This is a genomic window from Paenibacillus sp. WLX1005, assembly GCF_046603685.1.
Lineage (GTDB): Bacteria > Bacillota > Bacilli > Paenibacillales > Paenibacillaceae > Saccharibacillus.
On sequence record NZ_CP176756.1, the window covers coordinates 1 to 57,671 of the forward strand.

Genomic DNA, 57,671 nt, shown 5'->3' on the forward strand with positions numbered 1-57,671 from the left:
GTGGACAGCCATACCTCCGAATTATGGCAGCAAATACTATCGATTATTCAGACAAAGCTCAGTAAGCCGAGTTTTGACACCTGGTTCAAGGCAACCAAAGCGCTGACATTTACGGAAAACTCAATCGTTATCTCAGCACCGACCACCTTCGCCGTTGAATGGCTAGAAAGCCGGTATACCAAACTGGTCAGCTCTACGGTTTTTGAATTTTTGGGAAGACAGGTTGATGTGAAATTTGTCATTGAGGAAGCTGTTCCGGAAGAAGCTCTCATCCCGCAGCAGGCACCGGTTCAACCGGCAGTCGTGCAGGCAGAGGAACCACTCGCCAACATGCTGAATCCCAAATATACATTCGATACATTCGTCATCGGGGCGGGCAACCGTTTTGCCCATGCAGCCTCGCTTGCGGTCGCCGAAGCGCCTGCCAAAGCATACAATCCGCTGTTTTTGTACGGTGGTGTCGGTCTTGGCAAAACGCATTTGATGCATGCGATCGGTCACTACATTTTGCAGCACAATCCGAACAGCAAAGTAGTGTACATTTCCTCGGAGAAATTCACGAACGAATTTATCAACTCAATTCGTGACAACCGTGGGGAAAGCTTCCGCAACAAGTACCGCAACATCGACATTTTGCTGATCGATGATATTCAATTTTTGGCGGGTAAAGAATCGACGCAAGAGGAATTTTTCCACACGTTTAATGCACTGCATGAGGAAAGTAAGCAGATCATTATTTCCAGTGATCGACCGCCGAAGGAAATTCCAACACTGGAAGAACGACTACGTTCGCGGTTTGAATGGGGTTTGATTACGGATATTCAGCCGCCAGATCTGGAGACGCGGATTGCGATTTTACGAAAAAAAGCCCGCGCCGAAAATCTCGATATTCCGAATGAAGCGATGATGTATATCGCTAATCAGATCGATACGAACATCCGGGAGCTAGAAGGCGCTCTCATCCGAGTAGTCGCGTATTCGTCGCTGACGAATCAAGATGTGACCTCGCATCTGGCAGCGGAAGCACTGAAGGATATCATTCCTTCCAGTCGTCCCAAAATTATTACCATTCAGGACATTCAGCAGCGGGTTGGCGAATATTACAATCTCAAGCTGGAGGATTTCAAAGCGCGTAAACGGACCAAAGCAGTTGCCTTTCCACGGCAAATCGCCATGTATCTGTCTCGCGAGCTGACCGATTATTCTCTGCCGAAGATTGGAGAAGCTTTTGGTGGACGTGACCATACAACCGTAATTCACGCCCATGAGAAAATCACCCAATCGCTCAAATCCGATCAGGAATTGTTTAAGGTAGTCAACAATCTGATGGACAAGATCAAAAATCCATCCTGAACAACAACAAGCCTATACACACTTTATACACATGTGGATAGGCTTAATTTTATGCCGTCATGACTGGGCTCAAGTGGGTTATCCACATATTCACCGCCCCTACTACGATTACTACTATATTTTAAATATATACTTCTTGCTAAAACGCACCTCACGGTGCATCGGTATAAAAGATATCGCAAAGCATGAATGATGCTGATTAGGAGTGAAACTATGAAGATCCAAATCTCGAAAACCTATCTGAATGAATCGATACAACATGTATCCAAAGCTATTTCCAGTCGCACAACGATCCCCATCCTGAGTGGTATCAAGTTTGATGTGAGTTATTCAGGTGTAACCCTCACTGCTAGTGATACAGACATTTCGATCCAATCGTTTATCCCGGCAGAAGATGCAGATAAGACGATCGTGCAGATCGACCGCCCAGGCAGTGTTGTTTTACCAGCTAAATTCTTTGTTGAAATTATCAAAAAACTCCCATCCCAAGAAATCGAGATGGAAGTCAAAGATGGATTTCAAACATTTATCCGTGCAGGTGCTACCGACATCCAATTGGTTGGTCTGGACCCCGAAGAATTCCCAGTACTACCAAACATCGAAGAAAATCAGCAAATTTCCGTTCCTGGTGATCTATTGAAAAATATGATCAAACAAACGGCATTTTCCATCTCCACACAGGAAACAACACCGATCTTGACTGGTGTCCTGTGGAATCTCGTAGAAGGCGAATTGAAATTTGTCGCAACCGATCGTCACCGTCTCGCCAGCCGCACCGTTCATCTGAATGACGAAACGACTGTTCGTTTTAGCAACGTAGTTATCGCTGGTAAAACGCTAAATGAATTGAGCAAAATCATCCCGGACCAAAATCAGCTGCTAGACATCGTCGTTGCTGACAACCAAGTACTGTTCAAAATCGACCGTGTATTGTTCTATTCCCGCATTCTGGACGGCACATATCCGGATACATCCAAAATCATCCCGACCAGTTTCAAAACAGAGCTGGTGATGGATACGAAAAAACTGGCAGATTCTATTGATCGTGCCTATCTGTTGTCCCGCGAAGAGAAAACAAACATCGTACGCATGCAAACGCTGGAAAATGGCGCTGTTGAAATTTCCTCCAGTTCTTCCGAACTCGGTCGTGTTACCGAGCAACTGGATATTGCGCGTTTTGAAGGTGAGCCGCTGCGCATCTCGTTCAACTCCAAATATATGCTTGATGTACTGAAAGTGATCGAAAGCGAGCAATTGTCGATCCAATTTACCGGCATTATGAGTCCGATCATCATCAAGCCACTGGATGAAAGCCGTAGCCTATATATCATCCTGCCATACCGTACAACGAACTAATATGCATAAATAAACAGGTTTATACATTTGCGAAACGTCGTCTCAAAAACTTATGCACATGTGTATAACCATTTGCTTTGCATGTCCACTCCACAAAGACACGTCATTTCAGGCTGCCCTCGCGGCAGCCTTTGGCATGCTCTGTATCTACTGCCTTATGGCAAAATAACGAAAAATAGCCGGGTACTTTGCCCATAACCGTAGTAGTGCATGCTTGGACTATGGTATGATGCAAAGACCTGGCTATTCATTTCTGAGCGGCCCCATTAATTAGTCATCCCGAAAGGACGGTTTATCCCTATTATGAAAATGATTTCGATTTCGACGGAATATATTAAGCTGGATCAATTTTTGAAGTTAGCGGATTGCGTATCCACAGGCGGAAGCGCCAAAGCCTTATTGCAAGAACAGATGGTCAAAGTGAACGGAGAGCCGGAAGAGCGTCGCGGTCGCAAGCTGTATGCCGGAGATGAAGTGGATGTGCAAGGCGAGGGCAAATTCAAGGTTCAACGTGAGCAATAAGCCGGAGGATCGTACTGATGTTCATTAACCAAGTTAGCCTACAACATTATCGCAATTATGAGCATCTACAGCTGGATTCCTTTGCACCAGTCAATCTGTTTATCGGACAGAACGCACAGGGCAAAACGAATCTGATCGAAGCGCTGTTTGTGCTGGCGCTATCCAAGTCACACCGGACGAACAAAGACAAGGAATTGATCTCCTTTGATTCCGATAGCGCTCGGATCACCTGCGAAGCGGACAAAAAGTATGGCAAGGTCAAACTGGAGCTCAACTTTTCCGCACGAGGGAAAAAGGCAAAGATTAACGGGCTAGAGCAGCGCAAGCTGAGCGATTTTATCGGTACGATCAATGCGGTTATGTTCGCGCCAGAAGATCTGGAGATCGTCAAAGGCTCGCCGGGCATTCGCCGCCGTTTTCTGGATATGGAGATCGGACAGGTACAGCCGAGCTATTTGCATCACTTACAGCAGTATCAGAAAGTGCTTGTACAGCGCAACAATTTTCTGAAGCAAGCGTGGAGCTCTGGCAGTAAGGACAGCACGATGCTGGATATCTGGAATGAGCAACTGGTCGAACATGGTGTACGAATTGTCAAAAAGCGCAAGCAATTTATCCACAAGCTTCAAGGCTGGGCGGAAAATATCCACATGGGGATAACTGGTGGCAAAGAGAAACTACTGCTATCATACGTCCCGTCATTTGGCGAATCGGAAGAAGAAGATGAAGCTGTCTTATTTGAGCAATTTATGATAAAATTATCACAAGTGAAAGAACAGGAATATCGCCGTGGCGCGACTCTGGCAGGTCCACATCGGGACGATTTGACCTTTCACATCAACGGCAATGAAGCCGCTGTTTTTGGATCGCAAGGTCAGCAGCGCACAACCGCTTTATCGCTGAAACTGGCTGAAATTGAATTGATTCACGAAGAGATCGGAGAATATCCGATTCTTTTGCTGGACGACGTTCTATCCGAACTGGACCCTTATCGTCAAACCCAGCTGATTGAGACATTTCAGGACAAAGTGCAGACTTTCATCACAGCGACCGGAATCGAGAGTATCAATGCCGGACGTTTGAAGGAAGCCCAGATTTTCCATGTCCAGCAGGGGCATATTGAGAAATAAGGGAGGCCCGTTCTTATGTATATTCACCTGGGCGGCGAGAAAATTATCCGTTTTTCCGAACTTGTAGCTATTTTTGATATATCGATTGAGAAGTCTTCCAAAATCTCCAAGCAGTTCGTCAGCTTTGCTCACGAAGACAAAAAGGTCGAAGCAATCGGCGAAGAAGAACCAAAGTCGATTGTAGTCACCAAAAACAAAGTGTATTACTCTCCCATTTCCTCTGCCACGCTGAAGAAGCGTACCAATAGCTTTTTGATGAATGCATAACTGCAACCGCTGCGTATGGTTGCCTTAAAATACAGAAGTAGGTGAAATGTCATGTCGACGAATCAACCGGCTTATGATGCCAGTCAGATTCAGGTGCTTGAAGGTTTGGAAGCCGTTCGTAAGCGTCCGGGTATGTATATCGGATCGACCAGCTCCAAAGGCCTGCATCACCTGGTCTGGGAAATTGTAGATAACAGTATTGACGAGGCGTTAGCCGGATACTGTGACCATATTGAAGTAACTATCCACGAAGATAACAGCATCACCGTTGTCGATAATGGACGCGGAATCCCGGTAGGCGTGGAAGCGAAAACACAGCGCTCCGCGCTTGAAGTCGTTATGACCGTACTACATGCCGGCGGTAAATTTGGCGGCGGCGGATATAAAGTATCCGGCGGTTTGCACGGTGTCGGTGTATCCGTTGTAAATGCACTGTCCGAACATGTGCGCGTTGTAGTCAAAACAGATGGCAAAGTCCATCAGCAAGAATACAGACGTGGTGCGCCTGTCGAAGATATCAAAGTACTTCGCGAGATGAATGACGACGAAGGCACAGGTACAACCGTAACATTTCGTCCAGATGCGGAGATTTTTACTGAAACGACCGTATACGATTACGATACGTTATTAGGACGGATTCGTGAGCTGGCTTTTCTGAATAAAGGTATTGCTCTGAGTCTGACTGATGAACGTACTGGCGTGTCCAACAGTTTCCGTTATGATGGCGGTATTATCGAATATGTGCAGTATTTGAACCAGAATCGGGAAGTCATCAACGAGCAACCGATCTATGTAGAAGGTATGCGCGATCAGATTCAGATTGAGATTGCATTGCAATATAACGAAGGCTACACGGAGAACATTTACTCCTTTGCCAACAACATCAACACGCATGAAGGCGGTACGCACGAATCCGGCTTCAAGAGTGCTCTGACGCGGATCATTAATGATTATGCCCGCCGTAACGGATTGCTCAAGGACAACAACGGCAATCTGACCGGTGAAGATGTGCGTGAAGGTCTGACGGCGATCATTTCTGTGAAGATTCCTGAACCGCAGTTTGAAGGTCAAACCAAAACCAAGCTTGGCAACAGTGAAGTCCGCGGTATTGTAGAATCCCTCTTCTCTGAGAAGTTGCAGGAATTCCTGAACGAGAATCCTTCCGTGGCACGCCGCGTACTGGACAAATCGCTTCAGGCATCCAGAGCGCGTGAAGCGGCTCGTAAGGCACGTGAATTGACACGCCGTAAGAGTATACTGGAAGTCAGCGCATTGCCAGGTAAACTGGCAGACTGCTCGTCCAAGGATGCATCCATCAGCGAACTGTATATCGTTGAGGGTGACTCTGCCGGCGGTTCAGCCAAACAAGGTCGCGATCGTCATTTCCAGGCAATCTTGCCGCTGCGTGGTAAAATTCTGAACGTGGAAAAAGCACGTTTGGATCGGATCCTCGGCAACGCTGAGATTCGTGCGATTATTACGGCGCTCGGTACTGGTATTGGCGACGAGTTTGATCTGTCCAAGGCGCGTTACCACAAAGTTATCATCATGACCGATGCTGATGTCGACGGCGCGCATATTCGTACGCTGCTGCTGACTTTCTTGTATCGGTATATGCGCCAGATTATCGAGGCAGGCTATGTGTATATCGCTCAGCCTCCATTGTTCAAAGTAGAGCGTAACAAAACGGCAGTATACGCCAACTCGGAAAGAGAACGCGACGAGATTATCGCTGGGTTTGGCGAAAATGCCAAATTTAACGTTCAGCGCTATAAAGGTCTGGGTGAGATGAACGCTTCCCAGCTGTGGGAAACGACCATGGATCCCGAAAGTCGCGCCATGCTGCAAGTGAGCATTCAAGACGCCATTCTTGCTGACGCCATCTTTGATACACTGATGGGCGACAATGTAGAACCGCGCCGCGACTTTATCCAAGAAAACGCCAAATACGTCAAAAATCTCGATTTCTAACGAGAAAATAGCGTAATTATACAAATGACAGAGGAGCATCTGCCACACGGTAGATGCTCCTTTTGCTTTTTATAACGCTTTGTCAGGTATCGATAAATATTTTGTGATTTTTGATTGGAAAAGTGCTGCAAATAGCGCGAAAACACAGGACATTACACGAAAAAAATGGTATAATAAAGTGATGTAGCACCGGGCATAACATCATCATTTGATCGCCCCTGAGGCGAGTGCTTTTAACCCCCATACTGGTGACAGGAAACTTATTTTTATACAAAGACCGGCTGGAGTGTAGAAGTCTCCATGACCAGGTCAACAAGCATCCATTTGTGCAAACGAAGGCTGCAATAAGGAGGCTAGGCTTAGCATGGCGGAAGAGAAGTTTTCGCAGATCAAAGACCGGGATATCGGTACAGAGATGCGCGAGTCCTTTATGGACTATGCGATGAGTATTATCGTCAGCCGGGCTTTGCCTGATGTACGCGACGGTTTGAAGCCTGTACATCGGCGTATTTTATTTGCGATGTCGGAACTCGGCATGGCACCGGACAAACCTTACAAAAAATCGGCGAGAATCGTCGGCGAAGTAATCGGTAAGTATCACCCACACGGTGACTCTGCCGTATATGAAACGATGGTAAGGATGGCGCAGGATTTCTCCATGCGTTATATGCTAGTCGATGGTCACGGTAACTTCGGTTCTGTCGACGGCGATATGGCGGCAGCGATGCGTTATACTGAGGCACGTATGTCGAAGATGGCGTTGGAAATGCTACGCGATCTGAACAAAGATACCGTCGATTTTATCCCCAACTATGATGGGGAAGAGCGCGAACCAGTTGTACTGCCAGCTCGTTATCCCAATCTGCTCGTAAACGGCGTTTCGGGGATTGCGGTCGGTATGGCAACGAATATTCCGCCTCATAACCTCGGCGAAGTGATTGATGGCGTACAGGCGATGATCGAGAATCCAGATATTACGTCTATGGAGCTGATGGATTATATCCATGGACCAGACTTCCCGACTTCGGGTTATATTCTGGGTCGTTCCGGTATTCGTCAGGCTTATCAGACAGGTCGTGGTTCTATTACGATGAGAGCCAAGGCAACCATCGAGGAAAATAACAATAAAGCACGGATCGTCGTCAACGAGATTCCGTATCAAGTCAACAAAGCGCGTCTGGTTGAGAAGATCGCTGAACTTGTTCGCGAAAAACGGATCGAAGGCATTACCGATCTGCGTGACGAGTCTGATCGTAACGGGATGCGGATTGTTGTTGAGTTGCGTCGCGATGTGAATCCAAGCGTCGTGCTCAATAACCTGTATAAGCATACTGCGATGCAATCCACATTTGGTGTGAATATGCTGGCGATCGTGAACAACGAACCGAAGCTGCTTGGTCTGCGCGAAGTGATTTATCATTACATTCAGCATCAAATCGAAGTGATTCGTCGCCGTACTGAATTTGAACTGAGAAAAGCAGAAGCTCGCGCGCATATTCTTGAAGGTCTGCGTGTTGCACTGGATAACCTGGACGAAGTTATCGCCCTGATCCGTGCGTCCCAGACAAGTGAAGCGGCACGAGAAGGTTTGATTGAACGTTTCTCACTCAGTCAAGAACAGTCGCAAGCGATTCTGGATATGCGTCTGCAACGTCTGACTGGACTGGAACGCGATAAAATTGAGAATGAATATAACGAACTGCTGCGTATGATTGCTGAATATCGCGATATTCTAGCGAATGAATACCGCGTACTGGAGATCATCAGTGAAGAGCTGAATGAGCTCAAGGAACGGTTTGGCGATGAGCGTCGTACTGAGATTACGGTCGGTGAAGAAAGTATTCTTGACGAGGATCTGATTCCGCAGGAAGAAGTTGTCGTCACCGTCACTCATACCGGTTATATCAAACGTTCTCCGGTAACGACGTATCGTAGCCAGCGCCGTGGTGGACGCGGAGTGATGGGTGTGGATATGAAAGATCAGGACTTTGTCCAGCATCTGTTCGTAACCAATTCTCACCATCATCTGCTATTCTTTACGGACAAAGGTAAAGTATACCGGATCAAAGCATACGAGATTCCGGAACTCGGTCGTACTGCACGCGGAACACCGGTGATCAACCTGATTCAGATCGAACAGGGCGAATCGGTCAATGCCGTCATCCCGGTTCAGGACTTTGAAGGCGATCAGTATCTGTTCTTTGCCACCCGTCAAGGTGTCGTGAAGAAAACGCGTCTGGATGACTATACGAACATCCGTAAGGGTGGTCTGATTGCCATCAATATGCGTGAAGATGATGAACTGATCCAGGTCAAACTGACCGATGGCAAGCAGGACATTATTATGGGTACAGCGTACGGCATGTCCATTCGCTTTAACGAGAATAATGTTCGTTCGATGGGACGTAGCGCTACCGGGGTCAAAGGTATTACTCTGGATGAAGGCGACCGCCTGGTCGGTATGGATCTGATTCAGGACGACCTCAAAGTATTGATCGTTACTGCCAAAGGCTATGGTAAACGCACACCAGGCGAAGAATATCGTCTGCAAACGCGTGGCGGTAAAGGGATCAAAACGATGAACGTGACTGACAAAAATGGTGAGCTGTCCGGTCTGAAAGTCGTTGGCGAGGATGACGATCTGATGATCATCACTACCAGCGGTACACTGATTCGTATGGGCATCGAGACGATCTCCACGATGGGTCGGAATACGCAGGGTGTACGTCTGATTCACATCCGTGATGAAGATTCAGTAGCAACTGTATGTATTACCGAGAAGAGTGAAGAGCCAAAAGAAGATGAATTGGAAGAAACCAATGCAGATGGAACAAAAACAACGGAAGCATCCGCAATGGTAGACAACAGTGAAGTTTCCGATGATGCTCTAGCAGCAGACGAAGGCGACGCAACAGAAGAGTAATACATTCTGCAAATAAACAATCTATAAGCCTCAATTATCATAATTAGTAATGGATACGTGAACCTGTAAAAGCTAGTTTACTATCCACTTTCATAATCAAAAGAGCATGAACCTTAGCCTGAATACAGGCGAAGGGTTCATGCTCTTTTATTTTACATGTATATGATAATGCTATAACCAATCCAATACACAATCACATACCAACGAACCCACCTATACAGCGCCAATCAATCGATCTATCAAGCATGGGATGGTAATTAACCTACTTTATAACTAATAAATTGAATAAATAGATTGTATTATAGGTCTTTAGATGCTAATATATGTACATAATTATAAGTCATAGTACCTATATGTAATTAATTGTAATTTTTATTGCAATCATCTTCTTTATTCTTTCCTACTCTATTCCCCTCTATATACTGCTTTTCTATTGTATTAGTATCTCATTTTGATCCCAGATAGTGATATTCCAATCAATAATACAAGCGGTTTTCGATTACATACATCATGTGCTGATACACCGATGTCCGTTTTGTAGCTACTCCAATCTTTATATAACTAAGAGCTCTGTCCTAATCAACAATTGTTTATTTGATCAAGATGAAGCGGTATCAGATTCTTTCTGATCATGCCTGCATTCTTTCTGAACGTATGTAACCGTCTCCACTATGTACGTATAGTGTCTATTTATGTGAAAACTCCTGTTTTTGTCGTCTCCCATTGTATAGAACATGATCACCTATCCCTTATGAAAAGAGGTTATCCGTATGGTCCTGACTCCAGTATCGGAATTAAAGCCTGGTACTCGTCTGAATAACGATGTATTCACCGAGAAAGGTAATTTGCTACTACCAAAAGGTAAAATGCTATTACCACGCGATTTGACTGTTTTGCAGGCGTTTCTGATTGAAGCGATTGATAATGAGAGACCCGCTCCACCGGCAGCAACAGATACGCCCCTTATTTTGGAATCAACGACGATCAAGCGTCCAGAACGTGTGTCATTTGAACAATCGTATACCTCTATGGTACATATGATCAAACAATGCTTTCAATCTGCATTGGCACAGGATATTCCCGTATACAAACTGCGTACCGGGCTAGAGCAGCTGATCTCACATTCCCGTCACTACAATATCCTGACTTTTTATCCAGCACAGATGAAGCAGGATGAGTATATATATCACAATGCATTGTTGACTAGCTTAACCTCTTATCGAATCGCCAAATGGATGGGTGTCCCTGAGAATGAAGGTATGCAGGTCGCGCTTGCAGGTCTATTCCATGATATCGGTAACATCCGTGTCGATCCCGATATTTTGTACAAACCATCACGTCTTGAGCCATCCGAACTCGACGAGATGCGTCGTCATACATTATACGGATATGAAATCTTGAAAAAAGTAACCGGTATTAATGAAGGTGTCAGACTGGCAGCACTTCAACATCATGAGAAAGTCGATGGATCGGGCTATCCTCTTCGTTTGGATCATACACGTATTCATGTTTATGCTCGTATCGTAGCCGTAGCGGATATTTTTCATGCCATGACTCTATCCAAAAATTATCGTAAAGCCCAATCTCCTTATCTTGTACTGGAACAATTGGAAAGCGAATCCTTTGGCAAACTGGACCCTGCGGTCGTTACCACCTTTATCCGCAAAGTCACCCAGTTCCATAATGGTACAAATGTACGTCTTAGTAACGGAGCAATCGGCAAAATCGTATTTTCCGACCGAGATCATCCCACTCGTCCCATGGTTGCAGTCAATGAAACAATCTACAATCTAATCGAAAACCGCAAACTGCACATTCAATCTGTATTGCAGCACTAGGTGGAATATCGATGATTTACAATCAATCCTATACAATAATGAAGATCATCGTAAAAGAGTATACAGACTATATAAAACACGCCAATTCTTCTATTTGTATCTGTATCCATTTCTATAAAATCTTCTATACAAGGCGCACGAGAGGCTTTGCATTTGAAAATTGTAAATGAAAGAGCTGGAATCTAACAGCAATATGATCCAAGGTAGATATTAAAACTCCTAAAGCATTCCCGTTTGTTGGGAATGCTTTTTATATTCAAAAGTCTTACAGCACCTGTTCTCGAATCTCTTTTATCTTCTAAATATGTATTACATCTATTATAAAGAAAGACAAATGATAACTCTCATAGCTATTCTATTATTGATGATCTAGAAGAGCAGAATGCCATCTGAACAGAATGGACAACTATACGGCAAATATATAAGATGCAAGCTAGTTAAAAAGAAATGGGTAAAAAGGTGTTGACTTGCCCAATCCATCCATGGTATAGTCTATTGTACAAGCATTTTGCAAGCATCTGTCGTTTCTATGATGAGTTACATCATTGAGAAAAACAACTTCAAAAAAAGTTGTTGACAGCAAGCTAGCGAGGTGATAAGATATAAGAGTTGCTGCGAGAGACATCGCGGCACACGAAAGAGCTTGATCTTTGAAAACTGAGCAACGAGTGAGTGAAGAACGTATGTTCTTCAAACTATAGAGAACAGCAATGTTCTCGCCAGCAAGAATTGAGCAAGTCAAACACTTTTATGGAGAGTTTGATCCTGGCTCAGGACGAACGCTGGCGGCGTGCCTAATACATGCAAGTCGAGCGGAGTCAATGAGAAGCTTGCTTCTTTGAGATTTAGCGGCGGACGGGTGAGTAACACGTAGGCAACCTGCCCTTTAGCCTGGGATAACTACCGGAAACGGTAGCTAATACCGGATACTTTCGATGTCCGCATGGACGACGAACGAAAGACGGAGCAATCTGTCACTGAAGGATGGGCCTGCGGCGCATTAGCTAGTTGGTGGGGTAACGGCTTACCAAGGCGACGATGCGTAGCCGACCTGAGAGGGTGATCGGCCACACTGGGACTGAGACACGGCCCAGACTCCTACGGGAGGCAGCAGTAGGGAATCTTCCGCAATGGGCGAAAGCCTGACGGAGCAACGCCGCGTGAGTGATGAAGGTTTTCGGATCGTAAAGCTCTGTTGCCAGGGAAGAACGTTTTCTAGAGTAACTGCTAGAGAAGTGACGGTACCTGAGAAGAAAGCCCCGGCTAACTACGTGCCAGCAGCCGCGGTAATACGTAGGGGGCAAGCGTTGTCCGGAATTATTGGGCGTAAAGCGCGCGCAGGCGGTCATGTAAGTCTGGTGTTTAATCCCGAAGCTCAACTTCGGGTCGCATCGGAAACTGGGTGACTTGAGTGCAGAAGAGGAGAGTGGAATTCCACGTGTAGCGGTGAAATGCGTAGAGATGTGGAGGAACACCAGTGGCGAAGGCGACTCTCTGGGCTGTAACTGACGCTGAGGCGCGAAAGCGTGGGGAGCAAACAGGATTAGATACCCTGGTAGTCCACGCCGTAAACGATGAATGCTAGGTGTTAGGGGTTTCGATACCCTTGGTGCCGAAGTTAACACATTAAGCATTCCGCCTGGGGAGTACGGTCGCAAGACTGAAACTCAAAGGAATTGACGGGGACCCGCACAAGCAGTGGAGTATGTGGTTTAATTCGAAGCAACGCGAAGAACCTTACCAGGTCTTGACATCGGAATGACCGGTACAGAGATGTACCTTTTCTTCGGAACATTCCAGACAGGTGGTGCATGGTTGTCGTCAGCTCGTGTCGTGAGATGTTGGGTTAAGTCCCGCAACGAGCGCAACCCTTATGCTTAGTTGCCAGCATGTAATGATGGGCACTCTAAGCAGACTGCCGGTGACAAACCGGAGGAAGGTGGGGATGACGTCAAATCATCATGCCCCTTATGACCTGGGCTACACACGTACTACAATGGCCGGTACAACGGGAGGCGAAGCCGCGAGGTGGAGCGAATCCTAAAAAGCCGGTCTCAGTTCGGATTGCAGGCTGCAACTCGCCTGCATGAAGTCGGAATTGCTAGTAATCGCGGATCAGCATGCCGCGGTGAATACGTTCCCGGGTCTTGTACACACCGCCCGTCACACCACGAGAGTTTGCAACACCCGAAGTCGGTGGGGTAACCGCAAGGAGCCAGCCGCCGAAGGTGGGGTAGATGATTGGGGTGAAGTCGTAACAAGGTAGCCGTATCGGAAGGTGCGGCTGGATCACCTCCTTTCTATGGAGAATCGCTTCCTGCAACGGAAGCATTCAAATATAAGTCGTTGAGTAATCGACGCGGATCCCATGTGGATCGACACTCACTCGTTGTCAGTTTTGAAAGAGCAACCACTCTTTCAAGTTGATCCTTGAAAACTGGATACCGAAACGAAACATCGCGTTTTAGAAAACTGTTCTTACTGAACACTGTGTAAACAGGATTCGGTAACGAAGAGTAAGATAGGTTCTTCTTTTCTAAGAAGACCACCAACTAGGTTAAGCTAGTAAGAGCACACGGTGGATGCCTAGGCGCTAGGAGCCGACGAAGGACGTGGCGAACAACGATAAGGCCTCGGGGAGCTGTAAGCAAGCTTTGATCCGGGGATGTCCGAATGGGGAAACCTCACTGGATTCATCTCCAGTGACTCACATCTGAATACATAGGATGTGCAGAGGCAGACGAGGGGAACTGAAACATCTAAGTACCCTCAGGAAGAGAAAACAAGAGTGATTCCGTCAGTAGCGGCGAGCGAACGCGGAACAGCCTAAACCAAGAAGCTTGCTTCTTGGGGTTGTGGGACGTCTCTTTGGAGTGACAAAGGAATATGGTAGATGAAGAGGTCTGGAACGGCCCGCCGTAGAAGGTGAAAGCCCTGTAGTTGAAAGCATATTCCCTCCGAGACGGATCCCGAGTAGTGCGGGGCACGTGAAACCCCGTATGAATCTGCCAGGACCATCTGGTAAGGCTAAATACTCCCTAGCGACCGATAGTGAAGCAGTACCGTGAGGGAAAGGTGAAAAGGACCCCGGAAGGGGAGTGAAATAGAACCTGAAACCGTGTGCTTACAAGAAGTCAGAGCCCGATCTATGGGTGATGGCGTGCCTTTTGTAGAATGAACCGGCGAGTTACGTTCCCGTGCAAGGTTAAGGTGAGAAGCCGGAGCCGCAGCGAAAGCGAGTCTGAATAGGGCGACTGTAGTACGTGGACGTAGACCCGAAACCGGGTGATCTACCCCTGTCCAGGATGAAGGTACGGTAACACGTACTGGAGGTCCGAACCCACGCACGTTGAAAAGTGCGGGGATGAGGTGGGGGTAGCGGAGAAATTCCAATCGAACCCGGAGATAGCTGGTTCTCCCCGAAATAGCTTTAGGGCTAGCCTCGGAAGATGAGTCGCGGAGGTAGAGCACTGATTGGATGCGGGGCCCGCAAGGGTTACCAAGTTCAGTCAAACTCCGAATGCCGCAGACTTTATTCCGGGAGTCAGACAGTGGGTGCTAAGGTCCATTGTCGAAAGGGAAACAGCCCAGACCATCAGCTAAGGTCCCGAAGTGTGTGTTAAGTGGAAAAGGATGTGGAGTTGCCCAGACAACCAGGATGTTGGCTTAGAAGCAGCCACCATTGAAAGAGTGCGTAATAGCTCACTGGTCGAGTGACTCTGCGCCGAAAATGTAACGGGGCTAAACACACCACCGAAGCTATGGCTTGATGCATTCGCATCAGGGGTAGGGGAGCGTTGAATGAGGATTGAAGGTGTACCGCAAGGAGCGCTGGACATCATTCAAGTGAGAATGCCGGTATGAGTAACGAAAAGATCAGTGAGAATCTGATCCGCCGAAAACCTAAGGGTTCCTGAGGAAGGCTCGTCCTCTCAGGGTAAGTCGGGACCTAAGGCGAGGCCGAAAGGCGTAGTCGACGGACAACAGGTTGAAATTCCTGTACCACCGAAAGCCGCTATGAGCAACGGGGTGACGCAGGAGGGTAGTGACGCAGGCTGATGGATGCCTGTCTAAGCAGTGAGGCTTGTGTGTAGGCAAATCCGCACACTTCAAGGTCAAGCTGTGATGGGGAGCGAAATATATAGTAGCGAAGGTCATGATCTCACACTGCCAAGAAAAGCCTCTAGCGGAAGCAGGTGCCCGTACCGCAAACCGACACAGGTAGGTGAGAAGAGAATTCTAAGGCGCGCGGAAGAACTCTCGTTAAGGAACTCGGCAAAATGACCCCGTAACTTCGGGAGAAGGGGTGCCCCGGTAGTGTGAATAGCACGAGGGGGCCGCAGTGAAAAGGCCCAAGCGACTGTTTAGCAAAAACACAGGTCTGTGCGAAGCCGCAAGGCGAAGTATACGGGCTGACGCCTGCCCGGTGCTGGAAGGTTAAGGGGAGTGGTTAGTCTTCGGGCGAAGCTATGAACCGAAGCCCCAGTAAACGGCGGCCGTAACTATAACGGTCCTAAGGTAGCGAAATTCCTTGTCAGGTAAATTCTGACCCGCACGAATGGCGTAACGATTTGGGCGCTGTCTCAACGAGAGATCCGGTGAAATTTTAATACCTGTGAAGATGCAGGTTACCCGCGACAAGACGGAAAGACCCCATGGAGCTTTACTGCAGCTTGATATTGAACGGGGTGCGATTTGTACAGGATAGGTGGGAGCCTTGGAAGAGGGAGCGCAAGCTTCCTTGGAGGCGCCGTTGGGATACCACCCTGATCGCATCTGAGTTCTAACCTAGTACCGTGATCCGGTACGGGGACCGTGTCAGGTGGGCAGTTTGACTGGGGCGGTCGCCTCCTAAAATGTAACGGAGGCGCCCTAAGGTTCCCTCAGAATGGTTGGAAATCATTCGAAGAGTGCAAAGGCAAAAGGGAGCTTGACTGCGAGACCTACAAGTCGAGCAGGGACGAAAGTCGGGCTTAGTGATCCGGTGGTACCGCATGGAAGGGCCATCGCTCAACGGATAAAAGCTACCCTGGGGATAACAGGCTTATCTCCCCCAAGAGTCCACATCGACGGGGAGGTTTGGCACCTCGATGTCGGCTCATCGCATCCTGGGGCTGAAGTAGGTCCCAAGGGTTGGGCTGTTCGCCCATTAAAGCGGTACGCGAGCTGGGTTCAGAACGTCGTGAGACAGTTCGGTCCCTATCTGTCGTGGGCGTAGGAAATTTGAGAGGAGCTGTCCTTAGTACGAGAGGACCGGGATGGACGCACCGCTGGTGTACCAGTTGTTCCGCCAGGAGCATCGCTGGGTAGCTACGTGCGGACGGGATAAGCGCTGAAAGCATCTAAGCGTGAAGCCCCCCTCAAGATGAGATTTCCCAAGTTAGTAAGACCCCTTGAAGACGACGAGGTTGATAGGTTGGGGGTGGAAGTGCAGCAATGCATGGAGCTGACCAATACTAATCGGTCGAGGGCTTATCCAAGATTCTAAACACGCGATGAATCGTTTCGGATTCAGTTTTCAGGTGATTAACCTGCACGTTTGGTGATGATGGCGGAGGGGTTCCACACGTACCCATCCCGAACACGACCGTTAAGCCCTCCAGCGCCGATGGTACTTGGACCGCAGGGTCCTGGGAGAGTAGGACGTTGCCAAGCGAGAGCAAGACAGAGAAGAAAGACGTTGTCCTAACCGATAACGTCTTTTTTTGTATCATAACATGAGTATTTATTGTACTTTGTTTTGCTGGAGTTTAGTTGATTATGGTGATAGTTTGTTTTATTTTGATTCTAGGTGCCGCTTCCTTACAAGTAGAGTTATTTGATCCTGAATGAAGTTAGGTGCAGGATTGTAAGTAGAGTTTTCTGATTTACATTTTGTTTGTTATTTGGGTCATTGTTGTTAGTTCTACTACATGAACTTTATTTGATCTACATTTGCTTATTAGTTTATGAATGGATAAAAGACGCTATCTATTGAGATAGCGTCTTTTTTATTATTATTTACAATTATTCGATTTCTATCTATGACAATTGATATGATGTCTTGATGTCTTGATGTCTTGATGTCTTGATGTCTTGATGTCTTGATGTCTTGATGTCTTGATGTCTTGATGTCTTGTATATTAGCTGATGTAATAGGAAACATCTTCACGGCTCAGTTTTAACATGCCGTCTTTACGTTGGCGCATTAGACGCATCAAGATCAGCATACGGGGCAGACACAACCATAAATGCCATACGATTAGCGATATGGAGAATGATACTGGCAACCACATAAATAGGACGGCTGTAAAGCAAAAACCAATCCAGGTGGTATGTAGGAGTACACGGCGGAATGTAGAGTAGCTCATATACTGGTCTGGCAAATAACCAATCCATGGATAGTGCAGCTGAAAACGCCACTTTTTGCGTAGATGGTTTACGGTCATAATGAGTACGGAACGTGAAATGACAAATTGAATCCATAAAACAAGCGGGAATGCCAGTAACCAGAAGCCGATACTTTCCCAGGAGAAGTAGAATACTTCAGCAATCAAAGCCACGACGGGCAAAAGTAGATATGTCCAGAACCAGGCTTTGGTAATCGGCCATTTTTTGATGAGTTTGTATTGATAAAATGTTGCATTTTCTTGTTGCTCTACTACCATATGGTTGCAATCCACCTTTCGATTCATATACATATAACTATGGATATGGTTTGTAGCGCAAATAAAGACATGTATGGGGAAGAAACTGATTGTTTGATTATAAATGAGATGTACTATACGGTATGTGCAATTTCTGGAATGGATCAATAAGAAAACAGTATGCCTTATGTATATCGGTCAAAAGATGACATGGATAGAGAGCACTTTGGAACCAATTTACAAGCAGATTAGCAGGCAAAAAGGTGCAGTATGGCTTGCATCATTCTGCAAGATCCGAGTAAGAAGGATGAACTTGTAATATAGCAGATTCCATGCTTCTGCTATAATTATAATAAGGATAACTGGAAGTCTACAATAAATTTATGTCCATGCTGGAAGAAATAATTATAGAGTTGGAAATTAAGATCAATAATAACACATCTATTCGGCGGATAGCTGTAAATCATAGATATAGCTACTAAATTATTATAGTGATTGGGAAAGTATAGATTGATCTTTGATCACTTGATGGATTTATAATTTGCGAGATGGAGATGGAGATGGAGATGGAGATGGAGATGGAGATGGAGATGGAGATGGAGATGGAGATGGAGATGGAGATGGAGAGCTTGGATTCTCTATATCAATCATATTGTATTTAGAAGATATAAGTATATAGAGCAGGACGTAGACAAGATGGTAGGAGTGTTGGCAAAATGAAGGAGCATCAGCATCAGCATCGAGAAGCAGAAGGGAAAGTGGACATGCGGGCGCCATTGTATGAACGGTTAGTACAATATGCGCAATCCGGGCAGCATAGTTATCATGTGCCTGGGCATAAAAACGGTGCAGCTTATGTTGAGTCATCATCTGAATTCGTAGAAGCTATACCGTTGCTTTCTGAATCAGACACTAGCCTGGTGAATCAGTTGCATTTGGATGGAGAACTACATGCGGGTAGAGAACTAGATGATGTTACAGAGCGTGGCTACGATCTAGAATACGATATGGAGTATTTGCATCATATATTAAAAATTGATGTGACTGAGATTGAAGGTACGGACGATCTGCACCATCCAGAAGGAGTTATTCAGGAAGGGCAGAAGCTGGCAGCGCGTTGTTTTGGAGCGGAAGAAACGCATTGGCTGATTGGAGGGAGTACAGTTGGGAATCTCGCGGTATTGTTGACCGTGTGTACACATCCGAATGATCTGATACTGGTGCAGCGTAATGTGCATAAGTCGGTTATTCATGGTTTGATGATGGCGGGAGCGCAAGCGATATTTTTGACACCGGAACTGGATATACAAAGTGGGTTAGCTGTCATTCCTTCATTCAAAAGTATCAAACTGGCATTGCAGAAGTACCCTCAGGCGCGTGGTGTTCTACTAACATCGCCTAATTATTATGGAATGGGCAGAGATTTGACGGATATTGCCAAGCTCTGCCACGAGTATGGTGTACCTTTGTTAATTGATGAGGCGCATGGGGCGCATTATGGTCATCATCCACGTTTTCCACAGAGTGCGTTAGCGGCAGGAGCGGACGCGGTAGTGCAATCTACTCACAAAATGTTAACGGCGATGACGATGGGAGCGATGCTGCATGTGCAGGGGGAACTGTTGAATCGAAGTCTGCTTAAACAGCGTTTGACGATGATTCAAAGTTCTAGCCCGTCGTATCCACTTATGGCTTCGCTGGATCTGAGTCGTTATTTGCTGGAGAAGAATGGATCAGCTTGGTTTGAAATGGGATTAAAAGTACGGGATACGCTGGTAGACGGTGTAAAGCATATTAACTTTGTGGTGCGTAAGGAAGATGAAGTTATTTTTGAAAAGCAGGTTTCGGAAGGAATTGCTGGGCAAGACGATTATACAGCTGATGTTATTCGGGTTCTACAAGGGATTGAAGCGTCTGAGCAAAGTGAACATACAGAAACTCGATTGGCTCGGTTTGGTGTGCTGCATGAACCGTTAAGTATGTTACCTGAACAGAATCAGGAAATTGTATGTGAAGTAGGCGATATAGCGAATACAGCCGAAAACGATATAAAGTATAGATTGAATGAATATAGTGACGATACAGTTGATAAATACGCTAATCAAGTTAATCCGTTCAAAATCGATAAATACGGTCACGAGGTTGATGAACTCAAAGTTGATAAATATGGTCACCGGACTAATGTTTTCAAAGTGGATGAATACAGTAATCAGCTTGATCCGTTCAAAGTAGTACTGTATGATCGCGCAGGAATCTGGTCGGGGAGTGAATTGCAGGAGCAGTTGGAGCGATATGGCTGCGTACCGGAGATGAGCGATGAGCGGTATGTTGTGCTTGTGTTTAGTGTAGGTTCGCGGATGGCAGATGCTGACGTATTGTTAGATGCACTAAGTCATATAGCAGCAGCTCATCCGATTGATCTGGCAGCGGCTTGTCATGCTTATTATGAAAGTGATGTTTGCGGCAATAGGGATCGGGAGATGGCAGATCTGATTTCTGAACCGGTCTCTTTTCATATGATTCCGATTCTGCCGGAGGATGTAGAATCAATTAAGCTAGAGCAGGCTGTAGGTCGAATATGCGCGGAGATGATCATTCCGTATCCACCGGGGATTCCGATTTTGTATGCAGGCGAGCGGATTGGGGAGCAGATACATGGGCGACTGCTTGGATTACGTGATCATGATATCAAAATTCAGGGTGCTGACGATGCTTCGCTTCATTATATAAAAGTATATCGTTGATTGAGCGATCGGATAAAAACAACTTATGTTATAAAGAAACATACGTGCAGCAGGCAACGGTGTTAAAATAGAAGATGAACATGTTATGGAGAGCAGGAGTATGAATATGACAGCAAAAGGTTTATTTATCGCGATTGAAGGTATGGATGGAAGCGGCAAAACAAGTCAATTGGAACGGATCAAGGCGTATCTGGTAAATCGGAATGTACCGTTTTTGTCGACCCGTGAGCCTGGTGGAATACCAGTATCGGAGCAAATCCGCAGCGTGATTTTGAATGTGGAGAATACAATGAGCGGGCTGACAGAATGTCTGCTGTATGCGAGTGCTCGTCGTGAGCATCTAATGCAAAAGGTGATCCCGGCGCTGGAGGCAGATCAGCTCGTTATTTGTGATCGGTATGTGATGTCGTCCCTGGCGTATCAGGGGCATGGACGTCAACTCGGTAAAGCGGTACTCGATATTAATCGGATGGCTATCGAGGTGGAAGGTAAGGAGTACTGGGCGGATGTGAATGTGTATATTAATGTTCGTCCAGAAGTAGGGTTGCAACGTATCATGGCAAAAACGTCTGATCGTGAAATCAACCGACTTGATCTGGAAGCGATCGATTTTCATCATCGTGTGTATGAAGGCTACAAGCAGCTGACAGATACTTATGCGGAACGCTTTATCATCGTTGATGGCGAGCAGGATGAAGAAGCTGTATTTCAGGATATTCGTGTCATATTAGATCGTTTGATTGCAGAGCGCTTACCGGCTATAGATTGATATTGCTATATGCCAGTACTTTTACAGTGAGTTAGCTGGCTAAAATGGGGTAATATAGTGTAATTGTTCATGACCAATACAACGCAATTGAATTGGAAACAGGCAAAATAAAGGATATTGCCTACCTTATGTCAAATAAAGTATAGACGGTTCTAGCGTTTGCGAATTTCAAACGCGGGGTACAGTGAGAAGTGATTTTTGCACTAGCAAAATATCTTACTTATTTCAGCGTTTGTGATGTTCAAACGTAATGTTCAATCGAGAGTGATGTTTGGCAGTAGTGCAGCATCTTGTTTATCGAATTTTGCTTAAAGGAGGCTATAACGATGAAACTGATTATAGCGATCGTGCAGGATAAGGATAGTAACCGTTTGTCCGGAGAACTGGTAAAAGCGAACTTCCGTGCAACCAAACTTGCCAGTACAGGTGGGTTTCTGCGTGCGGGTAACACGACTTTTATGATCGGGGTGGACGACAGTCAGATCGAAGCTGTCATGGATGTCATCCGCAACAGTTGTAAAATTCGCGAACAACTGGTTACACCAGTGACGCCAATGAGTGGTACAACCGACTCGTATCTGCCGTTGCCGGTAGAAGTTCAAGTAGGCGGAGCGACTGTATTCGTCATGCCGGTTGAACGATTTGAGCATTTCTAAAACAATTCCTCAAAAAATTGCACATTATTGCAATTTGATGCATCACAGCGCACGTTTAATAGTATAATAGGTAAGAAGATAAGGATCGGTGACCATTATTGGAGCCGGTCCGTCTTTATTATAGATGCAGGATTTTTTCATTTTCCTATTCGTAAAATCATCATGTTGAACGATACAGTTTATATAGGCTTTTTGGAAATGAATAGACAGTGGACACGTCAATCTGGTCTGATTCACTATAGATTCCATGTATTCGGTACACAGAAAGGAAGATGATGATGAAAATTAATCCGGGGTATCCTCCGTTAAAAAGTAATCCGGTCATTACGGAAACGCCAGCTAAGGTTGTGCAGCAAAAGAACTTCTCGGATGTGCTGCAAAATCACGGTACGCAGGCAACCAATGACGAGATTCAGCGTCAGTTCAAGGCGATTCAGCTGCAAGGTGACCGCCTTGCCAAATCGATGACACTACGTGAACTGAAATCGTATCAGATGTTAGTTAAACGCTTTTTGGAAGATACGGTGCGACGCGGAATCAAGCTGAAAGAAACGCAAAGCTTTGATCGTCGTGGACGCAGTCGCAAGTATAAAATTCTTGATGAGGTGGATTCGACATTGCTCAGTATGGCGGAAGAGCTGCTGAACAGTGAAGAAGGGCGCATCGAATTGTTGCAACGCATGGGCGAGATTCGCGGCATGCTGGTCAATCTGCTGTACTGATCAACGAAAGAATGGTACAGAGGGAAGTAAGGAGGCACTATGTCTTTTCAAGAAATTATCGGGCAGGACACGGCAAAACGGGTATTGCAAAATGGACTGCGGCAGCAGAAGATTTCGCATGCGTATCTGTTTAACGGTCCGGCAGGCAGCGGTCAACTCAAAATGGCGCATAGCTTTGCCAGAGCGCTCGTATGTATACATCGAGGCGAGGAAGCCTGCGGAGAGTGCATTGAATGCCGTAAAATGCAGCACGGCAATCATCCAGACTTTCTGCTGGTGGAACCGGACGGCAATTCCATCAAGATCGATCAAATCCGCGAATTGCAGCGGATTTTTTCATACCGCTCGGAAGCGGGCAACCGCAAAATCTATATTATTCGCGATGCCGACAAAATGACGGTGCAGGCAGCAAATAGTCTGCTCAAATTTCTGGAAGAACCGCCTGCTCCGGCAGTAGCGATTCTGTTAACGGAGAATATTCAGTCCATTTTGCCGACGATTCGTTCGCGTACGCAGCCGGTGTTATTCACCGCCGTTGATTATCATCAGATGACCCAGATTCTGGCGGATGAAAATTATCCGCTGCCGCTCGTTCGTTGTGCGGTGCATCTGGCTTCAGACCCTGATCAATGCCGGGAAATGCTGAATGAGAATTGGTTTGCAGAAATTAGAAACGTAGTGTTACAATTAGGGAAGGAATCCGCCGGTAGAGGCAGTATAAGCCTGATTACCGCACAGCAAAAGCTGTTCAAGGGCGGATTTGGCGATCATCTGGAACAGGTATTTGATCTTTTCCATCTGTGGTTCAAGGATATGATCCATATACAGATTGGCAGAAATGAAAGTATCGTTTTTATAGATCAGTTAGAGTCTCTCTCCAAGGTGGCTCACACCCGCAGCATGCAGCATTGGATTTCCTGTATGGCGCTTGCTGCCGAATGCAAGAAAATGCTCCGCTCGAACGTTAACGGGCAGCTTTGCATGGAGCAGTTTCTCATAGGGGTAAGCAGCTAAGGTACAGAGGAACACTTCTTACAGGTAACGGACCGTGTATACATCATGCGGAAGCAACATCGGATGAAAGAGCAATGACTTTTTCGAAATACGCCATGTCCGTGATAGCTAGAGGGGATTCTTCTTATCGTTTTTGCATCAGTAGGAACGGTATTGGCAAATGAGGAGGCTTATCTTTTGTATAACGTAGTAGGAGTCCGCTTCAAAAAGGCGGGTAAAATATATTATTTTGATCCGCTCGAATTTGCGATTAGCAATGAAGAGCATGTAATTGTTGAGACGGCAAGAGGGATTGAATACGGCAAGGTTGTGATTGGACGCAAGCAAGTACAGGAAGACGATGTCGTGCTTCCACTGAAAAAGGTGATTCGAATCGCCGGGCAGGACGATGCTCAGGTAGTAGAGGAAAACCGAATTGCCGCCAAAAACGCATTTGCCACCTGTTTGAAAAAGATCAAGGAACATCAGCTGAAAATGAAACTGGTTGATGTTGAATATACATTTGATCGCAACAAGATTATTTTCTATTTTACAGCGGAAGGTCGAGTAGACTTCCGTGAGCTGGTCAAGGATCTGGCAAGCATCTTCCGTACTCGGATTGAGCTACGCCAGATCGGTGTACGTGATGAAGCCAAAATGCTGGGCGGTATCGGTCCATGTGGACGCATTCTGTGCTGCTCGTCCTGGCTGGGCGATTTTGAACCGGTATCGATCAAAATGGCCAAAGATCAGAGCCTGTCGCTAAATCCGACCAAAATCTCGGGTCTATGCGGCCGGTTGATGTGTTGTCTCAAGTTTGAGCATGATAATTATGAAAGTATGAAAGAAGAACTTCCGGCTGTCGGTAAATTTGTCGTAACCTCGCTCGGAGACGGTAAGGTGGTAGGAATTAATGCCAATTCCCGAACTGTGCACGTTCAGATCTTTGAAATTAGCAAGGTCAAGGAACTACCGTTTGATGAGGTCGTTGTGAAGTAAACCGTCAAAGGCTGCTTTTGAGGTGGAAACTTGGAAAAGAAAAATCTTTTTGAGTATATTCATGAACTGGAGACACAAATGAACCATATGCACGGGGATATGGGCAGGCTCAAACTGGCAGTGAAAGAACTGCTGGAGGAAAATCAGCGCCTAACGCTGGAGAACGAACAGCTGCGCCGTGTATTGAAAAAAGAGGTCCCGGTCGAGCTTGAAGCAGCCGAACCTCAGATTATCGAAGTGCTGGCGGACAGTAATCCCCATAATCACCCACATCCTGAAGTCGTAGGTGAGGGATATGACAATCTCGCCCGTCTATATCATGAAGGATTCCATATTTGCAATGTGTATTATGGTCATCTGCGTACAGAGGGAGACTGTCTGTTCTGTCTATCCTTTTTGAACAAATCCGAATAATCCGAAACAAAGCCGCAGATGATCTGGTCTGCGGCTTTATCGATGTGGAGAGGAAACCGGGAACTTGGAAGAAAACAATCAAACCGAGCAGCATCTGGAGCTGTTACAGCCGGGAGAGCGAGTGGACGATCTGCTGACTCGCAGGCTGCATATTATTCAAAGTAGCGACGTATTCAGTTTCTCCATGGATGCGGTGTTATTGGCACGATTCATAGCGGTGCCACCACGTGGGAAAGTGATGGATTTATGTACGGGCAATGGGGTCATTCCGATTCTGCTAAGTACACGTACTTCAGCTCATATTGAAGGGGTGGAAATTCAAGAGCGGCTGGCGGATATGGCAGAGCGCAGTGTACGGATGAACGGTCTGGAATCACAGATTGCGATTCGCAATCAGGATCTGAAGGAGCTGCCGCTACAGGGCGAGCATGGCACGTACGATGCGATCACAGTGAATCCGCCGTATATGCCGATGAATGGCAACGAAGTGAAGCTGAACGTACATCATGCAATGGCACGCCATGAGATTGGCTGTACGCTGGAAGATGTGGTGCGTACAGCAGCTGGTTTACTCAAGAATGGTGGCAAGCTGGCAATGGTACATCGTCCTCATCGGTTAGTCGATATCGTACTGATGATGCGTCAGTATGGTGTAGAGCCAAAACGTATCCGGTTTGTGCATCCACGTCGACATATGGAAGCCAATATGGTACTGGTAGAAGGTATTCGCGGTGGTAAGCCGGAATCTCGCGTATTGCCGCCATTGATCGTATATAACGATGAGAATGAATATGTTCCGGAAATTATGGATATTTATTACGGGCAAAAGGAGTCCTTATGAGCATACAGGTACAAAAAAGCTTTGCTGCTGTATCGGAGCCATCCAGTGGACAAACACCGGGTACGCTGTATTTGGTTGCCACTCCAATCGGCAATCTGGAAGATATGACCTACCGGGCGGTACGCACATTGCAGGAATGCGATATTATCGCTGCTGAGGATACACGGCAAAGTCGCAAGCTACTGAACCATTTTGAGATTACGCCGCGGAAATTGGTTAGCTATCATGAGCACAATAAGCACAATAGTGGCCCGGAACTGATTCGACTGATTGCAGAAGGGCAAAGTCTGGCACTGATCAGCGACGCGGGCTTGCCTGCTATATCCGATCCGGGTCAGGAGCTAGTTCAACTGGCTGTAGAGCAGGGAATCGCCATCGTACCGATTCCAGGCGCCAATGCGGCGCTGTCGGCGTTGATTGCTTCGGGATTGTCGACCAACCGGTTTACGTTTATCGGCTTTTTGCCGCGTGATCATCGTGGACAGGCGGAATTGCTGCAAGGGGCGCGTGCGGCGGAAGGTACACTGTTATTGTACGAATCCCCGCATCGGATCATCAAAACGCTACAGGCGATTTTGGAGCATGTTGGCAACCGCCGGATCGTATTAGCGCGCGAATTGACCAAACGACATGAAGAATGGCTGCGCGGTTCGGTAGAGGAAGCGCTAGAGTGGCTGGACGAGCATCCGCCGCTGGGCGAATACTGTATCGTGCTGGAAGGGCAGCCACAGGAAGAAGCGATGGCCGAAGCGAACGAATGGTGGCAGCAAATGAATATTTTGCAGCATGTGGAGCATTACGAGCAGCAGGACTTGTCACGCAAAGATGCGATGAAAAAAGTCGCCAAAGATCGCGACGTATCCAAGCGCGATATTTATCAGGCACTACTGGATGAAGACAACTGATCTCTAATTTTCGGTACGAATGGATGGACGCGTCGCTCTGCTGTACATGGGTAACTATATAATAGAAGAAACAGAATTTAAAAGGCATGAATTAACGATAGAAAAGGGACCGAAGATCGTAACAGGTCCCTTTTTCCTGTGCCATTGGCAGTAGTTTGTGAAAATCGGTATAATGTAGGCTATGTAAACAAAAAAATACCTTTACCCGACAAAACATGTCGCCGGATAAAGGTCCAAGGAGATATATAAAGGTTAGAATTAATAAAATGGAATGATGCTGACTTTATTATAACCTATTCTATTTATTTTGTCACAGGAACTGGAATTTCGGAGATGCATTCGTTACAAACGATTTTGCCTTTGAAGTATGTTACGTTCTCAGCATTACCACAGAAGATACAAGCTGGCTCGTATTTTTTGAGCATAATGCGTTCGCCGTCAACATAGATTTCCAGAGCGTCTTTCTCGCCAATACCCAGTGTGCGACGCAGTTCGATTGGAATAACAACGCGACCCAGTTCGTCTACTTTTCTTACAATACCTGTTGATTTCATCATGATAATTCAATCCTCTCAAATGTGTTTTGTTTTTTATAATTGCGTTTAAATTCGCTTGTCGAATAGGCTTCGTATGGCTGTTCCCGTGAAACGAATGGAAGTAATACAGTGAATCGGTAATGCCTTTCATTGTTGTTGCTGGTTCGCGCCGGGTAGTAATTATTAAACAAGCAGTAATGATTTGAAGTGTCATGTTTCGACAAATTTCTTTCTTTTATGATATTTATAATACCAACGTTTCCCAAATCAGTCAACATAGAAATTATAAAAAAAAGCCTTTTTTAGGGTAAAATCGCAAATTTTTTTTAAAATAGTGCTGTTTTTTGCGATAATATAGACATATACAGCTTTTGTCGATTTGGAAATACATTTTAATCATATAACGACACTGTTCGACATTAGTGACATAATTCTATTTTATACGATTCAAAATACTGGAATCAAGTTTGGCTCAAGGAGGAATTTGGCATGAAAACAATGGAGCCTTTAGAAGAAGAAAAGGTATTCAAAGACCCGGTACACAATTATATCCACGTTCAGGATCGACTCATCTGGACATTAATCAATACACCGGAATTTCAGCGGCTACGTCGGATTCGACAATTGGGTACGTCGTATCTGACTTTTCACGGAGCTGAACATAGCCGGTTCTCGCATTCACTCGGTGTATATGAGATTACGCGTCGAATCATTTCGCAATTTGAACGAAGCGGGTATGAAGATTGGCCGCGTGAAGAGCGGATGGTCGCATTATGTGCGGCGCTACTGCATGATCTGGGACATGGACCGTTTTCCCATTCTATAGAAGAAGCTTTTGATATGAACCACGAAGAATGGACGTGTCGCATTCTATTAGAAGATACAGAGATTCATCGGGTGCTGGAAGATGCTGAACCGGGCTTCTCGGACAAAGTGGCTGCGGTCATTCGCAAAGATTACGACAAAGCAGTTGTCGTTAATCTCGTCTCCAGTCCGCTGGATGCTGACCGGATGGATTATTTGTTGCGGGATGCTTATTTTACCGGCGTGAATTATGGCACGATCGATATGGATCGCATCATTCGCGTACTGCGTCCGCATCAGGGACGTGTTGTAGTCAAAGAGTCCGGTATGCATGCGATTGAAGATTATTTGATGTCACGTTATCAGATGTACTGGCAGGTTTACTTCCATCCAGTCACACGTAGTTCCGATATTGTGCTGCGTCATATTTTCCACCGTGCCAAAGAGTTATTTGATAACGGATATACCTTTGGATTTTTACCACATCCATTGCCTTCACTGTTCAAAAACACGCTGAATGTGAAGGAATATCTGTTACTGGACGAAGCGCTTGTACAGACGACCTTCATGCAGTGGACGCTTGAAAAGGACGAAATTCTGGCGGATGTATGTACTCGATTCATGGATCGCCGTTTATATAAATATGTAGAAAGCGAATTGATCGATATGGATCTGATTGATCAGATTCGTAATGAATTTGCCGAAGCAGGTCTGCATCCGCAATATGATCTGGAGATCGATTTTCCGACCGACTTGCCGTATGACGTATTTCGTCCAGGCGACCCGAAAAAGGAAAAGCAAATTTTGCTGCTGAATCGTCAAAATAAAGTACAGGAAATTTCCGAAGTATCAGACATTGTACGCTCTATTAGCGGGATTCATCGTGGACGGTATCATCTGTATTTCCCACAGGAGAAGTTGGAAAGGGTAAAACACAAATTGTCCAAACCGGTGGCGGATATTTTTGAAGACAAATTGGGTCCGGCACAGATGGAATTCGAAATCTAGCAAATTTGAAGAGTATACAGATTATGCAGATAAACGCCTGCTGGCATGGCGTGCTCTCGACATATGTATAGAAGAAAAATAACGGAATTACGGTAGTAAAGGAGAGAATATCTATGTTATTTGATACACATACACATTTGGATTCCAAAGATTTTGATAAGGATCGCCAAGAAATTATTCAAAATGCTTATGATTCTGGTGTCACTCGCATGGTCAATGTGGGGTTTGATCGGGAGACGATTCCGACAACGATGAAACTGGTCGAGGAATACGATTTTATTTATGCAGCGGTTGGTTGGCATCCGGTGGAAGCGATCACGATGCAGCCTGGCGATCTGGAATGGATTGCATCTTTATGCAGTCATGAAAAGGTGGTTGCGATCGGCGAAATCGGTCTCGATTATCACTGGGACAAATCGCCCAAAGATGTGCAACACCGCGTCCTGCGTGAACAAATTGGACTTGCACGCGACATTCATATGCCGATCGTCATCCATAATCGGGATGCACATGAAGACATCGTTCGTATTCTGCGCGAGGAAAAAGCATCCGAAGTCGGTGGCATTATGCACTCCTTCTCCGGCAGCTGGGAAACTGCCAAAATGTGTCTGGATATGGGCTTCCATTTGTCATTCGGTGGACCGATTACATTCAAAAATGCGAAGCAGCCCAAAGAGGTGCTCAAACAGGTGCCGATGGATCGATTATTACTGGAAACGGACTCCCCTTATTTGACTCCACATCCATATCGTGGTAAAAGAAATAACTCAGGATATGTGCGTCTGGTAGCAGAGGCAGCTGCCGAGCTAAAAGGCGTATCTCTGGAAGAAATTAGTGAAATCACAACGAAAAATGCACTGGCATTATTTGGTATACGATGAAATAGGGAGAAAAACCACTGAAAAAACGAGCTAGACGGATATATGAATGAATTTTAACTAAAAAATGCTCAAATATTACAAGATTTTAACCACTTTTTCTGAAAAACGGAGTTGAGGCTTGCTTTACAGTGGGGTTAGGTTCGAGATATTATTTCATCAGTGATTTAATCTTGTTATTTATGTACGAGATTCCATGATTCGGTCTCGCTGAGTTTCCTACATAGGAAAACGGGGGAACCAACAGCTGTCTTCATCCACTTTCAACCAGCAATATCGGAAGGCAGATTGTATGATTCCTGTTACAGGGTCTTTGGGGTGAATTGAAATTTACTTGCGCCATGAGCGGAGAACGTTTCACAGGGCAACATATACAGGCAGTATCATGTCCGAACCCGACAGCTAACCTCGTAAGCGATGCAGAGGCAACCTCTCATTTTCTAAAAGTTTCCAAGATGGTACAGTCGTCGGAAGCCCAGGAAGAGTTGCTCTTGCACTTTTCCCAAGGCTTTTTTGTTTTGTGCAAAAGGAAAAGGCAAGATGAGAAGACCCGGATGTTCACTGTCGGGGGAACGGAAGCCGCTTGGACTGACCATGGCGCAGGCACATTATACACCAAGAGACGATTACCGATTATGCGCCGGTATTCGTAAACATGATAACCGCCTGTGGAAATTCTGATATAGTCGCGTCTTAACTCATTTTAAGATACAGCAAGACGGCGAGACTATGTAAGGAGGACGGAAGAAGTGGGAATTGCTCCTTTCAAAGAAACCCATGGTTCACGCTCATCCAGCATGTCTTACGCGCTGCGTTGGAAGCAAAAAAATCTACGCTTTGCCCTATTCACTTCGCTGGCAGTCGTTATGGTTATTGCCATGGCACTCTGGCTTCTGTATATGCAGGCAGGCAAAAATATTTATGTAATCGTTGATGGCAAAGCCCAGAGCGTGGAAACACGCAAACTGAATGTTGCCGATCTGCTGGCAGAACAGAACATTACTGTAGCGCCGCAGGACAAAGTTTCCATGTCCATGAATGGAGCGATCCAAGACGGGGACAAAGTATACGTGAATCACGCGGTTGCCGTAAATATTACGGCTGACGGCAAAACGAAACAAGTGTACACGACTGCGAAAACAGTAGGCAGTACACTCGACCAGGCAGGCGTTGATCTCGGTGAAGAGGACAAGCTGAACCCTACGGTCGAAACAGCTGTACAACACGATATGGATATCAAAGTGGTTAGAACGACTTCCTTTGTAGCGAAGCAGGTTGTGGAGCTTCCGTATCAGGTAGTGAAAAAGCAAGACAGCACACTGCTGGAAGGCAAAACGAAACTTGTCCAAGATGGACAAAAAGGGAAAGTCATTCAGTATGTTGAAAAAACCTATGAAGATGGAGAATTCGTCTCCAAGCGCATGATCGATAAGAAAACAACGTCCGAAGTACAGGACAAAGTTGTAGCCGTCGGAACGAAAAAGGAGCAGCCAAAACTGCTTGCTGCCAGTTCTTCAGCCGGTTCGGATAAAAACTTCTCTTATGCCAAAGTCATTAACAATGTTACGCTGACCGCCTACTCCTCTCAGGAGCCAGGGCTTGGCACGACGACTGCTTCCGGAACGCGAGTAACGGAAGGACGTACCATCGCTGTCGATACCAGTGTCATTCCAATGGGATGGTGGGTATACATCGAAGGCATCGGTTACCGCCGTGCAGAAGATACAGGTAGCGCCATTAACGGCAATAAGATTGACGTATATATTGACAGCCTGAGCCAGGCAAGAGCATTCGGTCGCAAATCCGGTTATACCGTCTATGTGATTGGTCCAGTTAAACCGTAATCGGCGGACTGGAGATTGGCTATCTGCCTGCACAGAGTTCATCTGTGATATAATAGTTATTAACCATGAACGTGAATAGAATCAACAGAAGAAGGGGAATCTTCCCCTTCTTTTTGTTTGTTATTTTGGTATACTGAGGACAATATGGATAAGGTCGACTATACGGATGCAGAGGGCAGCAGCCCTGTCCAGTACGGCCCGGAAGGGAAGCGTCAGATCAAGTGATCAAAGAGGTAATTGTTGTAGAAGGACGGGACGATACCGTAGCCATCAAGCTTGCCGTACATGCAGATACGATTGAAACGGGCGGCTCTGCCATTGGTCCGCAGGTGATCAAGCGTGTCAGACTGGCACAGGAGCGGCGTGGTGTTATTATTTTGACCGATCCGGATCATGCCGGGGAACGGATTCGCAAGATCGTCTCCCGCGAAGTACCCGGCTGCAAGCATGCGTTTATACCGGAGAGCGAAGCGACGCTCAAGGGCGATATCGGTGTAGAGAACGCCTCGCCAGAAGCGATTCGCGAAGCTTTATCCCGACTGCACAGCGAGATGCCAGAAGCGGAGACGCTAATCGACTGGGATGACCTGATCATGACTGGACTGGTCATGCGCCCTGACGCGGCAGCACGCCGTATGATCATGGGCAATCTGCTCGGTATTGGTTACGGCAACGGCAAGCAGTTTCATAAACGACTGCGCATATTTGGCATCAGCCGCGAGGAATTCGCAGCGGCACTTTCACAACTTGAAGCGGAGGAACAGCAATCCCATGACTGATAGACACGATATCGCCACGCCCGGACGGACGAAGGAGATTATTCATAAACACGGATTTTCATTTAAAAAGAGCCTTGGTCAGAACTTTCTGATTGATGCTAATATTCTGAACAAAATCGTCGATGCAGCTGATCTGACACCAGAGCGTGGTGCACTGGAGATTGGTCCTGGTATCGGTGCGCTCACAGAGCGTCTGGCACGTCAGGCAAGCCGTGTAACGGCTGTTGAGATTGATCAGCGCCTAATCCCGATTTTGAAAGATTCGTTGCAGGAGTACGGCAATGTGCATGTACGTCACGGTGATGTGCTCAAGGTAGACTTGCAGCAATTGTTCCGTGAGGACTTTGCGGAGGTGGATAAGGTGAGCGTAGTGGCAAATCTGCCCTACTACGTTACCACACCGATTCTGATGAAGCTGCTGGAGGAGAAGCTGCCACTGGATAATATCGTCGTTATGATCCAGAAGGAAGTTGCACAGCGTATGGCAGCGTCTCCGGGCGGCAAGGATTACGGTAGTCTCAGTATCGCTGTTCAGTATTACTGCATTCCGGAAGTGGTCTGCATCGTACCCAAAACGGTATTTATCCCGCAGCCGAATGTTGAGTCGGCGGTTATTCGTTTGAAGCTGAGAGAGCAGCCAGCAGTGCAGGTGGAGGATGAGCAGCATTTCTTCGATCTGGTACAGTCTAGCTTTGTTCAGCGCCGTAAAACGATCTCCAATAACCTGAAGACGCGTTATGGCGGCGATCGCGAACAATTGGACGGTTTGCTGCAAGAAGCAGGCATTGATCCGGTACGTCGCGGAGAGACACTCAGCCTAGAAGAATACGCACGATTGAGCCATGTATTTATACAAGCGGGCATTCGCTAAAAAAATCATTGACAAAATAAATTTTGTGTTGCATAATTTATTATTTGATTGACATTTCTCTTCCTTTTTGTTACAATAAGGATTAGGAAAAGAGGTGGTTGTAGGCATGGCTAACAACGCGCTTACCGAAATCAAACGCAATCTTGATGCTCATGTAGGGCACAAAATCACATTGCGCGCTCACGGTGGTCGTAAGAAGACCATTGAACGTACTGGAATTTTGGAAGAGACCTACCCTTCTGTTTTTACGGTAAAGCTTGATGATGATCATCAAACTTTTGAACGAGTGTCTTACAGCTATGCAGACGTCCTCACGGATTCCGTAGAGATTATGGTCTGCGAAGATGATTCCCATTCAGACGTACAGTATGCTGGGAATTAAATAACTGTTTTATGATAAGGCAGTCTTTATCTCCTGCGGGGGTAGAGACTGTTTTGCTTTGTGAATAGACTTTGCCATTCATTTTTTCTATAATTGGAGTATTCATGGCTGTATACAGCCTTTGGTCATCTTGTGCGCTAGAATAGCGTTTGAAGCTTGGAATGGGTATAAGATGCAATAGAACATAGAACGGACGCAATGTTGAAGGTGGAGGAACCTCATGAAGTTATATGAAAAAGCGCCGGCAAAAATCAATCTGATGCTGGATGTACTGCATAAACGCCCGGACGGTTACCACGAGGTGGAGATGATCATGACGATGGTTGATCTTGCCGACCGGCTCACAATAACCGATATACCCGGAGACGTGATCAAAATATCCAGTCAAGCTGGTTATATCCCTCTGGATGATAAGAACCTTGCCTATCAGGCAGCCAGTCGGATCAAGGAGCGCTATGGCATTCGCCAAGGCGTGCATATTCATATCGACAAGAAGATTCCAGTAGCAGCCGGATTGGCAGGCGGTAGCAGCGATGCAGCAGCTGCCTTACGCGGGTTGGATCGACTCTGGAATCTGAATATCTCTCATGAGGAGATGATGGAGCTGGGAGCGGCGATCGGTTCGGATGTGCCGTTCTGCATCACGGGCGGTACAGTGCTGGCAACCGGGCGTGGTGAGATTCTAACGCCGCTAGCTAGTCCGCCGGATTGTTGGGTCATTCTGGCGAAGCCGCCGATTAATGTATCGACAGCAGGCATCTACGGGCGTCTGAAGGCGGATCAAATACAGCGGCATCCTTCGGCTGCGGCTATGCGGCAGGCGATTGAACAGCAATCGTTTGACGACATTTGTAGCGAGCTGGGCAATGTGTTAGAGGATGTGACGCTATCTCATCATCCAGAAGTACAGCAGCTCAAGCAAACGATGATTCAGCTGGGTGCTGATGGTGTGCTGATGTCAGGCAGCGGACCTACCGTATTCGGTCTGGTGTCCAGAGAATCCAAAGTGGCTCGTATTTATAACGGGTTGCGCGGATTTTGCAATGAAGTATACGCAGTACGCATGTTAACCTGAGCAATCCAGGTCGCAATCTTTTTCAAAAAGCTCCGGCATTTTGTTGGGCTTGTTGAAAAAGATTGCGATTTTCTTTTACAAACACGTACAAAAATGGTATATTCACTTTAATTATTCGGATTTGGGATGTTAAAAGGGTATAAATGTAAATTTTCGTAGATGGTGAGGAGTTCAAGTGAAAAAACTAAAACGGAGCGCGCGTCTGGTCGAACTGACCCAGTATCTGACTTCACGACCGCATACGCTCATTCCACTGACGACCTTTGCTGACCGTTACGGAGCGGCCAAATCATCGATCAGCGAAGATCTGACTATTATTAAAGAGGTATTCGAGGAAGAAGGTATCGGTGAATTGCAGACGCTGGCTGGTGCAGCTGGCGGTGTCAAATATATTCCGCGTCTGTCCCATGAGAAGTCGCTATCATTCATGGAGAATTTGTGCAGACAATTGGAGCAGCCGGATCGCTTGCTGCCGGGGAATTACATTTACATGTCTGATCTGCTAGGACAACCGGCGATATTGAATGAGGTAGGCAAGATCTTTGCCTCTGTGTTTGCGGATACACCAATTGATGTGATTATGACGGTCGAGACGAAGGGGATTCCGCTTGCACACGCGACAGGCACCCAGCTCAATCTGCCAGTTGTACTTGTACGTCGTGATCATCAGATGACGGAAGGCTCTGCGGTTAGCATCAACTATGTATCCGGCTCACATAAGAGTCTGCATACGATGACGCTGTCTCGCCGGGCGCTCAAGGAAAAGTCGCGTGTACTCATTATTGATGACTTTATGAAGGCGGGCGGAACGATTCAAGGTATGGTCGATCTATTGGATGAATTCAATGCGACGGTTGCGGGCGTAGGTGTGCTGCTGGAATCCGGTGCAGTCGATGTGGAAGATCGGTTATGGGCGGATTATGTATCGCTTGCCAAATTGACGGATGTCGATGCAAAAAGTAAGAAAATCATGGTACAGCCGGGCAATTACTTTGAAAATGCAAAGAAATAACTGGTGTCACCTATAATTTAAATTCAGTGGTTGAGAATCTCTATCAATGGAATTGCGTGCAATCGGCTGAAAACGGTAAAAAACGGCAATCCGCTAAAAAAATACACAATTAATTTTCAGAAAAAAGAAGGTATTTTACTTCCATGTGTGGAAATACACAACCAAGTCTTTATGGAAAAAGGTGGTGAACACACATGGAAATAACGGATGTAAGACTCCGCCGGGTGAATTCCGAAGGCCGCATGAAAGCCATCGCATCCATCACAATCGACAGCGAATTTGTCGTTCACGACATTCGCGTGATTGACGGCAACAATGGGATGTTCGTTGCAATGCCGAGCAAACGGACACCGGATGGCGAGTTCCGCGATATCGCGCATCCTATTTCTTCAAGCACACGCGAGAAGATTCAGTCGGCCGTACTGGCTGAATACGAACGTGCCGGTCTGGAAGAAGAAGTTATCGAAGAAGGCGCATAAGCAAGTCCTTTATACTTATTGGGGTTTGAAAGAAAAGGGAGTCACGGGAGCTACAATCGTGGCTCCCTTTTCTTTTTGTCCGGAATAAGATATATTCAGTATGGAGTTTTTTTGCGGAAGTTAAAAACTGGTTAAATATGGTATAAGCTTCGGCTTTCACTTATCATCTATAGATCCATTTCGAGGGGGCATTATTTTGAAAAGGTTGGCAGTGGTACTGGCGGCAGGTAAAGGCAAGCGTATGAAATCCAAGTTGTATAAGGTACTTCATCCGGTATGCGGTAAGCCAATGGTTGCTCATGTATTGGATGCAGTTAAACAAATCAACTGCGAGCGCAGCGTTGTTATCGTTGGGCATGGTGCGGAAACGGTCAAAGCTTACTTGGGCGAGCGTGCGGAATATGCGCTGCAAAGCGAACAGCTGGGAACCGGACATGCGGTAAGTCAGGCGGAGCCGCTGATCGGTAGCGAAAAAGGGATTACGATTGTCATTTGCGGCGATACACCGCTGGTTACACCGGAAACGCTGGAAAACCTGATTGCCCATCACGAAGCGGAAGGCGCGGCTGTCAGCATTTTGACTGCTTCGATGCCAGACCCGACTGGTTATGGACGGATCATTCGCGGCGAAGATGGCGGCGTACTCAAGATCGTTGAGCAAAAAGACGGCAATGCGGAAGAGCTGGCAGTACAGGAGATCAATACTGGTACGTATTGCTTTGATAACGAGCTGCTATTTGCTGCGCTCAAAAATGTAGATAACAACAATGCGCAGGGTGAGTTTTATCTGACCGATTGTGTTCCTATTTTGCGTGAACAGTGCAAGCGTATTGCGGCTTACGAAACGAAAGACCTTTCTGAATCAATCGGCGTCAATGACCGTGTAGCGTTGTCAGATGCAGAGCAATTCATGCGCGAACGTCTGGCGAAAAAGCATATGTTAAACGGCGTTACGATTATCGACAAAGCATCCACCTATATCGGTGCAGATGTAGAGATCGGTTCCGATACGATTCTGTACCCGGGTACGATCTTGAAAGGCAATACCATGATTGGCGAAGATTGCACCATCGGTCCAAACACCGAGATTGAGAATTCGACCGTAGGCAATGGCACCATCATCCGTCAATCGGTAGCGTCGGAAGTGAAAGTTGGCGACCGCGTGAATGTCGGTCCATTTGCATACTTGCGTCCAGGCACTGAACTGGCTGACGAAGTAAAAGTCGGTGATTTTGTTGAATTGAAAAATGCGAAGATCGGTCACGGCTCCAAAGTGCCGCATCTGAGTTATGTAGGCGACGCAGAGGTTGGTTCCGGTGTAAATATCGGTTGCGGCGCGATTACTGCCAACTATGACGGCTACAACAAATTCAAAACGATCATCGAAGACGATGTGTTTATCGGCAGCAACTCTAACCTGATCGCACCGGTACGTGTGGGCAAAGGCGCTTATGTGGTCGCTGGCTCCACGATTACGAGCGATGTGGGCGAAAGTGATCTGGCGATTGCACGTGCACGTCAGGAAAATAAAGCCGGATATGCCGACAAAATTCGCGCCAAAGCGAAAGCAATCAAGGAACAAAACAAATAATTGCCCTTTTACTAACAAAATGCCACTATTTCATGCCGAATTATTATATACTATATAGTGCACAATGCTTGTTGAATGATAGGAACGAAATCTATTTAAATAGCCAACGCTAATATAGAGACAGAAGCTGATGAGCATTTCAATGAACCACCACGGAGGGTTTTAACCATTATGACTTATTGTGATTCCAAATTAAAGATTTTCACCTGTAACTCCAATCCGAAGCTGGCAGGGCAGATTGCCGATTATATCGGTATTCCCATGGGCGAATCCCATACGACCAGTTTTAGCGATGGTGAGATTCAGGTGAAGCTATCCGAGAGCGTCCGGGGCTGTCATGTATATGTAATTCAATCCACCTGTGCGCCGGTCAACGACAATCTGATGGAGCTGCTCGTTATGGTCGATGCGCTGAAACGTGCATCTGCGAAAAGTATCAACGTTGTTATTCCATACTACGGTTATGCTCGTCAGGATCGTAAAGCACGTTCCCGTGATCCAATCACGGCGAAGCTGGTAGCCAATCTGATCGAAAAAGCAGGAGCTCATCGCGTGATTGCAATGGATCTTCATGCAATGCAGATTCAAGGGTTCTTTGATATTCCGGTTGATCATCTGCTTGGCGTGCCGATTCTGGCACAATATTTCCGTTCCAAACAAATCGAGAATCCAGTCGTTGTCTCTCCAGACCATGGTGGTGTGGTTCGAGCGCGTAAGCTGGCTGATTTGCTCAGCGCTCCGCTGGCAATTATCGATAAGCGCCGTCCGGAACCGAACGTCAGCGAAGTTATGAATATTATCGGTAACATCGAAGGCAAAACCGCGATTCTGGTCGATGATATTATCGATACTGCCGGTACCATCGTACTCGGTGCCAACGCTCTGATCGAAGGCGGCGTGAAGGAAGTATACGCGTGCTGTACGCACCCTGTACTGTCCGGCCCGGCGATGGATCGTCTGGAAAACTCTCCGCTCAAGGAAGTGATCGTGACCGATACGATTCCGATCACGCATCCAAACCCGACCAGCAAGCTGAAAGTGCTGTCGGTTGCTCCTCTGATGGGTGAAGCGATCATCCGCGTTCACGAAGAACTGTCCATCAGCAAGCTGTTTGAAATTGAATAATTGATTCGCCGATAGATTCGTCATACCGCCAACAACAGAAAAGGGTTACTTCCTCCAGCAGAGGCAAGTAACCCTTATCGGCATATCTGCCGTATTTTCTATCTGTCCGTCAGTAGCCGGGTCTGGAAATAAACGTATGGCGCTGGCGGTGATACAGCACACGGTTCATCTCGATAAACTGGTGATCATAAGCAGTGATCAGCCCGATGTCGACAGGAATGCCATGCCTGTACACCTGTACTGGCATCTCTTGCCGGAAATGATCATAGAAATGACGATTTTTCAGCAGCTGCTGCCCGAAGGTATACATGCTGATGTCCTCCTTGTGCTGGAATACAGATCGGGATAAGCCGTTTATCGCCCGCGGCATATCTGCTTGCTTGAATGTAACCCAATTTTAGCAAAAAATAAACGCCACTGCACATGCAAATGACGTTGCATCGATACGGTACGTGTTGAAGGGCGTAATTGCCGCTCACTGCCGCAGACCTGTAATTTATGTGGAAATGAGGAACCGAACATCATGAAATGGATTGTTGGTCTGGGAAATCCGGGCTCTGAATACGCCAAGACGCGTCACAATGTCGGCTTTATGGCATTGGATCGGCTGGCGGATCGCCACGGCATCTCCATCAGCCAGAGTAAAAGCAAGTCACTGATTGGCGAAGGTCATATCGGTGGCGTGAAAGTAATTTTGATGAAACCGATGACCTTTATGAATCTATCTGGCGAAGCGATTCGCGCGCATATGGATTATTACAAAATACCGCTGGAGGATCTGATCGTCGTCTACGATGATATGGATACCGAAACAGGCAAAATCCGTCTACGCTACAAAGGTAGCGCTGGCGGTCATAACGGCATCAAATCCATTATCCAGCATACCGGTACACAGGAGTTTGACCGTATTCGTATGGGGATCTCGCGCCCGGAACCGGGTCATGCGATTGTGGATTACGTTCTGTCCAATTTCCCCAAAAAGGAAAAAGAGCTGCTGGATCAGATGATCGAATCCACTTGTGATGCGATCGAATTCAGCACCAAACATACATTTGAACAGACGATGGCTAAGTTTAATGGGTAATGATATACTAGAAAGCAATACGGGCGCACAACAATGCCCTTTATAACTCCATAAGTACCGCCTTCCAAACCGATGGATTACAGGTAAAGAAGGCGGTTGTTTGTAGGCAAACCGATCTTATTCACGGTTTGTCGTTTTACCGTTGTGTTGTTTGTGCCGCAAATTGTCAATCATTATGGTGACTACGGTTTAAGTAGATTGAGCATAGATAGATTTTGACCTGAGGATAAGTGAGGTGCCGCTTTGTTACACAATCTGATTGAAGCAATTGCCAAGGATCAAGACTTTGGCTCCATAAAAGATGGTATTTTGTCGGGAATGAAAGAACAGCTGATTTCGGGTTTGTCAGGTTCCGCGCGGCATTTGCTGATAGCGGGTCTGTATCATGAGACACAGCGACCGATGCTGGTCGTTACGCATAATATGTTCCACGCCCACAAAGTGGCTGAGGACTTGCAGGAAGCGCTTACCCCTGAGCAAGTGCTGCTGTATCCGGCGAATGAGCTGGTAGCGGCAGAGAGCGCCATTTCCAGCCCGGAGACGCTGGCGCAGCGTATTGATGTGTTGACACAATGCGCAGCTGGTTTCCGCGGCGTTATTGTCGTGCCGTTTTCCGGTGTACGACGTTATCTGCCTGCGCGCGATGTGATGGCAAATGCCAAAATCGTACTGGAAGATGGCGGTACACTGGAATTGGAATCATTTTTGAAACGGATGATCGAGCTAGGTTATGAACGCGTGGAGCGGGTAGAGTCGCGCGGTGAGATGAGTGTGCGCGGCGGGATTATCGATTTTTACCCGGTGACGACGAATCTGGCATACCGTGTAGAACTGTTCGATGAAGAGATCGATTCGATCCGTACGTTTGATCCTGATGATCAGCGTTCTATTGATAAAGTAAAATCGGTCACTATCACGCCATGCCGTGAGATTATCGCTGACGGCGACCGGATGCGTCAGGCTGCCGATCAGGTAGCGGCGCGTCTCGATATACAGCTGGAGAAGATGAGCGATCGTCAAGCAAAGGCACGTCTGCGCGAGGAGATTGGACGCGAGATTGAATTGCTACGTCAGCATGTATATTTCCCAGAAATGTATAAATATATCGCGCTGCTGTATCCAGAGCAGATTACGCTCTATGATTATCTCGCTGAAGATACGGTCGTTATGATGGAAGAACCGGCGCGTCTGCTAGAAACAGCCAGACAGCTGGAGCGTGACGAGAGCGAATGGGATATGCATCTGCTGCAAAACGGCAAAAGTCTGCCAAATCTGGAGCTGGCACGCCATACCGATGATGTGATGTACCGCAGTGGTTTCCAGAATATCTGGATGTCCGTTTTCCTGCGTCAGGTGCCGCATGTACAGCCCGGCAATATCGTTAATTTTGTCAGTCGTACGATGCAGGATTTCCACGGGCAGATGAATGTACTGAAGTCCGAGATGGAACGCTGGAAAAAGTCCGGTATTCATGTGGTCATGGTAGCAAGTGGTGAAGAGCGGATGGAACGCGTACGCCGTGTGCTGGATGACTATGATATCGAGACGCCGGTCATGATGGATGGCAATCTGCAATCCGGGTTTGAGCTGCCATCGATTCATCTGGCAGTCATTACCGAAGGCGAGATGTTCTCCAAAAAGCAGCGGAAAGTGCGCAAAGTTAGCAAAAACGTCGATAACGCTGAACGGATTCGCAGTTATACCGAGTTGAAGGTTGGCGACTATGTCGTGCACCAGAATCACGGGATCGGTAAATATATGGGCATTGGCACACTGGAAGTTGCCGGTATCCACAAAGACTATATGCACATCATGTATGCTGGCGGCGATAAGCTGTCCGTGCCGATCGAGCAGATTGATCTGATCCAGAAGTATGTCGGCTCTGAGGAAAAGGAACCGAAGGTATACAAGCTGGGCGGTAATGAATGGACACGCGTGAAGAGCAAAGTTCGTTCATCGGTACAAGATATCGCGGATGATCTGATCAAGCTATATGCCGAGCGCCAGGCAGCGACCGGATATGCATTTGAACGCGATACGAATGAACAGAATGAATTTGAAAATACATTCCCTTATGACGAGACACGCGACCAACTGCGTGCGATTGACGAGATCAAGGGCGATATGGAGAAAAACCGTCCGATGGATCGGTTGCTGTGTGGCGATGTTGGATATGGCAAAACCGAGGTGGCGATTCGTGCTGCCTTCAAAGCCGCGATTGAAGGCAAGCAGGTGGCGATTCTGGTGCCAACTACGATTTTGGCACAGCAGCATTATGAAACATTCCGCGAGCGTTTTGGCGAGTATCCGTTTAACATCGGTGTACTGAGCCGTTTCCGTACGCGCAAAGAGCAGAACGAGACGATCAAAGGGTTGAAGCAGGGCACGATTGATGTAGTCATCGGTACGCATCGACTGCTGTCTCAAGATCTGATTTTCAAAGATCTTGGTTTGCTGATCGTCGATGAGGAGCAGCGCTTTGGCGTTTCCCATAAGGAGAAGCTGAAACGTCTCAAAACGAATGTGGACGTGCTGACGCTGACGGCAACACCGATTCCGCGTACACTGCATATGTCCATGCTCGGGGTGCGCGATCTGTCCGTTATCGAGACACCACCGGAAAATCGTTTCCCCGTACAAACGTATGTGGTGGAGCATAGCCCGACACTAGTGCGCGAAGCGGTTGAGCGTGAGCTGAATCGCGGCGGTCAAGTGTATTATCTGTATAACAAAGTACAAGGCATTCACGAGATGGCAGCTCATATCTCGGAACTGGTGCCCGATGCGCGTGTGGCGGTTGGTCATGGGCAGATGTCTGAGCAGGAGCTGGAGAAGACGATTCTCGACTTCCTAGATGGCGAGTTCGATGTGCTGGTCAGCACAAGCATTATCGAGACTGGTGTCGATATTCCGAACGTGAATACGCTGATCGTGCATGATGCAGATAAAATGGGTCTGTCCCAGCTGTATCAGCTGCGTGGACGGGTTGGACGTTCCAATCGCATCGCTTACGCCTACTTTACGTATCAGCGCGACAAAGTGCTGACCGAGGTAGCGGAGAAGCGTCTGCAATCGATCAAAGAATTTACCGAACTTGGCTCCGGCTTCAAGATCGCGATGCGTGACCTGTCGATCCGCGGAGCAGGTAACCTGCTCGGTGCGGAGCAGTCTGGATTTATCGCGTCTGTCGGATTTGATCTGTATTCACAGATGCTGGCAGAAGAGATTCAGAAACGCAAAGTGACGATGCTGGGCGAGCAAGATCTCAAGGCGAACGACTGGAATACCAGCATCAATCTGTCGGTTGACGCGTATTTGCCTTCGGATTACATTTATGATAGTATCCAAAAAATAGAAATTTATAAAAAGGTAGCAGCGGTTTCTTCGTTCGACGATATTGCTGAATTGGAAGACGAGCTGCTGGATCGCTTTGGGGAGCTGCCAGAGGCAGTCATCCAGTTGATGCAGGTCGCGCGCTTGAAACTATACGGCAAGCGTTACGGTATTGAGCAGATTACGCGTCAGGGCGACAATGTACAATTGAAATTCCACGAAGGTCAGGAAAAGGCGTTCGAAATGCCGAAACTATCCGATATTGGCAATCAGTTTGAAAGGCGTGTACAATTTAATCAGGGTTCCGCCATGGTCATCCAGGTCAAAGGCAAAGGCTTGACCGATCACGAGCTGCTGGAATTGCTATGCAATTTCCTCGAAGCCATGATGGAATCATACAAATTAAAGGGGGAACTACAGAATGTGGCCAATTAAAAAAGCTGCTCGTAAAACAGCGGTATTGACAGCAGGAGCTGTACTGAGCATCAGTCTGTTAGCAGCTTGCAACAACACTACGGCAACTACGGATAAAACAGAACAACAAAAGGATAACAGCCCGGTTGTTGCGCAATACGATGGCGGTACAATCACCGAGAACGAATTCAACAAAGAAGTCAGCATGATGAAATTTTTGACCCCACAATATGCACAAATGTTCGATCAAGACCAGTATAGAGATCTTCTGCTTCAACAGGAGGTTGCATATAAATCATTGGCTGCTCAAGCAAGCCAGACCGCACAGCAAGCAGGTGCGAAGCAAGCAGATGAGCAATTGGCTCAACTGAAATCCAGTGTGGATGCAGAGCAATTGCAACAAATGCTGACTGCTTCTGATCTGACAGAGCAAGATGTCAAAGATTATATGAACCGTGCGCTTACGGCTTCTGAAGTGATGAAAGAAAAAGTAACCGATGCTGATGTACAGAAGTACTTCGATGAGCACAAAGAAGAATATACAACAGCGAATGTACGTCACGTACTGATCGGTCTGCAAAGTGCAGATGGCAAAACAACACGTACCGATGCACAAGCTCTGAAACTGGCAAAAGAAGTGAAAGCGAAACTGGATGCTGGTGCAGACTTTGCCGAAATCGCTAAGAAATATTCCGATGATCCAGGTTCCAAAGACAAAGGCGGTCTGTATGAAGGCCAACCAGTCAGCAACTGGGTAGAGCAATTCAAAGAAGCAACATTGAGCCAAAAAATCGGCGTTATTGGCGATCCGGTAAAAACCGACTATGGCTACCACATCATCAAAGTGGAATCCCGTACAGAGAAAGCTTTTGCTGATCTGACTGACGAAGAGAAGGACACAATTAAGTCCCAACTCGCTTCGCAAAAATTCAGCGATTATATGACCAATGACATTCCAAAAATGATTAAGAGTAAAAACTTGCCAAAAGTTGAAGGCGCAGCCGACGGTACAGAAGCTGCACCACAAGGCACAATGGATGGAACAGGCGCTGATGCAACCGGCACACCGGGTACAGCTGGCGATGCTTCCACTGGTAGCAGCACAACCGATAGTGGTGCAAATGCAACAGATGGCGCAGCAACAGACAGCAGCACCAGCAGCAAGTAATCCGCTGGGCGTAAGAGTAACATCACAAAATAGCGCGGGCTTCCGCGCTATTTTTGTGCAATAAGCAACCGGCAATCATGGAGAAGGATATGCCGCCGGAGGAGGACCGATTTTTTATGAAAGAAACAGCATCCCCATCATCCCGCTTGCTGCGCGGGGCATTCATTCTTGTGCTGGCAGCGATTCTGTCCAAGCTGATTGGTACAATTCAGAAGATCCCGCTGCAAAATATTGGCGGTGATGGGGTATTTGGCATTTACAATGCGGTCTATCCTTTTTATACATTGGTGCTGCTAGTGGCAACAGCTGGTTTCCCGGCGGCAGTATCCAAATTTGTGGCGGAGGAAATGGCATCCGGGCGCGAAGCGGGAGCACGGCGTGTGCTGCGCATCTCGTCCATGATGCTGGTTGTGCTAGGTGTGCTGTTTGGCGTACTGATGTATGTGGCAGCACCGCTATTAGCAGCGTGGATTGACAATATGCACACTGAAGCAGCATTACGCAGTGCGGCGCTGGCATTGCCGCTGGTGCCAATTATGGCAGGACTGCGCGGGTATTTTCAGGGGATGCATGATATGATGCCGACGGCAGTGTCGCAGGTGGCAGAGCAAACGGTACGTGTAGCTGCGATGGTCGCATTGCTGCTCTGGCTGCATCAACTCGGCGCTGCGGATGACTGGATCGCGGCTGGAGCGACATTTGGCTCGGCTGCGGGCGGAGCGGCAGGGCTGCTCGTGATGTTGATCTACTGGTGGTTATACCGTCGTCGTACCCGATTAGCTGCTATTCAGGTACAGGTGGAACAAGCACCAGTTCAACATCAGCCCGCCTGGCCGCTGCTGAAGGCGCTGCTGCTATACGCATTGCCCATTTGTCTCGGTTCTCTATCGGCGCCGCTGATCAGCCTTGTAGACACGTTTACGATGCCGCGTCTATTAAAGGCAAGCGGCTGGAGTGAAGCGGAAGCGATGATTCAGTTCGGCGTGTACAACCGCGGGATTCCACTTGTCCAAATGATGTCCATGCTGGCAACATCGATGTCGGTGCTATTTATCCCGGCATTGGCAGATGCTCGCATACGTGATCGTCATGATCTGATTCGTTCACAGACGCAGCAGACGGTAAACTGGTTCTGGCTGCTCGGACTAGCTTCTTCCGCTGGAATTGCGATGTTGGCGATGCCGGTAGACATTATGTTGTATGAAGACGCCATCGGTAGCGATACGATCCGCTGGCTCGCATTCACCGGTATTGGGGCAACGCTATCGATTGTGACCGCAGCGTTATTGCAAGGAATGGGTTCAGTCAGAGCACCAGCCATTCATCTACTGCTAGCGACCATCGTCAAAGCGGTGCTTAATATCGTACTGGTGCCGCACTATGGGATCAATGGTGCCGCGATTGCCGGTATTGTCGCGTACAGTTTGGCGGCGCTGCTGAATATTATTTTGCTAATCCGATTAACTCAATTCCCTGTTTCGTGGCGAGAGATGGTCTGGAAGCCGCTGCTAGTGACGATTGTAATGTGTGCAGGCGTTGGAGTGTGGCAATGGCTGATGGATTGGTTGCTGCCTGCACTGGGCATGCACGCCCGTCTGGAAGCATTGATTGTAACGTTGGGTGGGATTGCGATTGGAGGAATCCTGTTCCTGATCGGTTTGTTCCGCACCCAACTGATGACTGAACAGCAAGCCGCAGCGTTACCGAAAATAGGCAGTCGCCTTGTACCATGGTTGAACAAATTGAGAATTATTAAAAAGTAACCACATATAACTATTACGCTTAGGAGGGATGAACATGAGCGCTACCATTACGATTGTCGGTCTTGGCTCCGGTGACGAGGATCAGCTGACTGTCGGTATTTTCAAAAAGCTTCAGTCTGCCAAGCGTCTATACGTGCGCACGAAGGATCATCCGGCACTGGAAGCTGTGACCGCCGAATTTGTAACGTTTGATGATGTATATGAAGAAAAAGAATCGTTTCCCGAAGTGTATGCTGAGATTGCATACCGTCTGCTGCAAGCCGCTGTATCGCATGAGGATGAAGAGATTGTCTACGCGGTACCTGGGCACCCGATGGTGGCAGAGAAAACGGTACAATTATTGCGCGAAAAGGGAAAAGAGCAGCAGATTCAGGTTCATATACTGGGCGGAGAGAGCTTTCTGGATGCAGCATTTACACGGCTTGGATTTGATCCGATTGAAGGCTTCCAACTGTTGGATGCGGCGGGGTTAAATGCTGAGCTACTGCAACCGCAGCTGCATACGGTCATCGGTCAGGTGTACGATACCTTTACCGCGTCAGATGTGAAGCTGAGCCTAATGGAGCTGTACCCGGACGATTATGAGGTGATCGTAGCACATTATCTAGGTGTCGACGGTCAGGAGCAGATTCACCGCATACCGCTGCATGAACTGGATCATGTGCAGGAATATGGCAATCTGTCGCTGATCTATGTGCCGCGTACCGAAGATGAGCAAGTGCGCAATCGTACCTTTGCCCGTTTGCATGAGATTGTGCAGATTTTGCGCAGTCCGGGTGGATGTCCGTGGGATCGTGAGCAGACGCATACTTCATTGCGTCAGAATTTTATCGAAGAAACGTATGAAGTATTGGAAACGATCGACGACGATGACCCCGATCATATGCAGGAGGAGCTGGGCGATGTCCTGCTGCAAATTATGCTTCACTCCCAGATTGAAGAAGAAACTGGCACATTTAACGTATATGATGTGATCGAGGGGCTGAACCGTAAGCTGATCTTCCGTCATCCGCACGTATTTGGCGATAGACAGGCGGGAGATGCTCAGGCAGCCCTACAAAACTGGGATGCGATGAAAGCCGAGGAGAAGCGCCTCAAGGGGCAGGAGAAGGCAGCCTCTATTCTGGACGGCATCCCACGCGATCTACCAGCACTGCTCACCTCTTACAAGCTTCAGAAAAAAGCTGCCAAAGTCGGCTTCAACTGGGAGGATGTTGAGGGTGCTCTGGGCAAGCTAGACGAGGAACTCGCTGAGCTGAAAGAAGCGATTCGCGACGGTCAGACACCGGAGGAACAGCAGCTTGAACTAGGTGATTTGCTGTTCTGCGCGGTCAACATATCACGCTTTATCAAGGCAGACCCGGAACAAGCGCTCGCACTTGTGAACCGCAAATTCAAGTACCGTTTTGGGTACATTGAACAGGCGCTACAGGCGCAGGGACGGGCTTTGGAGGATGCCGATTTGGCTGAAATGGATCGCCTATGGGATGAAGCCAAATCCCAGAATAAGTAAATTATTTTGCAGGAATTTGGGCTTGAGCCAAGAATGTACTATACTTAGGGAGCGGCTGTGTGTTAACATGCTGTTCATGGGACAGCACAAGGTTGACCCAGTTGAACTTTTTTGAAAATTTGGGAGGCTTTTAATAATGAACAAAACAGACCTGATCAACAACATTTCGAACAATAGCGGTTTGACTAAAAGAGACGTAGAAGTTGTACTGAACGGATTTCTGGATGAAATCACTGGCGCACTGTCCAAAGGCGACAAAGTACAACTGATCGGCTTCGGAACTTTCGAAACTCGTAAACGTGCTGCACGTACCGGACGCAACCCGCAAACTGGCGCTGAAATCAATATCCCTGAGTCCAACGTTCCTGCATTCAAAGCAGGTAACAAACTCAAAGAAGCGGTTAACTAAATGCGTCTGGACAAATTCCTGAAAGTATCAAGACTGATCAAGCGCCGCACCGTGGCCAAAGATGTGTCTGAGCAGGGACGAGTCCTGTTAAATGGGCGCGAGGCCAAGCCTAGCGCCACGGTTAAAGTCGGCGATGAGATTACCGTGCAATTCGGTCAAAAGCTCGTCACTGTTCGTGTCGAGCGTCTGGCGGAATCCACGCGCAAGGACGAGGCGGCTACGATGTACACGCTGCTCAAGGAAGAAGCGGTTCAGCGGAACAACGATTTGTTCTAACGATATCTGCGACTGCCGAATAGTGGAACTGCCATCGTGCGCAGATTCAGGGGCATCGGACGCTCGTCCGTGATCATACGGGCTGCAAAAGGCTGTTTTTGTGTCATTTTCGACACGAAAACAGCCTTTTACCATTTTCTTTGATGACAAAGTGTTACATTTGCTTATTTTGTGGTAATGTAACGTATAAGCAATAGTTATGTTAATTAAAGGTCACTCGACACTTATACTTTTGCATCATCTCCAACCCGATGGAACGGAATGGAGCACACACATGAAACACTGTTCAAGGAGGAACCCTGATGATACCAAAACCAGTATCGGTACATAATGGCCGCCAACAGCAACCAAGAAAACAGAATGCTTCATCCCCTACACCTAATAACGGTGCGCGTAGACGGTTACGGATCTGGATGGTCGTGATGGTGCTTTTCCTCGGTTGGGCTGCCTATACATTTATTCATCAATCGATACAATTGTCCGCCAAAAAGCAGCAGCTTGTTGAGCAGCAGCAGAAGCAGACGGAAGCACAGGCGGTACTAACCCAATCGCAGACAGAATTGAAGCGTTTGGAAGATCCGGAATACATCGGTCAAGTGGCTCGTAAACAGTACGGCATGTATCTTCCGGGCGAAAAGCCGATCTGGGCGACGGAACCGCAGGAAAATAAGTAAATATTGACGTGAAATGAGCCGTAAGACGCGGGTTTCTCGGTTGACCTTACTAGGGGCTTCCGGTATAATTTAATCACCGCATGTAGCAATCCAAGTAGGATTTTACTGTACATTTTAAGGGAGGATCATTTTACTCTATGGCAATTGAAGTGGGCACGAAGTTAGAAGGCAAAGTGACAGGCATTACGCACTTTGGAGCATTTGTAGATCTGTCTGGAGGTGTCACTGGTCTTGTTCACATCTCGGAAATTGCCGACAATTACGTTAAGGATGTTAACGATCACCTCAAGCTAGGCGATGTCGTTACCGTTAAAGTAATCAATGTCGACAAGGATGGAAAGATTGGACTTTCGATTAAACAAGCAGTAGATAAACCAGCAGAGGCAGCACCATCTTCAAGACCACCATCCTCCAGACCTCCACGTCCGGAATCTCGTGGCGGCGGCAGAGATGGCGGAGATCGTCCTAGTGGCGGTGGCGGCGGTTTTAATCGCGGCGATCGTGGTGGACGTTCGTTTAACAAGCCTTCTTTTCCTAATAAAGCTTCATTCGATGATAAATTGACTCGCTTCCTCAAAGATAGCGAAGAGCGTATTTCATCATTGAAAAAAAATACGGAATCCAAGCGTGGAGGCCGTGGTGCCAAGCGAAGCTAATCCTCACCTGGCATACAGTATGATAAATAACGACCGTAGACGTTTTGTCGTCTACGGTTTTTTGCTTATGATGCAGGATTACACGCAAATAATGTAACTAGATATGGTACACTGGGACAATACCCAACCTGATGGGAAGGAGAGACTCGGTTGTCGACATTGGAACATTCTGAATTGCCGGCAGGCACAACAGTGACAGGTAGAACGAGAGGCCAGCAATACGTCGTTCAGCGGACACTGGGCAAAGGCACCAACGGAATCGTTTATCTGGTGAGCAATGCACAAGGTCAGCAGTACGCACTCAAGATGGCAACCGTAAACCATAACCTACAGCCGGAGATCAAGCTCCTGTTTTCCTTACATAAGCACTGGAAGTTGACCGGCAGAAATGATTCCAACCGTTACCTGTACGATGTCGACGACTATGAGGAGACGGGGGAAAGTATTCCTTTCTATGTGATGAAATACGTCAAAGGTCAGCCACTCAGTCTCTACCTGCGTGCACGCGGCGCAGATAGGATCGGGATTGCCGGACTCGGCGTGCTGGAGATTTTATCCGAACTGCACGAATCAGGCTGGGTGTTCGGTGATCTAAAAGCCGAGCATGTGATCATGTCCGACGAAGGACAGGTCGATCTGATTGATTATGGCGGTGCGCGTCCACAGGGACAGAGTATTCACCAGTTTACGGAATGGTATGATCGCAAGTACTGGAAGGCGGGCGATCGGGTTGGCGATTATGCGTATGATCTGTTTGCATTTGCCGTGATTTGTCTCAAGCTATTCAATGAACCGGGATTGCAGCGAATTATCTCGACCCAGCTGCCGCAAATACGCAGTGAGGCTGATCTGGTGCAACTGATCGATCATACGCCGGGATTACGTCTGTATAACGGCTGGCTGAAAAAGGCGGTCAAAGGCGAATTCCGCAGCACACGCGAAGCTTATTACAGCTGGCGGGCGATTACTCGCTCCGGGCTTCCGGGGAATCGTAGCAGTAATGATCTGATGACGATGCGTCTGCGCAATGCCTTTATCTGGTCATTGATCGGGTTAGGCATTGTGTTGCTGGCGATCTATTTTCGGGGTTGAGCGGATCGGCAATGATAACATGCAAGGGTAAATAGAGGAGAGAAGCAACATGGATACACCTCACTGGAACAGCATCGTGAAGCAGACGAAGGCATTGGTGCAGGAGGGCATATTGCCTGTCCATTGCACCATCGTCGTGGCAGTATCCGGTGGGCCGGATTCGGTAGCTCTGCTGCATACGCTGCATGTGCTGTCACCGGTATATGGCTGGCGTCTGGTGTGCGCTCATATGAATCATGGATTTCGACCAGAGGAATCGGCGACAGAGGCGATGTTTGTAGAGCAGCTGGCAGCAGAGCTGGAGATTCCTTTGGAATGGGAAACGGCGGATGCACCTGCCTATATGCAGCAGACCGGGCTAGGCGCGCAAGAAGCGGCACGTCACTTGCGGTATGATTTTCTGCACCGAGTTGCCTCTGATTACAACGCAGAGGCGATCGCACTTGCCCATCATATGGACGATCAGGCGGAGACGATCTTGATGCGGATTTTGCGTGGCACCGGCCCTGAAGGACTTGGTGGAATGAAATTGCGCAGAACCGAAAAAAATGTGGAACTTATCCGTCCGTTCCTACGTATATACAAGGCAGACCTCATTGGCGCATGCCGTGAATGTGGGTTTCGCTATATGACAGACAGCAGCAATGACCAGCGCAAGTACACGCGCAACGCCATCCGGCTGGACGTGCTGCCTTTTCTGGAACCATTTAACAATCAACTCGTACCGGCATTGTCCCGGCTGGCGGAGATCGCAAGTACGGAAAATGAATATATTGTTCAACAGACCGAGACGTTGTATAACGAATTGGTTAAAGAGAAAGAAGGATCATTTTCATTTTCCGCAGCTTCCTTTGTCACGGTGCATGTCGCTTTACAACGGAGGTTGATTAAACTAATATTAAATTATCTGTCATCGGCTAATGAGACCTTTGATTTCGCCAAAATCGAAATCATTCGTCGTCAGATTGAACAAAGCGATCTCGCAAGCTGGAATTTGGATGTCGGAAGCCGTATTATCTGTATACGGGAATACGACGATATTCGGTTTATGCAGATATCCGAACAGGAAGCTGCACCATTTTGCCTTCCTGTACAGCATGAAGATGCTGTAGTGTATGTACCGGGCACTTCTGCACGTTTGGAAGTGACAGTACGGCATGGAGGTCATACTCTATCCGAGTCGGTTGCACTATCTTCGGACGAGGCGTTTTTCGATGCGGATCTATTGGATTTTCCGCTTTATTTGCGTTCCCGCCGTCCCGGCGATGTGATTGCCCTGCTCGGTGGCGGAACAAAAAAAGTAAAAAATCTTTTTATCGATGCCAAGATACCATTATCTCAGCGCGATCGTATGCCTCTGCTGGTTGATGTCAGCGGACGTATATTATGGATACCCGGGCTACGGCGCGCACGTGAAGCGCTGCTGGGACCAGATACGAATCGCTGTCTTTATATGAAAATCGTAAAGTCTGAAGATTAATGTTTGATTTCCATCGATTTAGCTTGATAAGTATAATGTAGGAGGTTCATCCAAGTTGCACAACGATATCAAAGAAGTGCTCATCAGTGAAGAAGAAATTCAACAGAAGATTTTGGAGCTGGGTGCTACACTCAGCGAGGATTACAAAGAGCGCAATCCGCTCGTTATTTGTGTCCTAAAAGGTGCATTCGTATTCATGGCGGATCTTGTGAAACGGATCGAAGTACCGCTTGAAATCGATTTTATGGCGGTATCCAGCTATGGTGCTTCCACCAAATCGTCCGGTGTCGTGAAGATCGTCAAAGATCTGGATGTTTCTGTGGAAGACCGGGATGTACTTATTGTTGAGGACATTATTGATAGTGGTCTCACGCTCAGCTATCTCATCGAGATTCTTCGCGGTCGTAATGCGAAGAGTGTGCGTGTAGTAACCCTTTTCGATAAACCGTCTGGTCGTACCGTCAATCTGGAAGCTGATTATACCGGATTCAATATTCCGGATGCTTTCATTGTAGGATATGGTCTGGACTATGCCGAGCATTACCGGAATCTCCCCTACATTGGGATTTTAAAACCGGAAATTTATTCGAGCTAATTACCTTGCCTGCGAATACCCGGTATTCGAATGGGCGTCGACAGAAAGCGGGGTTATTGGTGACTTTGCATAACTCTGACAATATCTGTTATTGTGCTCTGGCATCTATTGAGAACGCCAGACAGGCTATGGTAAAATAATTTAAGTGTCTTGAGAGGAGGTAGGGGATGAATCGGTTCATCCGGAATTCTGGTTTCTATTTAATACTTTTCTTAGTCGTGGTGGGCATCGTCCGTTACGTAAGTGACGGAAGTGAAACTACCGATAATCCAAGATATGACCAGCTCAAAGCAGCACTTGCCGCCGGTAATGTAGCATCGGTGACGATTCAATTCGACAACTATGCTTACCTGGTAACCGGGGAATACAAAACGCAACCTGCTGATGCAAAATCCAAGCAGTTTACAAGCTATATCCCTGCCACCGATACAGCGGTGAACGAGATCAACTCCGCTATTGACGGTTCAGGGACGCAGGTGACGGTGAAGCCGATGGAAGGCGACAGTATTTGGTTGTCCTTTATCACTTCCATGATCCCGCTCGTCATTATGTTTATCCTCTTCTTCTTCCTGTTTAATCAGGCGCAAGGTGGCGGCGGCAAAGTGATGAACTTTGGCAAAAGCCGTGCGCGTCTGTATAACGAAGAGAAGAAAAAGATTACATTTGAGGATGTAGCTGGTGCGGACGAGGAGAAACAAGAACTCGTCGAGGTCGTGGACTTCCTCAAAGATCCGCGTAAATTTAATACGGTCGGAGCGCGCATTCCCAAAGGCGTTCTGCTCGTCGGTCCTCCGGGTACCGGTAAAACCCTCCTTGCCCGTGCAGTAGCCGGGGAAGCGGGCGTGCCGTTCTTCAGCATCTCCGGTTCTGACTTCGTCGAAATGTTCGTCGGTGTCGGTGCATCCCGTGTTCGTGACTTGTTTGAAAATGCGAAGAAAAATGCGCCTTGTATTATCTTTATTGATGAGATTGACGCTGTAGGTCGTCAACGTGGCGCCGGTCTTGGTGGCGGACACGATGAACGTGAGCAAACGCTCAACCAATTGCTCGTTGAGATGGATGGATTTGGCGCCAACGAAGGTATCATCATCGTGGCTGCAACGAACCGTCCGGATATTCTCGACCCTGCGCTTCTGCGTCCAGGTCGTTTCGACCGTCAAATTACAGTCGATCGTCCAGATGTCAAAGGTCGTGAAGCGGTGCTCAAAGTTCATGCCCGCAACAAGCCGTTGACCAAGGATGTCAAACTTGATATTATCGCCAAACGTACAACAGGCTTTACCGGAGCGGATCTGGAAAACCTGCTGAATGAAGCGGCATTGCTGGCGGCTCGTCGTAACCGCCGCGACATCTCGATGACTGAGGTGGATGAAGCGATCGACCGCGTAATCGTCGGTACAGAGAAACGCAGCCGCGTAATCAGCGACCGCGAGAAACGCATCGTCGCTTACCACGAAGCCGGTCATACGATTGTTGGTTACTTCCTGGAACACGCCGATATGGTACACAAAGTAACGATCGTACCGCGCGGACGTGCTGGCGGATATGTAATCATGATGCCGAAGGAAGACCGTACACTCGTAACCAAACAGGAATTGCTGGATAAAGTAACCGGTCTCCTCGGCGGACGTGTGGCGGAAGAACTGTACATCGGTGAGATTGGTACTGGTGCTTACAGTGACTTCCAACAAGCAACAAGTATCGTACGCAGCATGATCGTTGAATACGGTATGAGTGAGAAGCTCGGACCGATGCAGTTTGGCAGTTCGCAAGGTCAAGTATTCCTGGGTCGTGACTTGGGTCACGAACAGAATTACAGTGATGCGATTGCTTATGAGATTGATCAGGAGATGAACCGTTTTATTACGGAATCGTACGAGCGTTGCCGCGAATTGCTGCAAAAGCATTCCCGCGAAATGCATCTGATCGCTCAAACGCTGCTTGAAGTAGAAACACTGGACTTCGAACAGATCAAATATCTGATCGAAAATGGCTCGCTGGAAGGCTTCGGCGAAGGCACATCCGGTGGCAACAATGATGGAACACCAACAGAAACTGGTGAACCAACATTCGATAGCATCGGTGATTCCAAAGTCCGTTTGGACAAAGATGATACGACTTCTTCCTCTCCGGAAGCAGGTGGTAACATCCCGAATAATCCAAATGATGATTCTGGCGATAACCGTGGTCCAGGTGGAGGTACACCAACGATCTAATCCATCGTACGGTGACGCTTTATCTGAATGGATCATAGCTATCACGTGATCAAATAATGCAATATAGAATACAAACAACCTACCCCTGAAGATCATATGATCTTCGGGGGTTTTTGTTTTGCCTGATGATAGAAGCATCAAGCATATCCACCTACGCAAGATTTTGAGATTGACAAGCACTGTTCAAATTGTTTACAGTATTGGGGAAGTTGATCACATTTTAGACACATTTCGCACTGGAGTACGCAATTTTTTTCACAATGTTATGTGGTTATCGTCTGGTTCGTATTCGTCTGTGTGAATGTGATCTTGTCTTTGTGCGAGATATATGGACACGAGTGAGCGATGAATCAGGCTTGTGCAGAGACATAGAGCGGGCATGAGCTATCTTTCATGATATCATGAAGCTAAAAACGAGTTGATACGTTTGTGGATTAGATTCAATATTGGTCTGTTCATTCTATATGTATCGTTCCTTGTGATAGCTTGGCATTACAGAGAATCGTCGATGACTTGAATTGTGAAAATTATTTCAAGAAATGTGAAAAAAAATTCAAACTACAGGGAGATGACATGATGGAAGCATTAGCACTGGAAAAGAAAGCAGAACGCGATGCGGAGCTGCGGGAACGTCTGATTCAGCTGAAAAAGGAACGCAATGCGATTATTCTTGCTCATTATTATCAGCGTGACGAGATTCAGGAAGTTGCCGATTTTCGTGGCGATTCATTTTTGCTAGCTCAGAAAGCGGCACAGACGGATGCGGATACTATCGTATTTTGCGGTGTGCATTTCATGGGGGAGAGCGCCAAAATTCTCGCACCCAACAAGACAGTCATTATTCCCGACGAGCGTGCGGGTTGCCCGATGGCGGATATGGTCAACGTGGATGGGCTACGCAAGCTAAAAGCTCAGCATCCGAACGCCAAAGTCGTCACCTATATTAATTCCTCTGCTGACGTGAAGGCAGAAACGGATATTTGCTGCACTTCCGCCAATGCGGTCAAGGTGATCCAATCCGTTGACTCCGATGAGATCATCTGGGTGCCGGACAAGAATCTCGGTCATTATGTACAGCAACACACCGATAAGAAGATGATTATTTGGGAAGGCTACTGCAATACCCATGATATGCTGACCGTGAAGGATGTATTCGAAATGAAAGCCAAATATCCGAATGCGCAGTTTGTTGTGCATCCCGAATGCCGTCCAGAAGTCGTAGCATTGGGTGATTTTGTAGGCAGTACGACTGCGATTATTAAATATTGCCGCGAATCAGACGTACAGGAATTTATCGTTGGTACGGAAGACGGTACCGGGTATCAGCTGCGTAAGGACAGCCCAGATAAGCAATTTCATTTTGCCAGTAAATATCTCGTCTGTCCCAATATGAAGGTGAACAATCTGAAAAAGCTGGTCAACTGTCTAGAAACGATGAAGCCGCAAATTTACGTACCGCCTGCTGTTGCAGATCGTGCCCGTGTATCGCTGGAGCGGATGCTGGAAGTCTCATCCTCGTAAATTACAACTTGTCTATATACTATTTGCTGTTGGCTACGCTTCATTGGTCGTATTGCTGCAAACA

General features: G+C 47.2%; 46 protein-coding genes, 3 rRNA genes and 1 riboswitch. Of the genes, 46 read left to right on the plus strand and 3 right to left on the minus strand.

Annotated features, from left to right (window positions below; genetic code table 11):
- From dnaA to rrf, 11 genes are all read left to right on the plus strand, one after another.
- Complete coding sequence (gene dnaA, locus ACE3MZ_RS00005; RefSeq protein ID WP_411344549.1) at window positions 1-1,353, plus strand: chromosomal replication initiator protein DnaA; 1,353 nt, start codon at window positions 1-3, stop codon at window positions 1,351-1,353.
- Window positions 1,354-1,566: 213 nt separating this feature from the next.
- Entirely contained in the window at window positions 1,567-2,709 is a 1,143-nt protein-coding gene (dnaN, locus tag ACE3MZ_RS00010) for a DNA polymerase III subunit beta (RefSeq protein ID WP_411344550.1), read from the plus strand.
- Window positions 2,710-3,012: 303 nt separating this feature from the next.
- Window positions 3,013-3,231 (plus strand): S4 domain-containing protein YaaA, encoded by a 219-nt coding sequence (gene yaaA, locus ACE3MZ_RS00015; RefSeq protein WP_411344551.1) that lies wholly within the window; start codon window positions 3,013-3,015, stop codon window positions 3,229-3,231.
- A gap of 17 nt (window positions 3,232-3,248) precedes the next feature.
- A complete protein-coding gene (recF, locus tag ACE3MZ_RS00020; protein WP_411344552.1) occupies window positions 3,249-4,361 on the plus strand; it encodes a DNA replication/repair protein RecF in 1,113 nt (370 codons plus the stop codon).
- Window positions 4,362-4,376: 15 nt separating this feature from the next.
- Window positions 4,377-4,628 (plus strand): extracellular matrix regulator RemB, encoded by a 252-nt coding sequence (gene remB, locus ACE3MZ_RS00025; protein ID WP_322907167.1) that lies wholly within the window; start codon window positions 4,377-4,379, stop codon window positions 4,626-4,628.
- 51 nt (window positions 4,629-4,679) lie between these two features.
- Window positions 4,680-6,599 carry a DNA topoisomerase (ATP-hydrolyzing) subunit B gene (gene gyrB, locus ACE3MZ_RS00030; RefSeq protein WP_411344553.1) on the plus strand — a complete coding sequence of 640 codons (1,920 nt, stop codon included), beginning with the start codon at window positions 4,680-4,682 and terminating at the stop codon, window positions 6,597-6,599.
- 364 nt (window positions 6,600-6,963) lie between these two features.
- Window positions 6,964-9,522 (plus strand): DNA gyrase subunit A, encoded by a 2,559-nt coding sequence (gene gyrA, locus ACE3MZ_RS00035; protein ID WP_411344554.1) that lies wholly within the window; start codon window positions 6,964-6,966, stop codon window positions 9,520-9,522.
- A 770-nt stretch (window positions 9,523-10,292) separates the two neighbouring features.
- Complete coding sequence (locus ACE3MZ_RS00040; protein WP_411344555.1) at window positions 10,293-11,360, plus strand: HD-GYP domain-containing protein; 1,068 nt, start codon at window positions 10,293-10,295, stop codon at window positions 11,358-11,360.
- A gap of 747 nt (window positions 11,361-12,107) precedes the next feature.
- Window positions 12,108-13,660, plus strand: a 16S ribosomal RNA gene (locus ACE3MZ_RS00045).
- A gap of 255 nt (window positions 13,661-13,915) precedes the next feature.
- Window positions 13,916-16,840 (plus strand): 23S ribosomal RNA (locus ACE3MZ_RS00050).
- Between the two features lie 58 nt (window positions 16,841-16,898).
- Window positions 16,899-17,015 (plus strand): 5S ribosomal RNA (rrf, locus tag ACE3MZ_RS00055).
- Together the 16S, 23S and 5S rRNA genes form the textbook arrangement of a ribosomal RNA operon.
- Window positions 17,016-17,482: 467 nt before the next feature.
- Here the strand turns inward: rrf and ACE3MZ_RS00060 are convergent.
- Window positions 17,483-18,007 carry a hypothetical protein gene (locus ACE3MZ_RS00060; RefSeq protein ID WP_411344556.1) on the minus strand — a complete coding sequence of 175 codons (525 nt, stop codon included), beginning with the start codon at window positions 18,005-18,007 and terminating at the stop codon, window positions 17,483-17,485.
- 695 nt (window positions 18,008-18,702) lie between these two features.
- Here ACE3MZ_RS00060 and ACE3MZ_RS00065 point away from each other — a divergent pair.
- From ACE3MZ_RS00065 to rsmI, 9 genes are all read left to right on the plus strand, one after another.
- On the plus strand, window positions 18,703-20,730 hold the full coding sequence (locus ACE3MZ_RS00065; protein WP_411344557.1) for an aminotransferase class I/II-fold pyridoxal phosphate-dependent enzyme: 2,028 nt from the start codon (window positions 18,703-18,705) through the stop codon (window positions 20,728-20,730).
- Window positions 20,731-20,836: 106 nt separating this feature from the next.
- The gene (gene tmk, locus ACE3MZ_RS00070) at window positions 20,837-21,499 is read left to right on the plus strand and encodes a dTMP kinase (RefSeq protein ID WP_411344558.1); all 663 of its coding nucleotides are present in this window, start codon (window positions 20,837-20,839) and stop codon (window positions 21,497-21,499) included.
- A 326-nt stretch (window positions 21,500-21,825) separates the two neighbouring features.
- The gene (locus tag ACE3MZ_RS00075; protein ID WP_411344559.1) at window positions 21,826-22,155 is read left to right on the plus strand and encodes a cyclic-di-AMP receptor; all 330 of its coding nucleotides are present in this window, start codon (window positions 21,826-21,828) and stop codon (window positions 22,153-22,155) included.
- Window positions 22,156-22,433: 278 nt separating this feature from the next.
- Entirely contained in the window at window positions 22,434-22,877 is a 444-nt protein-coding gene (locus ACE3MZ_RS00080) for a YaaR family protein (RefSeq protein WP_411346648.1), read from the plus strand.
- Between the two features lie 39 nt (window positions 22,878-22,916).
- On the plus strand, window positions 22,917-23,891 hold the full coding sequence (holB, locus tag ACE3MZ_RS00085; protein WP_411344560.1) for a DNA polymerase III subunit delta': 975 nt from the start codon (window positions 22,917-22,919) through the stop codon (window positions 23,889-23,891).
- Window positions 23,892-24,068: 177 nt separating this feature from the next.
- Window positions 24,069-24,869 (plus strand): stage 0 sporulation family protein, encoded by an 801-nt coding sequence (locus tag ACE3MZ_RS00090; RefSeq protein ID WP_367064430.1) that lies wholly within the window; start codon window positions 24,069-24,071, stop codon window positions 24,867-24,869.
- 30 nt (window positions 24,870-24,899) lie between these two features.
- Window positions 24,900-25,283 (plus strand): initiation-control protein YabA, encoded by a 384-nt coding sequence (locus ACE3MZ_RS00095; protein WP_411344561.1) that lies wholly within the window; start codon window positions 24,900-24,902, stop codon window positions 25,281-25,283.
- A gap of 64 nt (window positions 25,284-25,347) precedes the next feature.
- Complete coding sequence (locus ACE3MZ_RS00100; RefSeq protein WP_411344562.1) at window positions 25,348-26,124, plus strand: tRNA1(Val) (adenine(37)-N6)-methyltransferase; 777 nt, start codon at window positions 25,348-25,350, stop codon at window positions 26,122-26,124.
- Window positions 26,121-27,029: a 16S rRNA (cytidine(1402)-2'-O)-methyltransferase gene (gene rsmI, locus ACE3MZ_RS00105; protein WP_411344563.1), complete on the plus strand. Its 909-nt coding sequence runs from the start codon at window positions 26,121-26,123 to the stop codon at window positions 27,027-27,029. Before ACE3MZ_RS00100 ends, rsmI begins: the two co-directional genes overlap by 4 nt.
- Before the next feature lie 302 nt (window positions 27,030-27,331).
- Here the strand turns inward: rsmI and ACE3MZ_RS00110 are convergent, their stop codons facing one another.
- The gene (locus ACE3MZ_RS00110) at window positions 27,332-27,586 is read right to left on the minus strand and encodes an AbrB/MazE/SpoVT family DNA-binding domain-containing protein (protein ID WP_017815545.1); all 255 of its coding nucleotides are present in this window, start codon (window positions 27,584-27,586) and stop codon (window positions 27,332-27,334) included.
- A 468-nt stretch (window positions 27,587-28,054) separates the two neighbouring features.
- Between ACE3MZ_RS00110 and ACE3MZ_RS00115 the strand changes: the two genes are divergently transcribed.
- The 12 genes from ACE3MZ_RS00115 to ACE3MZ_RS00170 all read left to right on the plus strand — a co-directional run bounded on the left by ACE3MZ_RS00115 (window position 28,055) and on the right by ACE3MZ_RS00170 (window position 39,413).
- The gene (locus tag ACE3MZ_RS00115) at window positions 28,055-29,377 is read left to right on the plus strand and encodes an HD domain-containing protein (protein WP_411344564.1); all 1,323 of its coding nucleotides are present in this window, start codon (window positions 28,055-28,057) and stop codon (window positions 29,375-29,377) included.
- Between the two features lie 113 nt (window positions 29,378-29,490).
- Window positions 29,491-30,258, plus strand: a complete 768-nt coding sequence (locus tag ACE3MZ_RS00120) for a TatD family hydrolase (RefSeq protein ID WP_411344565.1) — start codon at window positions 29,491-29,493, stop codon at window positions 30,256-30,258.
- Between the two features lie 195 nt (window positions 30,259-30,453).
- Window positions 30,454-30,687, plus strand: a riboswitch (cyclic di-AMP (ydaO/yuaA leader).
- Window positions 30,688-30,795: 108 nt separating this feature from the next.
- Complete coding sequence (locus tag ACE3MZ_RS00125; RefSeq protein WP_411344566.1) at window positions 30,796-30,936, plus strand: hypothetical protein; 141 nt, start codon at window positions 30,796-30,798, stop codon at window positions 30,934-30,936.
- Between the two features lie 68 nt (window positions 30,937-31,004).
- On the plus strand, window positions 31,005-32,099 hold the full coding sequence (locus ACE3MZ_RS00130; protein WP_411344567.1) for a ubiquitin-like domain-containing protein: 1,095 nt from the start codon (window positions 31,005-31,007) through the stop codon (window positions 32,097-32,099).
- A gap of 221 nt (window positions 32,100-32,320) precedes the next feature.
- Window positions 32,321-32,878, plus strand: coding sequence for a ribonuclease M5 (rnmV, locus tag ACE3MZ_RS00135; protein WP_411344568.1), 558 nt, complete (start codon window positions 32,321-32,323; stop codon window positions 32,876-32,878).
- Window positions 32,871-33,749: a 16S rRNA (adenine(1518)-N(6)/adenine(1519)-N(6))-dimethyltransferase RsmA gene (gene rsmA, locus ACE3MZ_RS00140; protein ID WP_411344569.1), complete on the plus strand. Its 879-nt coding sequence runs from the start codon at window positions 32,871-32,873 to the stop codon at window positions 33,747-33,749. The genes rnmV and rsmA overlap by 8 nt, the downstream gene beginning before the upstream one ends.
- Before the next feature lie 106 nt (window positions 33,750-33,855).
- Window positions 33,856-34,131, plus strand: coding sequence for a biofilm formation stimulator Veg (veg, locus tag ACE3MZ_RS00145; protein WP_411344570.1), 276 nt, complete (start codon window positions 33,856-33,858; stop codon window positions 34,129-34,131).
- A 220-nt stretch (window positions 34,132-34,351) separates the two neighbouring features.
- Window positions 34,352-35,206 (plus strand): 4-(cytidine 5'-diphospho)-2-C-methyl-D-erythritol kinase, encoded by an 855-nt coding sequence (gene ispE / locus ACE3MZ_RS00150; RefSeq protein WP_411344571.1) that lies wholly within the window; start codon window positions 34,352-34,354, stop codon window positions 35,204-35,206.
- A 175-nt stretch (window positions 35,207-35,381) separates the two neighbouring features.
- Window positions 35,382-36,218: a pur operon repressor gene (purR, locus tag ACE3MZ_RS00155; RefSeq protein ID WP_411344572.1), complete on the plus strand. Its 837-nt coding sequence runs from the start codon at window positions 35,382-35,384 to the stop codon at window positions 36,216-36,218.
- Between the two features lie 194 nt (window positions 36,219-36,412).
- Window positions 36,413-36,697, plus strand: coding sequence for a septation regulator SpoVG (gene spoVG, locus ACE3MZ_RS00160; RefSeq protein ID WP_188778136.1), 285 nt, complete (start codon window positions 36,413-36,415; stop codon window positions 36,695-36,697).
- Between the two features lie 196 nt (window positions 36,698-36,893).
- Window positions 36,894-38,288: a bifunctional UDP-N-acetylglucosamine diphosphorylase/glucosamine-1-phosphate N-acetyltransferase GlmU gene (glmU, locus tag ACE3MZ_RS00165; protein WP_411344573.1), complete on the plus strand. Its 1,395-nt coding sequence runs from the start codon at window positions 36,894-36,896 to the stop codon at window positions 38,286-38,288.
- Window positions 38,289-38,459: 171 nt separating this feature from the next.
- Window positions 38,460-39,413 carry a ribose-phosphate diphosphokinase gene (locus ACE3MZ_RS00170; protein WP_188778134.1) on the plus strand — a complete coding sequence of 318 codons (954 nt, stop codon included), beginning with the start codon at window positions 38,460-38,462 and terminating at the stop codon, window positions 39,411-39,413.
- 109 nt (window positions 39,414-39,522) lie between these two features.
- Here the strand turns inward: ACE3MZ_RS00170 and ACE3MZ_RS00175 are convergent, their stop codons facing one another.
- A complete protein-coding gene (locus tag ACE3MZ_RS00175) occupies window positions 39,523-39,723 on the minus strand; it encodes a hypothetical protein (RefSeq protein WP_188778132.1) in 201 nt (66 codons plus the stop codon).
- 213 nt (window positions 39,724-39,936) lie between these two features.
- Here ACE3MZ_RS00175 and pth point away from each other — a divergent pair, with 213 nt between their 5' ends.
- The 14 genes from pth (at window position 39,937) to nadA (ending at window position 57,607) form a co-directional block, all read left to right on the plus strand.
- Complete coding sequence (pth, locus tag ACE3MZ_RS00180) at window positions 39,937-40,497, plus strand: aminoacyl-tRNA hydrolase (protein WP_411344574.1); 561 nt, start codon at window positions 39,937-39,939, stop codon at window positions 40,495-40,497.
- Window positions 40,498-40,740: 243 nt separating this feature from the next.
- Window positions 40,741-44,265 carry a transcription-repair coupling factor gene (gene mfd, locus ACE3MZ_RS00185; protein WP_411344575.1) on the plus strand — a complete coding sequence of 1,175 codons (3,525 nt, stop codon included), beginning with the start codon at window positions 40,741-40,743 and terminating at the stop codon, window positions 44,263-44,265.
- The gene (locus tag ACE3MZ_RS00190) at window positions 44,252-45,412 is read left to right on the plus strand and encodes a peptidylprolyl isomerase (protein ID WP_411344576.1); all 1,161 of its coding nucleotides are present in this window, start codon (window positions 44,252-44,254) and stop codon (window positions 45,410-45,412) included. Before mfd ends, ACE3MZ_RS00190 begins: the two co-directional genes overlap by 14 nt.
- Before the next feature lie 116 nt (window positions 45,413-45,528).
- On the plus strand, window positions 45,529-47,175 hold the full coding sequence (locus ACE3MZ_RS00195) for an oligosaccharide flippase family protein (protein ID WP_411344577.1): 1,647 nt from the start codon (window positions 45,529-45,531) through the stop codon (window positions 47,173-47,175).
- 34 nt (window positions 47,176-47,209) lie between these two features.
- Window positions 47,210-48,688, plus strand: a complete 1,479-nt coding sequence (gene mazG / locus ACE3MZ_RS00200) for a nucleoside triphosphate pyrophosphohydrolase (protein ID WP_411344578.1) — start codon at window positions 47,210-47,212, stop codon at window positions 48,686-48,688.
- 136 nt (window positions 48,689-48,824) lie between these two features.
- Window positions 48,825-49,097 (plus strand): HU family DNA-binding protein, encoded by a 273-nt coding sequence (locus ACE3MZ_RS00205; protein WP_367064449.1) that lies wholly within the window; start codon window positions 48,825-48,827, stop codon window positions 49,095-49,097.
- On the plus strand, window positions 49,098-49,373 hold the full coding sequence (locus ACE3MZ_RS00210; protein ID WP_367064450.1) for an RNA-binding S4 domain-containing protein: 276 nt from the start codon (window positions 49,098-49,100) through the stop codon (window positions 49,371-49,373).
- A gap of 302 nt (window positions 49,374-49,675) precedes the next feature.
- On the plus strand, window positions 49,676-50,047 hold the full coding sequence (locus ACE3MZ_RS00215; protein WP_411344579.1) for an FtsB family cell division protein: 372 nt from the start codon (window positions 49,676-49,678) through the stop codon (window positions 50,045-50,047).
- 137 nt (window positions 50,048-50,184) lie between these two features.
- A complete protein-coding gene (locus ACE3MZ_RS00220) occupies window positions 50,185-50,703 on the plus strand; it encodes a S1 domain-containing RNA-binding protein (protein ID WP_411344580.1) in 519 nt (172 codons plus the stop codon).
- A gap of 150 nt (window positions 50,704-50,853) precedes the next feature.
- On the plus strand, window positions 50,854-51,795 hold the full coding sequence (locus ACE3MZ_RS00225; protein WP_411344581.1) for a protein kinase domain-containing protein: 942 nt from the start codon (window positions 50,854-50,856) through the stop codon (window positions 51,793-51,795).
- A gap of 49 nt (window positions 51,796-51,844) precedes the next feature.
- The gene (gene tilS / locus ACE3MZ_RS00230; protein WP_411344582.1) at window positions 51,845-53,275 is read left to right on the plus strand and encodes a tRNA lysidine(34) synthetase TilS; all 1,431 of its coding nucleotides are present in this window, start codon (window positions 51,845-51,847) and stop codon (window positions 53,273-53,275) included.
- Window positions 53,276-53,330: 55 nt separating this feature from the next.
- Complete coding sequence (gene hpt, locus ACE3MZ_RS00235) at window positions 53,331-53,870, plus strand: hypoxanthine phosphoribosyltransferase (RefSeq protein WP_411344583.1); 540 nt, start codon at window positions 53,331-53,333, stop codon at window positions 53,868-53,870.
- Between the two features lie 167 nt (window positions 53,871-54,037).
- Window positions 54,038-56,086, plus strand: coding sequence for an ATP-dependent zinc metalloprotease FtsH (gene ftsH / locus ACE3MZ_RS00240; protein ID WP_411344584.1), 2,049 nt, complete (start codon window positions 54,038-54,040; stop codon window positions 56,084-56,086).
- Window positions 56,087-56,662: 576 nt separating this feature from the next.
- Complete coding sequence (gene nadA, locus ACE3MZ_RS00245) at window positions 56,663-57,607, plus strand: quinolinate synthase NadA (RefSeq protein WP_411346649.1); 945 nt, start codon at window positions 56,663-56,665, stop codon at window positions 57,605-57,607.
- Window positions 57,608-57,671 lie beyond the last annotated feature (64 nt).

What these genes read in the sequence shown, in the direction of transcription:
- ACE3MZ_RS00040 (WP_411344555.1), top strand. Translation starts at nt 10,293, where the DNA reads ATGGTCCTGACTCCAGTATCGGAATTAAAGCCTGGTACTCGTCTGAAT.
- ACE3MZ_RS00120 (WP_411344565.1), top strand. Translation starts at nt 29,491, where the DNA reads ATGTTATTTGATACACATACACATTTGGATTCCAAAGATTTTGATAAG.
- tmk (WP_411344558.1), top strand. Translation starts at nt 20,837, where the DNA reads ATGACAGCAAAAGGTTTATTTATCGCGATTGAAGGTATGGATGGAAGC.
- veg (WP_411344570.1), top strand. Translation starts at nt 33,856, where the DNA reads ATGGCTAACAACGCGCTTACCGAAATCAAACGCAATCTTGATGCTCAT.
- ACE3MZ_RS00220 (WP_411344580.1), top strand. Translation starts at nt 50,185, where the DNA reads ATGGCAATTGAAGTGGGCACGAAGTTAGAAGGCAAAGTGACAGGCATT.
- ACE3MZ_RS00215 (WP_411344579.1), top strand. Translation starts at nt 49,676, where the DNA reads ATGATACCAAAACCAGTATCGGTACATAATGGCCGCCAACAGCAACCA.
- rsmA (WP_411344569.1), top strand. Translation starts at nt 32,871, where the DNA reads ATGACTGATAGACACGATATCGCCACGCCCGGACGGACGAAGGAGATT.
- recF (WP_411344552.1), top strand. Translation starts at nt 3,249, where the DNA reads ATGTTCATTAACCAAGTTAGCCTACAACATTATCGCAATTATGAGCAT.
- tilS (WP_411344582.1), top strand. Translation starts at nt 51,845, where the DNA reads ATGGATACACCTCACTGGAACAGCATCGTGAAGCAGACGAAGGCATTG.
- ACE3MZ_RS00170 (WP_188778134.1), top strand. Translation starts at nt 38,460, where the DNA reads ATGACTTATTGTGATTCCAAATTAAAGATTTTCACCTGTAACTCCAAT.
- ACE3MZ_RS00210 (WP_367064450.1), top strand. Translation starts at nt 49,098, where the DNA reads ATGCGTCTGGACAAATTCCTGAAAGTATCAAGACTGATCAAGCGCCGC.
- ACE3MZ_RS00080 (WP_411346648.1), top strand. Translation starts at nt 22,434, where the DNA reads ATGAAAATTAATCCGGGGTATCCTCCGTTAAAAAGTAATCCGGTCATT.
- ACE3MZ_RS00190 (WP_411344576.1), top strand. Translation starts at nt 44,252, where the DNA reads ATGTGGCCAATTAAAAAAGCTGCTCGTAAAACAGCGGTATTGACAGCA.
- nadA (WP_411346649.1), top strand. Translation starts at nt 56,663, where the DNA reads ATGGAAGCATTAGCACTGGAAAAGAAAGCAGAACGCGATGCGGAGCTG.
- ACE3MZ_RS00065 (WP_411344557.1), top strand. Translation starts at nt 18,703, where the DNA reads ATGAAGGAGCATCAGCATCAGCATCGAGAAGCAGAAGGGAAAGTGGAC.
- mazG (WP_411344578.1), top strand. Translation starts at nt 47,210, where the DNA reads ATGAGCGCTACCATTACGATTGTCGGTCTTGGCTCCGGTGACGAGGAT.
- ACE3MZ_RS00125 (WP_411344566.1), top strand. Translation starts at nt 30,796, where the DNA reads ATGAGAAGACCCGGATGTTCACTGTCGGGGGAACGGAAGCCGCTTGGA.
- pth (WP_411344574.1), top strand. Translation starts at nt 39,937, where the DNA reads ATGAAATGGATTGTTGGTCTGGGAAATCCGGGCTCTGAATACGCCAAG.
- ACE3MZ_RS00115 (WP_411344564.1), top strand. Translation starts at nt 28,055, where the DNA reads ATGAAAACAATGGAGCCTTTAGAAGAAGAAAAGGTATTCAAAGACCCG.
- spoVG (WP_188778136.1), top strand. Translation starts at nt 36,413, where the DNA reads ATGGAAATAACGGATGTAAGACTCCGCCGGGTGAATTCCGAAGGCCGC.
- gyrA (WP_411344554.1), top strand. Translation starts at nt 6,964, where the DNA reads ATGGCGGAAGAGAAGTTTTCGCAGATCAAAGACCGGGATATCGGTACA.
- yaaA (WP_411344551.1), top strand. Translation starts at nt 3,013, where the DNA reads ATGAAAATGATTTCGATTTCGACGGAATATATTAAGCTGGATCAATTT.
- ACE3MZ_RS00075 (WP_411344559.1), top strand. Translation starts at nt 21,826, where the DNA reads ATGAAACTGATTATAGCGATCGTGCAGGATAAGGATAGTAACCGTTTG.
- gyrB (WP_411344553.1), top strand. Translation starts at nt 4,680, where the DNA reads ATGTCGACGAATCAACCGGCTTATGATGCCAGTCAGATTCAGGTGCTT.
- ftsH (WP_411344584.1), top strand. Translation starts at nt 54,038, where the DNA reads ATGAATCGGTTCATCCGGAATTCTGGTTTCTATTTAATACTTTTCTTA.
- ACE3MZ_RS00060 (WP_411344556.1), bottom strand. Translation starts at nt 18,007, where the DNA reads ATGGTAGTAGAGCAACAAGAAAATGCAACATTTTATCAATACAAACTC.
- remB (WP_322907167.1), top strand. Translation starts at nt 4,377, where the DNA reads ATGTATATTCACCTGGGCGGCGAGAAAATTATCCGTTTTTCCGAACTT.
- ispE (WP_411344571.1), top strand. Translation starts at nt 34,352, where the DNA reads ATGAAGTTATATGAAAAAGCGCCGGCAAAAATCAATCTGATGCTGGAT.
- dnaN (WP_411344550.1), top strand. Translation starts at nt 1,567, where the DNA reads ATGAAGATCCAAATCTCGAAAACCTATCTGAATGAATCGATACAACAT.
- holB (WP_411344560.1), top strand. Translation starts at nt 22,917, where the DNA reads ATGTCTTTTCAAGAAATTATCGGGCAGGACACGGCAAAACGGGTATTG.
- ACE3MZ_RS00175 (WP_188778132.1), bottom strand. Translation starts at nt 39,723, where the DNA reads ATGTATACCTTCGGGCAGCAGCTGCTGAAAAATCGTCATTTCTATGAT.
- rsmI (WP_411344563.1), top strand. Translation starts at nt 26,121, where the DNA reads ATGAGCATACAGGTACAAAAAAGCTTTGCTGCTGTATCGGAGCCATCC.
- ACE3MZ_RS00110 (WP_017815545.1), bottom strand. Translation starts at nt 27,586, where the DNA reads ATGATGAAATCAACAGGTATTGTAAGAAAAGTAGACGAACTGGGTCGC.
- ACE3MZ_RS00205 (WP_367064449.1), top strand. Translation starts at nt 48,825, where the DNA reads ATGAACAAAACAGACCTGATCAACAACATTTCGAACAATAGCGGTTTG.
- ACE3MZ_RS00195 (WP_411344577.1), top strand. Translation starts at nt 45,529, where the DNA reads ATGAAAGAAACAGCATCCCCATCATCCCGCTTGCTGCGCGGGGCATTC.